The organism is Sphingobium scionense (assembly GCF_014197035.1).
Taxonomy (GTDB): Bacteria; Pseudomonadota; Alphaproteobacteria; order Sphingomonadales; family Sphingomonadaceae; genus Sphingobium; species Sphingobium scionense.
The window spans coordinates 222,204-268,834 of sequence record NZ_JACIEU010000005.1 but is presented as its reverse complement, the minus strand read 5'-3'; the positions used below and the strand labels follow the sequence as shown (position 1 = coordinate 268,834).

Below are 46,631 nucleotides of genomic sequence, written 5' to 3'. Positions count from 1 at the left end.
TCCAGGTTCGAGTTCGCATCCGAACCCTACCAGAAGATCGACGGTGGCCACCCTCTCAGGGAAACCTTCCTACACCACCCCGTGGGACACGACCGATAGCGGACACTCCCAGCGCCAAAACGGCGCGTCGGCTTCGCGCCCTAATTTCAGTCTTTCACACGTAGATATCGCGATCCTGATAGCCGCCGTTCGTTCATCTTTGGAATCCGAGGCGATTGAAGCCTTAGATAAGTCGGCAGACTGGCGGCTTCTTAGCGTTGAAACGTGGAAAGCAGATCCTGAGGATTGGTGGCCGTGACCGCTACAGCCGCCCAATCTCGGTCGTTCGAGTGTTATCCGTTGGTGGGCGGACGCACCCTCAATAATTGCCTGTATAATCGGTTTGGAAATCGCCAAACTCGGCCAGCTCTTCGAGTATCGTGATGCACAGCGGCAACAGCTGGCGTATACGTTCAGGATCGTCCCAGCCCGCGCCCCCTTTTTTGCCGCCATGGAAGAGGTTGTTGCGCACGGTCCTGAGCAGGATTGTGACCCGCAGCAGCTGCGAGTCGCCAGCCTTGAAAGTAACGACGGTGAAGTCGAGACCGGCGTCGCCGACGATCTGCTTCAGGGGATTGGCGGCGATAAGATCTGCGCCAGCCTGCGACGGCTGATACTGGCCTTCATGGGCAGCGACGAAATCCTTCCAGCCCGGCCGGGCTGGGGCACCGATATCGTGTGCCACCAGCCAGTTCGCTTCCTTCAGTGCGGATTCGAAGCGCGAGAACCAGAAAAAGAAGTCATAGATGAGCGGGCGCAGATCATCGCCGACTTCTTCATAGCGCATTGCAACTCTCCGTACCGACTATCTCCCGGATCACGTTGACCAGCGGCACGCCTGCGAGACAAGATAGGAATCATGATCCTACTCGACGAAACCGCCGCGCTCGCGGCCATCCGCGCGCTGCTGGCCGATGCGAACCACGCCAGGCTGGCGGTGGCCTTCTGGGGAAAGGGTGCGATCGAACGGCTGGGTCTCGACCGGCCCGGGCTCACCGCCGAGATCCTCTGCAATCTGGAATCCGGCGCCTGCAATCCCAAAGAGCTGCGCCGCCTTTACGACCATCCGAGGATTACGCTGCGCTCCCATCCCGCCCTGCATGCCAAGGTATGGTGGACGGCGGGCGGCGCGGTGCTCGGATCTTCCAATGCGTCGGCGAACGGGCTGGCGGTCGAAGGCGACGCCGCCGGCGGCTGGCACGAGGCCAATGTCGAGATCAGCGAAGCGGGCGTGCTCACTGATATCGACCGTTGGTTTACGCGGCTTTCGTATGCCGGCTATGCGGTCGAGCCTGAGGATATCGATCGGGCTGCGGAGCTGTGGAAAGCGCGCCTGCGGATCGCGCCCACCGGCCGCCGTCTTGCCCAGACGCTGTTCGAGGCATGGTGGGCATCGCCGTCGCACGCCGTTTGGAAAAAACTGCATGTGGCGTTCTGCCGCGACGGTCTTACCGCCCGGGATGAAGCATGGCTGGTGCAGGAGGTCGCGGATGGGCGGCTCACCTCTGGCATCTCGGCCTATGAGGGTTGGAACGCCGCACTGTCGCCCGGTGATCTGGTGATCGATTATGGCGTCAGCGGCCAGACATCGGACTTTGGCGGACTTTGGCAGGTTCTGCCTGGCTCGCCCGAGGAGCGGCTGCGGCTGGTGGTCGAGGTGCGGCAGCTGGCGCTGCGCAGCCTTGGAAGGTTCGTGCTGACGGCGGAGGAGAATGCCGCGCTGTCCGGTGTTACGACGGTTGCGCTCGCGACGGCGGAGGACGGGCGCAATGCGCTGGTGAGTTTCGGCGAGGCTATGGCACTGATCGATGCCGGCCGGGCACCGGAGCGGCCGGCGGCACCGGACCCGCGCGCGTTCGACCGGGCGATGCAGGCGATCTACGACGAGGCGGCGAGCTTCGGCTATCAGCCCACCCGGTTCCGCCAGATGCTCGCCGAGCATGGCGGCGTCGAGACGGCGCGGCGGCTGATCAGAGGTTCGGCCACAAGTGGGTTCGATACCCTATGGGAGCATCAGCGGCTCGATCTCTCCGTAGAGGCACTGGTGACCGATTCGAAGTGGCGCGCATTGTTCTCAGACGAGGAAGCGAAGATGGCTTCCAAGCGGCTGAAACAGTATGGCTATACGCCGGCCACGAAAGGCTGAGCGGCGGCTGTCGGTTTGCCTCAGGCTGGTGCGAACCGCGTCGATCGAGCCAGCGTCTTTGCCGCCAAACCGACATACCAAGCGTTCATCCGGCTGTCCCAGCTCCGAACCTCGACAAACGTCTTCCAGTCGAACTCGTGAACGTCAATCAGCTGCCAGTCCTCGTCGATCCGTACGATCAGCAGATATTCAAACAGCTGTTTGTCGCGATCGTCACGGTCGGGATAGATCGTCCCCGTCTTGCGCCCGTCGAGCACGCCCTTGATCGAAAAGCGGTCACCGCGCCGCGACAGCGCATCGACATTCTGTGTGCCCGTCGGCGCCGGCTGGAGGTTCGGGCGCCCTGGCGTGCCGTTGTAAAACGCGATGACAAGGCTCTCGGCCGCCTGACCGACGTTGGAGGCAAGACCGCGCCGTTTGAGTTCGGCGGCGACCCGGGCCCGCAGCCGCAGCAGATCGAGATCCCCCAGCCCAGGGAGCTGCTCCTGCATCTCCGACACTTCGATTACCTTTGCCGTCATACCCCAGCCATTCCCTGTTCCCCGAGCTGCGTGAACCCCACATCGCCCCGGATGAACGCCACCATTGCGCCGCTCACCTCGGTCACCGTCAGCCGATTTTTACCGCGCAATGCGCATTCCCACACCCACAGGCTGCGCCAGCCTGCGGCTTCCAGCGCGGCAACCGCCGCAGCATCCCTCCGACGGTTACCTTCGATTTTGGCAGACCAGAATTCGGTCCGCGTCGCCGGCAGGCGGAACAGCGAACAGCCGTGACCGTGCCAGAAGCAGCCATGAACGAAGACCACCGCGCGCCAGCGCGGCAACACGATGTCGGGGCGGCCGGGCAGATCGCGGCGGTGGAGACGGTATCGGAAGCCCTGGTCATGCAGCAGGTGCCGCACGGTCATTTCGGGCTTCGTGTCCTTCGCGCGCACCCGGCGCATATTGAGCCGGCGCTGTTCCGGCGTCAGCCTATCGGCCATCGCTCCCGGCCGCCTGATCCGGCACCGCAGCGTCTTCCCCGGCAAGCGGCGCCCCGACCGCAAGATCGGCCGGCACCGACGGAAAGGCGGCGCTGAGCGCGGTGAAGGCGTCCGATCCGGCCGTCACCACCGCGACGCTGCTCTGGAAGCTGTCGGCGAGGCTGGCCACGATCCCGGCATGGAGGAGGCGCTCGCGCTGGCGGCCGATAAAGGTCATGAGGATCGGATGGTCGCCGTCATTGCCGACGACCGAACGCAGCAGCACGAAATCCTTGCTGTCGAGGAAAGCGCAGCCATTGGCGGTGATCTTGCGCCCGCCCAGCCGCCAGTTCTTGCCCACCTTGCCGATGTTCCTGAGCTCGCGGTTGCCATAGCCGCCATAGACGCAGATCAGATCAAGATCGGCCCCGCCGGCTGCGAACAGCCGGTCGCTGAGCAGCCTGCGCGCCACCGGCGTGGTGAGCGCGATCGCGCGCTGTTTGCTGGTCGCGCTCAGGCGATGCATCGAGAAAATGCCGAGATCGGATTCGGCGAGCGAGCGGACGACGATGATCTCGTCGCGCTTCGCCATCAGCGGCCGGCTCCGACGGCGCGCGACTGATCCGGCTGCTGTTCCGTGTCGGTACCGCAGTCAGCCGTCTCGCCGATCAGCTGGCTGCGCAGTGTGGTCGCGACCGCCTTGGCGAGCAGCGGCGGAACGGCATTGCCTATCTGGCGGAACGCCGGGTTCATTGTGCCCGCGAACCGAAACCCGTCGGGGAAGGACTGGAGCCGAGCCGCCTCGCGCACCGAGATTGGTCGCGCTTGGCGGCTATCGTAATGGATATGACTGTAACCGTCCTTTCCTAGATGGGCGAGCAGCGTGCGGGCCGGGGTCGCGGATTCCATCTTGCGCCATTTGTTCGGGAATTTGCCAGAGTCATAGGGTGGCACGAACTTAGCTTTGAGAGCCTTCCAGTCGTCGCTGTCGACCTGGGGGCGCGCACCTTCGCCCCCGAGCCGCTCCAGCTCGGCCTCGAACAGGCTGAGCGCATATCGGTGCGCCTCGGGATACTGGTCGCCTGGCTTGAGTCCGGCAAAGATGCGATAATCGCGCGGCAGATAGCGGATGACATGGTCGCGGACATGGCCGGCTCCCTCGAACCCCTTCCAGCCGCGCATTTTCTTCACATAGCCGTGCTGCCAATTGTGCCCGTCATAGGGGAGGTTCGCATCGAGCCGCCGCGTGCCGCGCCGCAGCTCACCCGCCGCCAGCAGCTCGCGCGCCAGAATTTCAGGTAGGTCACCGATCGCCTGTTCAGTGGTAATAGCAGGCGGCAACGACTTTGCTGCTTCGGGCGCCGCCTTATAGCCGCTGCCTCCGGTCACCGGGGTCAGCAGATCGCCGCCGGTCGCGAGTTTCAGGGCGACAGCGCGCGAACCTTGATAGCCCGACGGCAGGTCGATCCAGTGCGTCGGCGCTGGGAGTTCGACATCATCGGCGATCTCCTCCCGGATCGCAATCAGGATCATCCGCTCGCGCATCTGCGGCACGCCGTAAAATGCGGCGTTGAGCAGTGTGTAGCGCACGACATAGCCCTTACCAGCGAGGATCTCGCCGATCTCGGCCGCGAGATTATGGCCGCCATGGTTGAGCATGTCCGGGACATTCTCGATTACCACCGCGAGCGGCGCGCAGGCTTCCACATAGCTCAGATATTCGATGTAGAGCCGCGAACGTGGATCGTGCCGAAAGGCCTCGGGATGTTCGGCAATCTCGCGCAGCTTCGACCGCCCGACCCGAGCGAACGCCTGACAGGGAGGGCCGCCTACGATGACGTCGAACGCCGATGAGGCGGAGCCGAGCCCGAGCGCTTTGGTCAACTCTTCGGGCGAGGTGGAGGTGATGTCTCGCGCAATGCTGTGCCGGTTTTCGCCGCCATGAAAATTTAGACCGTGCGAGCGCGCTGCATCGGCGTCGAACTCGACTGCCGCGGCGATGTCGTATCCGGCCGCCTGGAACCCCAAAGAAATCCCACCGCAGCCCGAAAACAGATCGAGCACACGCGGCTTCGCACCGGCGCGCAGGCGCTGGATCTTCTGGCGGATCAGGCGAGGGTCGGCGCTCACGATTGCTCTTTCCCGAGCGGCAGTTCGACCTGACCGGTACGGGTCGAGAGATAATGTAGAACGGCCTGTCGGATAACCCAGGCCGATGATACGTCATTGGCTGCAGCGACCGCCTGCACCTGGCGGTGCACCGGTTCGGGCAGCAGGACGGTGCTTCGGATGGTCTTTCCAGTGGCCAAGATGTTCGAACTCCCTATGCACCGATACACCAATGCGCACCAGCATGCACCACTTTACATCAGCTGTCCCCGGCGAAGTGCAGCCTGACCGGATGAATTTGCCGGTTTCGTGACAGAAATGATACAATTGCCGAGCAGCGCGGACTGCGCTTATTCTGTCCCGGTCCGACTCCGGTGCGCGTCGGCAGCAATCTGACTGAAATGCCCGACACCGGAGACTTCCGCTGCGACCTGTTGAAATCAATCCTTCCCCGCGCGCGCTGCTGCGGTCACTACGGGGCTTGGGCTATTCGCCGGAAACTGCGCTTGCCGATCTCATCGACAATTCGCTCGCGGCCGGTGCCCGCAATGTGGGGATCCGGCTCGATTGGCGCGAAGGCGACCCGCTGGTCGAGATACTTGACGACGGCGCGGGCATGGCGTTCGAGAGGCTGATCGAGGCGATGCGGTTCGGCGGCGAGGGGCCGGATGCCGAGCGGGGCGGTGATGATCTCGGGCGCTTCGGACTCGGGCTCAAGACTGCCTCACTCTCCCAGTGCCGCGAACTGACCGTCGCCTCGCGCCGCGACGGCAGTGCCGCTCGGCTGGCCTGGGACGTTGACCGGGTCGGCGACGGCTGGTGTGCCGATGCACCGGACGCTTCGCCGGTCGGAGAGCTGGCGGCGGCGTTCGAGAGTGGTGGCGACGGCACGCTGATAAGCTGGAACCGGATGGACCGGCTCGGCGGCTTGTGGGGCCTGGACCGCGATGCCTTCAACGACCGCATCGCCGCAATCCGCGCACATCTCGCCATGACCTTTCACCGCTTTCTGAGCGGTGAGGCGCGGCGGTTGGCGATCAGCGTAAACGGCCTCGCGCTTGGTGCCTGGGATCCGTTCTGCCGGCGTCACGATGCGACCATGACACTTCCGCGCGATGTCATCCGCGGGCCGGACGGTTCGATCGCGGCGAAGTCCTATATTCTGCCGCACCGCGACCGCTTCGCCAGCGAGCGCGATTGGGAAGATGCGGGCGGACCGGGCGGCTGGGTCGAGCGCCAGGGCTTCTATGTCTATCGCGGCGACCGTCTTGTCTCGCCTGGCGGCTGGCTAGGTCTTGGGGGTTCGCGTGCCTGGACGCGCGAAGAATCAAGTAGGCTTGCCCGGATCGCGCTCGACCTGCCGGTCGCGATGGACGAGGCGTGGCGTATTGATATCCGCAAGTCGCTGGCACGCCCGCCCGCCTGGGCGCGTGCGCGGCTGGCGGGGACCGGCATCGACGCCCGTCGGCGTGCCCGGGAAGTATTTGCATGGCGCGGCACCGGGCCGATCGCGGCTCGGAAACGCAAAAAGGACGAGAACGAAGTCTGGCCATGGGAAGCCCGTGGCGGCACGTCTGTCCCGCGCTACCGCGTGCGGCGCGATCATCCTGCGGTGGCGGCGGTTGCCGAGCTGCTTGGCGACGACGCGCCGCTGCTCGAAGGGCTGCTCTCTGCGATCGAGCTGACCGTTCCGATCGAGCGCATCTGGCTCGATGTCGCTGAACAGAGCGGTGCCGAACCGATGCAGCCGTCGGCGGCTGAAATCGCCAAACTGGCCGCGCCGCTTGCCAGCCTCGTGCGTAGTTTGAACACTCCGGACCAAGCCGGGGACCGTCTCGATTCGGTGCTGCACTCGCTGGGCGTGACGGCGCCCGCGCTGCGCGCCGCGGTCATCCGGCAGTTAGGGGGGAAGTGATGCGATGGATCCAGTGACTCAGCTTGCCAACACCGCGCGCGTCGCGCTCGGGCCGCGTGCCGGTGACCGCACGCACAGGGTCGAGGAGATTCGCGCCCTGGTGGCAGCGTCTGCGCCGCTGATCGCGCTCACTACCGGCCAAGCGATCGGTGAGGCCGAGATCGAGGCGGCGACGCGTGACCTCGAAGCATTGTTCGTGGTCGCGCAGGGGCCGTCGATCAGGCTGCAGAACGGCCAGCAGGTGCCGACGCCTTGGTATCTGGGCGAAAAGCGGCGGCCGGGCGACTGGCTTAAGCGCTATCTCCAGAAACTCAGCGAGGATGGCTGGGCGCCGCGCGCGCTCGAGGTTCTCGAAGAGAGCACGCTCGAAGTAATGGAGCTGATTGACGATCCGCACCGGCCGGGTCCGTGGGACTGGCGCGGGCTGGTGGTCGGCAACGTTCAATCCGGCAAGACCGCCCATTATGCCGGGCTCATCAACCGTGCCGCCGATGCCGGCTACCGTGTCATCATCGTTCTGGCGGGCATGCATAATGTACTGCGCCGCCAGACGCAGCTGCGCCTCGATCAGGACTTTCTGGGCTTCGATACCGCCGGGGTCAGCGGCAGCGGCGGCCGACGCCCGATCGGAGTCGGGATGCTGCCGGGCCCGGTTTTGCTTGTCGACAGCCTGACCACCTCGCAGCTCAACGGCGACTTCAATCGCAACGTTGCCAAAAACGCCAATTTCGCGCCGGGCGAGCGGCCATTCATCTTCGTCGTCAAGAAGAATGGCGGCGTGCTCAAGAACCTTAACCGCTGGATCACCCGACTCCCGCCGCTCTCGCGCGATGCGCCGCTACTGGTGATCGACGACGAAGCCGACCAGGCCTCGCCCGATACCGGCGATCAGGGGTTTCTCGCCGACGGCAGCTTTGACGAAGATTATGATCCCAAGCGGATCAACGGCGAAATCCGCAAACTGCTCGGCGCGTTCAGCCGCAGCATTTATGTCGGTTACACGGCCACCCCGTTCGCCAACATCATGATACATGATGAACGGTCGGCCGAGGACTATGGCGCTGATCTGTTTCCATCGACCTTCATCCTCTCGCTGTCGGCGCCCGACGATTATTTCGGACCGCTGGCGGTCTTCGGTCGCGACGACGATGCGGATTCGGTGGGCCTGCCGGTGATCCGCCATCTCGATCAAACGGCAGAAGCCTGGATCCCCGATCCGCACGACAAGACGCTGCGGCCGAATTGGCGCGGCGAGGCGCGGGTGCCGCCGAGCCTGTCGGCAGCGATCCGCAGTTTCGTCGTCGCCTGCGCCGCGCGCACCGCGCGGGGGCAGATCAGCGCGCATCGTACAATGCTGGTTCATGTCTCGCGCTTTCAGGATGTTCATGACGTCGTTCACACGCAGGTCGAGGCCGAGCTCCGGGTGATCCGCAACGCGGTTGCCGCCGGCGATGCCGCCGAACTGGCAGGACTTGAGCGGCTGTGGGCCGAGGATTTCGAGCCGACCAGCGCGGCAATGGCGCCAACCGTGTTCGGCCGCGCGATACGTCAGGTGAGCTGGTCCGAGGTGGCGGTTCACCTCTCCGCCGAAATCGACCGCATCCAGGTCGCAGTCGCCAATGGCCGCAGCCGGACCGGTATCGACTATGACGCGGCCGAAGCGGCCGGACAGAGCCTGTCAGTGATCGTCATCGGCGGTGACAAGCTTTCGCGGGGGCTGACGCTCGAAGGGCTTTCGACCAGCTATTTCCTGCGCATCTCGCGCCAGTATGATAGTCTGCTGCAGATGGGCCGCTGGTTCGGCTATCGGCGCGGCTATGCTGATCTCTGCCGGCTCTACACGACCCCCGATATGGAGGCTTGGTTCCGGCATCTGGCGACGGTCAACGAGGATCTGCGCGCGCAGCTCGCACATATGAAGATCACGCTCGCGCGGCCCAAGGATTATGGGTTCAGCATCGCCACGCACAGTGTCATGACCGTCACCGCAGCCAACAAGCGGCGCTACGCGGTCGAGCGGCCAGTGAGCTATGGCGGTGAGGGCAAAATCCAGACCGTGCAGTTCCGCGACACAGACAACGTCATCGTGAACGCCGCGGCGATCGACGGGCTGCTCACGGAACTCGGCACACCCGAGATCGATCCGCCGCGACCGGGTGGGCGCGGCGCGGCGTCCGGCCTCATCTGGCACGGCGTCCCCGGCAGCCGTATTGCCGCGCTGCTAGATTCCGTGGCGTTTCCGCCCGAAAGCATCGATGTCGATGGTCGCCGCATGGCCAGCTATGTGACTGCACAGCTAGCCCGCGGTGAGCTGACCGACTGGACGGTGTTCGTGCCCGCAGGGACTGGGGCGCCGGTCCTGGCCGGCGGGCACAGCCTGCGCTCGGTCCGGCGTTCGCCGATTTCGACGAGCGATACGCGGTTCATCACCAAGTCGATCCTTAGCCCGCTCGATGAGGCGATCGATCTCACCGACGATCAGTATCGCCGCGCGCTTGAGATGACTAATCGCATCCTCGACGAAAAGGGGGAACTGCCGGCCGACCGTCCCTCTGGACAGCAGATCCGCGCGGCGCGCGGTGACAACCCGCGTCGCGGTCTGCTGCTTCTCTATCCAATCGATCCCGCCAACGCCGGTCTGGCGCCTGGCACACCGGTATATGGTGTGGTGGTGAGCTTTCCGCGCTCGCCGACCGCAGCGGCCGAATGGCGCCTGGAGAACTCAGTGCAGCAGCGCGGCGCCTCATGAGCGCTGGTCCTGCCCCGGCGTCCGGTCCTTCAGACCTGCTTGTTGCCTGGACGGCACTCGAGGCGGTGGTGCCTGGTGACCGCCTGTTCAGGAGCCGCCGGCTCGACCGGCCGCGTAGCATCGATTTGCGCGTCGGACTGCGTGAAACCGATGGCGCGCCCTGTCTGATCGCACGGCCCGAAGGCGATGACGGCGGACTTACCCTGTTCGAGACCGCCGGCCTCAGACTGTCGAGGGCTGCCGATCCGGGTGGCAATCTGTTGGTCCTGTCGCTCGAGGAGCCGTCGCGCCGCGATCTATTCGCCGAGGTGTGCAGCGATGTCCTGCGCGCGCTGGTGCGCAGCGAGGACGACGGTGACACCGATCTTCTGCCCGAATTGAGCGCCCGGCTGGCCGCTTGGCGTGCGTTTCTGCGCGATCAGTCAGGCGGGCTGTCGCGTCAGGAATTGGTCGGGCTGATCGGCGAGCTGCTGATGTTGGAGGCGCTGCTGGCCCGATCGGTCGATGCGCTGGCTCTCTGGAAATCGCCCGATGACGGTCTGCACGATTTTGAAGCCAGCGGTCATGCCCTGGAGGTCAAGACCTCGCTTGGCGCCGCGCGGCGGCTGCATATCTCGGCGCTCGACCAGCTAGACGCTGCCGGCCTAGCTTCGCTCCATGTTGCGCATGTGCGTCTCGTCGAACAGCGTGATGGGTTCACGCTCGGGGCGCTGGCGGAGCGCATTGCCGGTCAGCTGGCATCTGATCGCGACCGGCGCCTGTTCGCCAATGCGCTACTGCGACGGGGGCTGGCACCGGGGCCGGCTGAGGATCCCGGACCTTCCGTCCGTGATGACGGCGCCGAATTCTACGCGGTGCGCGACGGCTTTCCGTGCCTCAATCGGGCAGCTGTGCCCGCCGGCATCGCCGATGCGACCTATCAAATCGAGGTGCAGGCGCTGACCGGGTTCCGCGCGGACGCCGGAGATGTCATGACGGCCCTAGGGGGACAGGACTGATGGCTGAGGATGCAACCGCGGAATTCGCGCGCACACTGGCGGATGAGGTGGATGCGGCGCGCGACGATCCGGCGGTCGATTGCCCGTCGACGGAGGCGCTATTCACCCGCATCGTGATCGATGAGCTTGAGGAAATTGGGCATTTCGAGGCGGCCTTCGATTTGCCGCAGGAAGGCCGGGTCGGCCGTTCGCCGTTCCAGATCAGCGGCTATGCGATCGACGAGGACGCCGGGCATCTGACGCTGTTCGCCACGCATTATTTGGGTGACCTGCCGCCGCGCCGCGTCCCCGCCGCCGAACTCCTGAAGACCGCCGAACGCGCCGGCACCTATGTATCGGCGTGTATCGGCGGGCTCGCGGACCGGATCGATCCGTCATACACCGAAGCCGGCGATCTTGCCCGGACCGTTGAGGCGCTGGGTGAACGGATCGACCGCTTCCGCATCGTGGTGCTGACGGATGGCATTTCAGGCGGTGTGCTGCCGGCATCGATCGATAGCCATGGCAAGGCGGTTGAGCTCGAACTCTACGACATGGTGCGGCTGCACCGCGTGCTTGGCGAAGGCCAGACCCGCGCCGATATCGACGTCGACTTGGTCGCGCTGGCCGGGCACCGCATCGCCTGTCTGCCGGTCGCGTCGGGCGCCGGCCATTATGAAGCGTTTCTGGCGGCGTTCCCAGGCGAAACCTTGTCGCGCATCTATGACCGTTACGGCACGCATCTGCTCGAACTCAATGTCCGTGCCTTTCTGGGTCTGTCGGGGCGCAAGTCGGTCAATGCCGAACTGCGCCGCACGCTGGTCGAACAGCCTGAGATGTTCCTCGCGTTCAATAATGGTGTGGTCGCGACTGCCGACGAGGTTCGGCTCGAACGTGAAGGCGGGGCTGTGTTCCTGACCGGGCTGCGCGGGCTACAGATCGTCAATGGCGGTCAGACCACCGCTTCGCTGCACCGCGCGCGGCGCAAGGAAAGCGTAGGGCTCGGATCAGTCGAGGTGCCGGTCAAGATCATCCGGGTGACCGAGGGTGATCTCGAGGAAATGGTATCCTCAATCTCACGCGCGGCCAATCGGCAAAACACCGTCCAGCAGGCCGATTTCTCGGCCAATGATCCGTTTCACCGCGAAGTCGAGACGCTCGCTAACAATGCTTGGCTCGAATCTGGACGCGGCCGCTGGTTCTACGAACGCGCACGGGGTTCCTGGCTGGCCGCTGAGCAGAAAGCCTCCTACCGTACCACCGAACAGCGCGCGTTCCGCGAGCAGACGCCCAAGGCCCGCCGGTTCGGCAAGCTCGATCTGGCGCGCTATCTCTCGGCCTGGGACGGCTATCCCTGGCGGGTCGCGTTCGGCGGGCAAAAGAATTTCCAAGCGTTCATGCAGCGGCGCAAGGAGACGACCGCGCCGGCGCCTGACGCTGCATGGTTCCGGCGGCTGATCGCGCTGACCATTCTTTACCGCTCGACCGAGAAGCTAGTCCGTGCCATGAAGTTCCCGGCCTATGGCGCCAACATCACCGCCTATCTGGTCGCGGCGATCGGCGAGCGCACCGGCGGTCGGATCGATTTTGATCTAGTCTGGCGGCAGCAGAAACTGTCGCCCGAACTGGAATGCCTGATCACCGATTGGGCGCCGCAGATCGAGACGGCGCTGCGCGCCAGTGTCGGCAGCCGCAATCCCACCGAATGGTTTAAGAAGGAGGATTGTTGGACCGATGTACGCACACGCCTGCCCGCCCTTGCCGATCCGCTGCCGCTTGAGCTTGCCGGTACGCCGGCGCCGAACGGTAAGGCGGTTATCACCGACAGCGGGGCTGCAGGCCTCAACGTCGCCGATTACGCGCGGATCGAAGAATGTATGCGGATCCCCTCATCGGTCTGGGTAGCGACCGCCGAAATTGGTCAGCGCAGCGGCGTGCTGCACTTCAAACTCGCCGGCATCTGCATGACCCTCGCCAACTATGCCGCCGGCGGCTGGTCGCGCCGTCCCTCGGTCAAGCAGGCGAAGCACGGGCTCGAGAGTGTCGCCAAGGTGCGCGCCGCCGGGCTGTTCGACGAGGATCAGCGCGAGGCCGGATGACTTTGGCGAGGTGTGGACGGGCCGAAGCCCGTCGACTGGCCTCGGTTCGTGAACGCCGACAGGCGTGTTGGTCAAAGACCGTGCATCGGCAGCACTGCGTCAGTTACAAGCGCAGCTAAAAGACCACCAATCGCCCCAGCTAAAACGGTTCCAGCTACGCTCATTCGAACCGCCATCTTTTCTAATGATCATTGAGCGCCTCTCGGCAAACGACTTCATTCCAATGCTCTGTCAGAAATGCACTGAGTTGTCAGCTGTCGGCATAAGCCGTCCAGATCGCCCTCGGCAATCGACCGGCTTTGATCGGCAGCCGCCACAAACCGGACTGTCGGCAACTGGGAGACAAAATGCACCTGAACGTGTCACAAGGGTCGATATTCACGCAATCATTATAGCCGCTTTCTACTGGCGCGTGATCGATGCAGTCTTGGCGCCAGAACTTGACGCGTTGGCGCAGATGGGTTTTCACGCCTAAGAAATGCAGAGCGGCGGGAGAATTTTCCGTCGACCGCTGAACCATTGAGGATGTGCTCTTGCTCGAAGGCCCACGTCTCGCTCCGCTGTCAGGCTCAGAGCCTGACGCACTGGTCATCCTGATCCACGGCTACGGCTCGAATGGCGAGGATCTGATCTCGCTGGCCAGGCTGATGCAGCCCTCGCTGCCGTTCGCCGCCTTCGTGGCGCCAAATGCGCCCTCGCAGCTTCCTCATATGGCAGCGGCCTACCAATGGTGGCCAATCGAGACTTTCTCCATGGCCGAGCGCGCCGCTGGCGCCGCTGCCGCGGCACCAGCCCTCGACGCCTTCATCTCCGAGGAAATGAAGAAGGCAGGCTTGACCAGCGATCGCCTGCTGCTCGTGGGTTTCAGCCAGGGGACGATGATGGCGCTGCACGTCGGACTTCGCCGACCAGAGGCCGTTGCAGGTATAGTCGGCATCTCGGGAATGCTGGTCGCCCCCGAGAGCCTGGAGGCAGACATACGCAGCCGTCCACCGGTTCTGCTTATCCACGGCACGCAAGACGATGTGGTCCCGGTCCGCTCGATGGACTTGGCATCGTCGGCGCTCGCCACCGTTGGCGTGCCGGTGGAGACCCATGCGTCGGCAGGCCTCGGTCACAGCGTTGGGCCGGACGGCTTGTCCGCCGCAACGCAGTTTGCCCGTCGCGCCCTCACCCATTCATAAAAGGATGAAGCTTATTCCCCAATCCGCCGTTCCTTCCCCCATGTTCGTATTTCTCGATTTCGAGGCATCCTCCCTCTCTAAGCTCAGCTACCCGATCGAAGTAGCCGGGGTATTCGAGGACGGAACCAGCGAATCTCACCTGATCCGGCCCGCGCAGCAATGGACCGACTGGGACGCCGAAGCAGAGGCCGTGCATCACATTTCACAAGAAATGCTGGAAACGGATGGTGTCCCGCACGACGTCGTGGCGCGGCGCATGGTCGAGCATCTGTCCGGCCACACGCTCTTTGCCAGCGCGCCGTCCTGGGACGGGAAATGGATGAGCGCTCTTCTGCGCGCCGCCAAACTCCCGCGCCACGCCCTGCGCGTTCGCGACACCGAAGAGGCGCGCGCTGAAGCGGCCAGGCGGATACTGGCCCCGGTCGTTTCGCCCGAACGTCTGCATATAGAGATCGACGATCTGCTCACCCTGGTCGATGTCAGACGCGAAGAAGGGGAGCCGGCACACCGCGCACTTGCGGATGCTCGGGACGAACACCGCCATTGGCTGGATGTCGTGTCAGCCGCCGAGGCGGTTGCCGAAAGGGCTGCCCGTTCCTGAAGGCGCTATTGCTCGGCGCCACATTGTGACGCGATGGCGCGCATCGTCTGCGTCGCTCACCTAACGAATGCCAGCGATCCTCCGGGATAATCCCTGCGATTGAAGAATAGGGCGGCCTCCATCGCTGAAGGTCGCCCTCTTTGGCCTCACTGATCAGGATAGATTGATCAAACCTGGACCATCACTCCTGGCGCCAGTCAGGCGATATGCTCTCGTCAACTCCGTCCCTCGACGGAGCCGCTGGCTCGCTGGCAGATACCTGAGAAAATCGGCGCCTTACGCCGGCTTCTGTCGATCGCAGCTGATCAAGGCGATCCGACCAATATTGCATCATCTGCACGCGCTCGCCCCAATGCTCGCCGCGCACATAAGCACGCCGGACGTCATTGCCTTCGATGTGGCCCAGCTGTCGTTCAATGGCATCCGGATGCCATTTGCCGCATTCGTTGAGCAAGGTCGCCGCCATGGCCCGGAAGCCATGCGCAGTCATCTCGTCCTGCTTGAAGCCCATCCGGCGAAGCGCTGCATTCAGCGTATTGTCGGATATGGCACGTTTGTCGGATCGAGGGCTGGGAAACAGGAGCTGACCGCCCCCGGTCATGCCCTCCAGCTTTTCCAGCAGGCCAAGAACCTGACGGGAGAGCGGAACCTTGTGAAGGCGACGCATCTTCGTCCGGCTTGCCGGGATGAGCCAGATGCAGCTGTCCGGATCAAACTCCTCCCATTGTGCCAGCCGGAGCTCGCCTGGGCGAACGAACAGATGCGCCGACAGCTGAAGGGCGATTCGGACCGCGCCATCGCCGTCATAGCCGTCGATGGCGCGAAGCAGCGGTCCCACCTTGGCCGGGTCCGTGATCGCCGGCCTGTGCTTGACTTGAGGCGTCAGCAACGCCCCACGCAGTTCGCTCGCCGGGTCCTTGTTCGCCCTGCCGGTGGCAATCGCGTAGCGAAAGATCGTGCTCAGTGTCCCTCGAAGCCGAATCGCGGTTTCGTGATGCCCTCGCGCTTCGATCTTGCGCAGAATCTCCAGCACCTCCGGCGTCGAGATATCCCGCACCAGCTGGTTGCCGAGCGCGGGCCGTGCATATTCGAGGATCCAGATATTCTTGGTGACCGTCTTCTCGGCTCGACCTCGAGCCTTCAGACGCGCGACATACTCGTCGGCAAGCTGGTCGAACGTTCCGGTTTCAAGCAGCCGCGCCTGGGCGGCATCGGCCTTCCGGCGGCTGGACGGGTCTTCGCCTGACGCAAGAATGCGTCGCAGCTCTTCCCGCCGTTCTCGCGCCAGTGCGAGCGAGACATCGGGATACACCCCGACCGACAGGGTCTTCTGCTTCTTGAGGAAGGTGTAATAGAATCGCCAGTAGCGCGCCCCATTGGGCATCACCATCAGATACAGGCCCCGGCCGTCCGACAATTTATAGGGACGGTGGATGGGCTTCGCGTTGCTCACGGCCATAGCGCTCAGCATGGGGTATCTCCTTCAGGGTACCCGCGAGAATAGCTACCAGCTTCGGCCAGAAAAGGTTGCGAGATGCAACTAGACACCCTGAGAGCAAAAGGCTCAAAAGGTCGCAGAAATCCGCCATTTTCGAGAGGCGGCTTGGGCATTTCCGAGATGTTCTGAGGGGAACAAATGGTGCCCGGGGACGGATTCGAACCGCCGACACTGCGATTTTCAATCGCATGCTCTACCAACTGAGCTACCCGGGCATCGGGTCTCGGCGGAGGTGTCCGCCGGATGGAGGCGTGCCTATAGGCGTCAATCCGGCTCGCTGTCCAGCCCATAATTATCATTTTTTTGCGGGGCTTCGTCGCCCGGCATACCAGGCACGCGATAGCCCTCGCCCAGCCACTGCAACAGGTCGCGATCGCGACATCCCTTGCTGCAGAAAGGGCGGATTTCCGACTGTGCCGGCTGTCCGCAAACCGGGCAGCTACCGGCCTTAGGCGACATGACCGGCGGCCAGCGACAACGCAGAATCGGCACGCAACGTCACCTCACCGCCACGGCGACGGGCGAGCTGTTCGATCCAGTCGGCGCGCTTGTGCAGCAGGTCGATGATCGCCGGCGCAGCGGTGATCGTCGCCGCGCCGCCGGTGCCGTGCCGTTCGGCGCGGCGCAGCAGCGCCAGCGCGGCGGTCAGCACCGGATCCTCGCGCAGCAACTCCATCAGATTGGCGCGATCGCGGCGACGGATGATCTGAACGAAGCCGAAGCCATTCACTGCCGTCCGCTCAAACGGCAGCGGCAGATATTTGTCGATCTGCGCGGCCGCAACGATGCGCTCGTCCTTATTGTTCATGGTCGGCAGGTCGATGCCGACCGATCCCGCGAGCCCCATGCGGCGGATCGCCTGGGCCGAAAGCTTCGCCCCCTTGGGGCCGAGTTGCGCGGGCGGCAGGCTGCCGTCGATGTCGATCAGGATCATGGCAGGGGTCAGGAAGATGCGCAGCGCCGCATCCTCGGCGCCGACCTCGCCGGTCACCGCTTCCTCCATCAACTCGCTCCAGCCATGCGCTTCGAGCCTATCCTCTTCATGCGCCGGACAGGGACGGATAGCGATGTCGGAAGCGCGCAGGCGTTGCAGCAGACTGGGACCGGGGTGGACCTTGGAACCGGGCTGGGCGATGCGGCCCTTGGCGCGTTTGCCCCGGCCTTCTTCGGCGATCGCCTCGCGGAAGATTTCGACCAGCACATTAGCGCCCTCGGCGACCTTGGGCGGGATCGGCTCGATCAGCACTTCCTCGCCGGAGATCAGGCGGACGACCCCACGTTTGCGCGGAATGATGGTCTGGACAAGCCGCCCCTGCAGGATCGCGCCAGCACGGGCCGCCTCACCCTCGCGCTCGATCAGCGCCTCGACGATGCGGCCTTTTTCGATCAGCGCGGCACGGGCCTCGCCAATGCCTTCTTCATAGAGCCATTCGGCCATGGTTTCAGTTACCTGCTTGTCGTGATTTCCGAGCCGTGAAATGTACCATTTCACTCGAAATCCCGACGGTCCAGTGGATAGCCCGCTGCCTCAAGCAGCGTGCGGGTTTCGTAAAGCGGCAGGCCCATGATCGCGCTATGGCTGCCCTGGATGCTGCGGATGAGGCCGGCGGCGCGGCCCTGAATGGCATAGCCGCCCGCCTTGCCCAGCCCTTCGCCGCTGACAATATAGCGGTCGATCTCGCTACGTTCCAGCCGCTTGAAGATGACGATGCTGGTCGACAGGCGATGCCGTGCCACGCCGGCAGCGTCGATCAGGGTGATCGCGCTATAGACGCGGTGTCTGCGCCCCGACAGCAGGTCGAGGCAGGCCCGCACCTCCGCCTCGCTTTCCGCCTTGGGCAGGATGCGGCGGCCGGCGGCCACCACGGTATCGCCCGAAAGGATCAGCGCGCCGGGATGACGTGCGGCGACCAAGGCGCCCTTTTCGGCGGCGACGCGCGCAGCATAGACGGCCGGCAGTTCGGCCTTGTGCGGCGTTTCGTCAATGTCAGCCGGATCGACGGCGTCGGGGACGACGCCAATCTGCCCCAGAAGGTCACGCCGTCTGGGGGAGGCCGAAGCTAGAATGAGTCGCATCGAAAATGCGGCTTATTTGAAGCGGTAGGTGATCCGACCCTTGGTCAGGTCGTAGGGGGTCAGTTCGACCAGCACTTCGTCACCGACCAGCACGCGGATGCGGTTCTTGCGCATCTTACCCGCAGTGTGGCCGAGAATTTCATGATCATTCTCAAGGCGCACGCGGAACATGGCGTTGGGGAGAAGCTCCACAACCTGTCCGCGCATTTCAAGCAGTTCTTCTTTGGCCATAATATCCCAGAATCGAAAAATCGCGCCGCCATAGCGCCAAATGGTGGAAAATGAAAGTCAGGACGACATGCCAAAGCGATCGCCGGCCGCGACGAGTGCCGCAAAGACGCTATCGAGCTGCTGCGCATCGATGCAATAGGGCGGCATCAGGTAGATGGTGTTGCCAAGCGGCCTGAGCAAGAGGCCGCGTTCGAGGAAGAAGGCACGCAGGCGCGGAGCGAGGTCGGACAGATAGCCGGCATCGGCCGCGAGCAGGTCGATCGCCATGATCGTGCCGAGTTGGCGAGGGTTGGCGAAGGCCGGGTGGCCAGCCAGCGATGCCAGCCGATCCGCGATACCGCGCACCAGCGCATCGATCCGCCCGCGCACATCCTCCTCGCGCCAGATGGCGAGATTTTCAGCGGCGGCAGCGCAGGCGATCGCGTTCGCGGTGTAGCTGGACGAATGGTAGAAGAGCCGTGCCCGGTCGGTCGAGCGATGCGCCTCGAAGATGCGCGGCGTCGCCAGCGTCGCGGCAAGCGGGATGGCGCCGCCGGTAATGCCCTTGGCCACCGCCATGATGTCGGGCGCTACGCCCGCCTGTTCGCAGGCGAACAAAGTGCCGGTGCGGCCCCAGCCGGTCATCACCTCGTCAGCGATGAAAAGCACGTCGTGACGCGCACAGATATCGGCCATCGCCCGCAACATGTGTGGGGGATAGGTCAGCATCCCCCCTGCCCCCAGGATCAGCGGCTCGACGATGAAGGCGGCCGGCTGCTGCGCGCAGGCAGCCGCCAGTGCGGCAAGCGCCTCCTGCTCGCGGTCGGGATGCGGGAAAGGGATGGTACCGACATCGAACAGCAAGGGCGTCCAGGCGGCATTATAGACGCCACGTTCCCCAATCGACATCGCCCCGATCGTGTCGCCATGATAGCTGTGCTCCAGTACCAGGATGCGGCTGCGCGCTTCATCCAGCCCGTCGAGCGCGCGATTATGCCAATAGCCAAGCGCCATCTTGAGCGCGACCTCGACCGCGGTCGATCCGCTATCGGAAAAGAAGACATGGGCAAGGCGATCGCGGCCCGGCACCTGTGGCATGAGGTCGACCAGGCCCCGCGCCACCGCCTCGGCCGGTTCATGGGTATAGCCAGCAAAGATCAACTGATCGAGCTGCCCGGCCTGGCGGGCGATGGCGGCAGCGATGCGCGGGTGGCAATGGCCATGGGTGGTCACCCACCAGCTCGAAATGCCGTCGATCAGGCTGCTGCCGTCGGCCAGGTGGAGCGTCGCGCCCTCCGCCCGGACGACATGGGGAATGGGCTCATTGAGGCCGTGCTGGGTGAAGGGGTGCCAGACAGGAGAGGTCATCGGCGTCCCCTACGCCCGATCGGCGGCCAAGGCTATGGTTTGTCCTTGCGGTCCACCGGCGAGATGCTGGGCAGCACGGCCGCCGTCGGCACGACGACCATGGGCACCGCGACATGGATGTCGACCCGGCGATTCTTCGCACGACCTTCCGGATCGTCGCTGCCATCCTCCCTCGCATTGGGGACCGCCGGCCGGGTTTCGCCCAGCGCGATCAGGGTGATGCGATCCTTGGCGATGCCCTTTTCGACCAGATAGGCCTCGACCGCTTCGGCCCGGACACGGGATGCGACGCGATTGTCGCCGTCATTGCCCTTGCTGTCGCTATGGCCGCGCAGGGTGATCGCCCCGCCGGTCTTGATCGCCGCGGTTTCGACCAGCGTATCGAGCGCCGCGCGGGCGGCATCGTCAAGCTTCAGCCCGGACGCACCAAAACCGATGGTGACGTCGAGCGGCTCGATCTTCGGCGCCTCGGGCTCGGCGACTTCGGGGCGCAGGATCGAACGGACCGGCTCGGCGGCATTACCCCCCTCATTCGCAGCCATATCATTGTCGACTGCATTGGTCGCATTGACGGCATTATCGACAGCATTGCCTGCGGGCCGATCACAGGCAGCCAGCATGACGCACAGGGCCAGCGCGGGAGCAAGCCTCCTCATTATCCCTCTCCTTCCTCTTGTCTGCGGGGCTTCTGGGCGGGCGGCACATAGGACAGGATCGTGTCGCCGGGCTGTGGCGTCGGTCGCGACGCATGGGTGAAGAAGCGCATCGTCCCGTTCCTGCGCAGCAGCAGCAGCATGTCCGCCTCCGCCGGCAGGTCCGCCTTGGCGGCCTCGAAATCGAACTGATCGCTGATCCGCGTCTTGCGGAAGGTCCAGCCGGCATCCTCGCGGATCATGATCTCCTCGACACCGAGGCCGGAATCGAACAGGGCACGGCCGCGCAGCGATTCCGGCAGCGCGCGCGGGTCATGATCGTCACTCGCGTCGCCCAACTGATAAACATTGTCGCGCCCGACATCCGGCGCAAACTCGTTACAAACGAGCGCGTTATAGGCCTCATTTTCCGACGTGGCAGCGAGCACCTGGAACTGGGCGAGGTCGAGCCGTTCCTCGGTCGCCTCCGCCAATATCTCGCCATGATAGGTCGGGATGCCGCCATGGCGCGCCGGTGCCAGGCGCTGCCAGCTATTGTCGGCGATCATCACCGGCACCTCCAAATTGCGCAACTGGGTCGCGAGGCTGAGGCTGAAAGGCGTGGCGCCGACCAGCAGCAACCCCTTATCACTGGCGCCCGTGACCTTGAGCAACCGGGCAACCGGCTTGATCGAAAAGCCGTGGAACAGGATGGTCGCGACCACGATCGAGAAGGACAGGGTGACGAGGATCGCACCGTCGCCATAGCCCAGCCGATCGAGCCGTAGCGCGAACAGGCCGGAAATAGCCACCGCGACGATACCGCGCGGCGCGATCCAGGCGACCAGCAGCCGCTCGTTCCAGGGCACGGGCGAGAAGGCAAGGCTGAGCAGCACCGTCGCCGGGCGGACAACGAACAGCAGCACCAGGAGATAGGCCAGAAAGCGCCATTCGAACTGACGCAACACATTGAGGTCGAGCGAGGCCGACAGGATCACGAACACGCCCGAGATCAGCAGGACGGTGACATTTTCCTTGAACGGCTGGATGTCGCGCAGGGAATCGAACTTCATGTTGGCGAGCGCGACGCCCATCACCGTCACGGTGACGAGGCCGGTTTCCGCCTGGATGAGGTTGGAGAGGACGAAGACGCCGATTACCGCGACGAGCAGGATCGGGGCTTTGAGATATTCGGGCACATGGCCGCGCTGGAACGCCCAGCCGATCGCGCGGGCGGCAAGCCAGCCGATCAGGCCGGCGATGATCGCGGCAGCGACCAGCGACAGGATAACCGCCGCCAGCGTGCTGCCCTCGCTCGACCGGCGCAGATATTCATAGGTGGCCAGGCCCAGCAGCGCGCCGACCGGATCGTTGACGATCGCTTCCCATTTGAGGATCGCGCGCGGCCGGGCGGCAACGTTGGACTGACGCAGCAGCGGCAGCACGACGGTCGGCCCGGTCACGACCAATATGCCCGCAAACAGGATCGCCACCGGCCAGACGAGGCCCGCGACATAATAGAGGGCGAGCGCGCCGAGCACCCATCCGATCGGCGCGCCCAGCACCAGCAGCCGGGTGACGGCACCGTCGGTCTTGCGCAATTCGCGGAAATTGAGGCTGAGTCCGCCTTCGAACAGGATCAGGGCGACCGCCACCGATACCATGGGTTCGAGCAGTTCGCCGAAGGTCAGCTTGGGATTGATGAGGCCGGTCACCGGGCCGCCGATGACGCCAGCGGCGAGCATCAGGGCGATGGCGGGCCAGCCGGTGCGCCAGGCAATCCATTGGGCGCCGATGCCCAATATGCCGATCAGCGCGATTACAAGGGCCTGTTCATGCATGGCCGGGACCATAGACAGGCCGGGCCGCCATGGTCACCCCCTTTATTTTCAACGATCTGGGGAACCGGATCGCAGAACGGGAATGGCGGGCAAGGGAGAACCCGCCATTCCCGTGGCAAATATGCTTATTGCTGCGGCGGAGTTGCCGGATCGGCCGGCGTCGCCGGGCTGGCGGGCGCGGCCGGGGACGGCGTGCCAGCGGCAGCCTGAATCCGCTGCTGCAGGGCCGGGTCGGCGGCCGCAGCCTGACCAATGGCGTTGAACTTTTCGGGCGGAATGCCCTTCGACTGCAGCGCAGCCAGCATCTTGGGCTGCTTTTCGGCAGCGGCAATTGCGTTGTCCGACTGAATCTTGGTCACTTCGACGGCGGCGGCGGCAAACTGCTTGATGTCAGTGTCGCTGAAGTTGCTGGCGCCGGCGGCGGGGGCCGATGCGGCCGGGGCGGCAGGCGTCTGCGCCGACACGGAATAGGCTGCCAGCAGCGCGACGGACGCGACACCGGTCTTGATGATGTTCGAAAGGTTGAGACCCGTCATGTGCTTCTCCTTGGCTTTGCTACCGCCCAAAGCTGTGGACAAAGCAGGCCGGGGAAAAGTCCGGACAGGATGAAGCGTGGCATTAGAAAGATGGCGGAAAAGTTCCCGTCAGCCTGCCGCGAAGGGGAAACGATCGGTCGCGGGCCTCATTTCCATGCCGCAACGAAAAAGGGCCGCCCGATGAGCGGCCCTTCCCGATTCTGCTTACCAGATCTTCACCCGATCCTTGGGATCGAGATAGATCTTGCCGCCCGGCGCGGGCTTGAACGCATCATACCAGGCGTCGAAATTGCGCACGATGTCGGCGCGATATTGCGACGGCGCGTGCGGATCGGTGACCAGCCGCTGTCGCAGATTGGCCTCGCGATAATTGCGACGCCACACCTGTGCCCAGCCCAGGAAGAAGCGCTGGTCGCCGGTCATGCCGTCGATCACCGGCGCGGCCTTGCCCCCCAGCGAGGCATGATAGGCGTCGAGCGCGACGGCCAGCCCGCCCAGATCGCCGATATTCTCGCCCATGGTGAAGGCGCCCTTCACATGCGCGCCCGGGAAGGGTTCATAGGCGTCATATTGGGCGCCCAGCTTGTCGGTCAGCGCCTTGAAATTGGCGACGTCCTGATCGGTCCACCACTGGTTGAGCTTGCCGGTCTCGTCATATTTCGCGCCCTGGTCGTCGAAATGATGGCTGAGTTCATGACCGATCACCGCGCCGATGCCGCCATAATTGACTGCCGGATCGGCATGCGGGTCAAAGAAGGGCGGCTGGAGAATGGCGGCGGGGAAGACGATCTCGACCATGCCGAAATTGGCATAGGCGTTGATCTCCATCGGGGTCATGCCCCATTCCCAGCGATAGATAGGCTTGCCCAGCTTGCCGATATTATAGTCGAAGTCGAACTGGTTCGCGCGCATCGCATTGCCGAACAGGTCGCCCTGCTGGATCTTCAGGCCGGCATAGTCACGCCACCGGTCGGGATAGCCGATCTTGGGCGTGAAGGCGGCCAGCTTCTTGTGGGCGCGGGTCTTGGCCTCGTCGCTCATCCACGGCAGGCCATCGATGCGGCGGCCCATGGCGGACAGGACATTCTTGACCAGCTGGTCCATCGCCGCCTTGGTTTCGGGCGGGAAATATTTGGCGACATAGACCTTGCCGACTTCCTCACCCAGCGAATCCTTGAGGAAGGTGACGCCGCGCTTCCAGCGTTCCTCGCGCTCGGGCGTGCCCGACAGGGTGGTGCCGAAAAAGGCGAAATCGGCGCTGGCGATAGTGTCGGGCAGATAATCGGCATAGCTGTGGACGCTGCGCAGCAGCAGGCTGTCCTTCAGCACGCCGATCGGCGCCTTGGCGATCAGCGCGGCCTCGCCGGTGACGGCGGACGGCTGGGCGACCAGCAGGTCGGTGGGCTTGAGGCCAACGGCGCCGAAATAGGCGGCGAAGTCGAAACCGGGTGCGGCCTTCTGCAGCGCGGCAAGGCTCATCTTGTTATAGGTCTTGTCCGCGTCGCGGCTGTCGACCTGGGTCCAGTGGACCTTGGCAATCTCCGTCTCGAACGCCATCAGCGCGGCGGCGCGCGCCTTGGCATTGGGTTCGCCCAGCAGGGTCAGCATCTGTTCGAGATGGGCGACATAAGCGGTGCGGATCGCCGCCATCTTCTCGCCCTGGTCGAGATAATAGTCGCGGTCGGGCAGGCCCAGGCCACCCTGCATCATCGAAAGGATGTAGGTTTCGGGATCCTTGTCGTCCTGGCCGACATAGAAGCGGAACGGGCCGCGCACCCCGGCGCGCGCCGCCTTGCCGGAGAGCGCAGCATAGGCCTTGAGATCCTTGACCGCGCCGATCTCGGCGAGCCAGGGCTTGATCGGGGCAAGGCCCTTCGCCTCGACCGCCGCCGAGTCCAGATAGGTCGCATAGGCGACGCCGATCTTGCTGTTCGGGTCGGTCTTGGCGCCGTCCAATATCTCGCGGGTGCGCTTCTGCGACAGCTCGTCCAGCACGGTGAAGGCACCATAGTTGGACTTGTCCGCCGGGATCGGCGTGTTCTTCAGCCAGGTGCCATTGGCATATTCATAGAAATCGTCGCCGGGCTTGACCGAGCTGTCCATGCCGGCGGCGTCGAAGCCGTAGGTGCCATAGGTCGGCTTGGCGGCCGGGGCAGCGGCGGTCGTGGTGGCGGGCTGGTCGGCATGGGCCACGGTCGCGGCGAGCGCGAGGCCGGTGGCGGCAGCGCCCATCAGGAGGAACTTCATGAAGGCTATTCCCTTGCTTCGTCTGGATCGGACGTCATTCGTTCTGTCCGTTCTGGCGGGCAGTTCAACGCCCGTCAAAGCGGCATGTCCATGTCGTTGGTCGAAAATTATCGGCCGTTGAAATTATCGGGAAGATGGATGTGCGCCCGGAAGGCGGCCGCCAGACTGTCCCGGTCGAGCGGATCGAGCAGCGGCAGGCGACCAAGGCTGGGCACGCCGGCAATGTGCGGGATGATCCGCTCATTTTCCTCATGCGCATCCCCGATGAAGGCGATGCCGACGACATGGACGCCGCGCGCGCGCAGCGCCTCTATGCTGAGCAGGCTGTGGTTGATCGTGCCAAGGCCGGTGCGGGCACAGAGGATCGCGGGCTGGCCCCAATAGGCGAACAGGTCCGCCATCAGCAGGCTTTCGCTGACCGGCACCAGTACGCCGCCGGCCCCTTCGACCACCAGCGCTCCGTCGACCCTGGGCAGGGCCAGGCGATCGAGCGAGATGTCGACGCCATCGATCCGCGCGGCGAGATGCGGCGAGGCCGGCGTGGCGAGGCGATAGGCTTCGGGCAGGATGCGTTCGGGCGGCAGGCCGGACAGGGTGGCAACCCGTTCCTTGTCGCCATGCGGATCGACGCCGGCCTGGATCGGCTTCCAATAATAGGCGCCCAGCGCCGCGGCGAGGCCGGCGGCGAAGACGGTCTTGCCGATATCGGTATCGGTGCCGGTAACGATCAGCCGGGTCATCGGCCGACCCGACGCAGCACGTCGCCCAGCGCGATCACGTCGGCACGGCCGACATTGAGCGAGAGCGAGATGCGGAGGCGGCTGGTGCCGGCAGGCACGGTCGGCGGGCGGATGCCACGCACGTCGAAGCCGGCCTCCTGCAAGGCGGCGGCGGCGGCCATGGTGCGCGCATCCTCGCCCAGGATCAGCGGGATGATCTGGCTGCGCGGACGGGGCAGGCCGAGCGGCGCGCAGATCGCCTCGACCGCGTCCTGGCGCAGCGTCGCCAACCGGTCGCGACGATTGTCGGCAGTCTCGATCCGGTCGATCGCGGCGGAAGCGGCCACCGCCATCAGCGGCGAGGGCGCGGTCGAGAAGATGAAGGGCCGGGCGCGGTTGATGAGATAGTCGATATGGATGCGCGGGCCGCAGATCAGCGCGCCCTCCACGCCCATCGCCTTGCCGCAGGTGTGAAGGGTGATGACATTGTGCAGCCCGTCGAGGCCGGCCGAAAGCCCGCGCCCGCCAGGACCGAAGACGCCGGTGCCATGCGCTTCGTCGAGCAGCAGCATCGCATCATGGGTGGCGGCGAGCCTGGCGAGATCGCTGAGCGGCGCGATGTCGCCATCCATCGAATAAAGCGTCTCGACCGCGATCCAGATCCGCCCCTTGCCGCCTTCGGCGCGAAAGGCGGTGATGAGGTCTGCGAAGCTTTGCAGGTCATTGTGACGGGCGAAGACGGCCGTCGCCTTGGACAGGCGGATGCCGTCATGGACGCTGGCATGGATCAGTTCGTCCGCGACGATCAGGTCGCCGCGCTGCGGCAGGGTGGCGAACAGCGCCATGTTGGCGAGGAAGCCATTGGCCAGGAACAGCGAGGCCTGAGTGCGAAAAAATTCCGCGGCTTTTGCCTCCAGCCCTTCATGTTCGGGGGCATTGCCGCGCAGCAGGCGCGAACCGCCCGAGCCGACCGGCACGCCGCGCGCGACTGCATCGGCCACGGCCTGGCCGATCATCGGATCGGAGGCGAGACCGAGATAGTCGTTGGAGGCAAAATCACGCCCGGCGCGGGGGATCAGGTGGCGCAGACGCCCCCGAGATTCAAGCGCGGCGAGTTGCGTGCGGAAGGGTTCGCTGCTCATGGCCGCGGGCTATAGGCCCCCACCCCGAGCCGGGCAAGCAAGCGCTTAACTTCGCACATTTCCCGCACATTTTGTCATCTTCATTCAAATGTGGGAAATTTCGTTACAAATCCCACAGCCGCCAATCCCTGCCTATATAAGGCTGTTGCCGCCTGTAGGACAGCGATCAGAACGCACCATCGAGAGGCGCCGCCCCCCTATCCCCGCAGCGCGCAGGGGACGATGCTGGACGGATCAGGACGGGCGGTGCTGCGGCGGAAGCGGGCCATGTAGCCGCCGGCGGTCGGCTTGGAGATCATTTCCTCCAGCCGGAAGCCCATCGCCGCCAGTTCGCAGGTGAGCAGGCGCCGGGGCGTGCCATGCTGATCGGTCGGCCGATCGGCGTCGACCACGATCAGTTCGCCATCGGCCTTGAGCGCCGGGCTGAGATGCCACAGGAACGCATAGGGCTCGGCGATCTCATGATACATATGGACCATGAAGATGCGGTCGAAGCTGTTTTCGGGCAGCCGGGGATCTTCCGGTGCGCCCAGCTTCACGCTGACATTGGTCCAGTCCTCGCGGGTGATGCGGCGGCTGAGGGCATCGATCACCTCGGGCAATATATCCTCGGCCAGCACCCGGCCCTTCGGCCCCACGCGCTTGGCCAGACGGACGGTATAATAGCCCTCGCCCGCACCGATATCGGCAATGGTCATGCCCGGACGGATGCCGGCCCGGTCCATGATATCCTCCGCCTCATTGACCCGGTCGCGCGCTTCCTCGCTCGACCAGCGGGTCGACACGATCGGCGCCACCGGCCGGTCGGCGCGGGGGAAGGACGCGGCAGCAGCCGAGCGTTCCGACTGGTTGCCGCCTGCCAGCGGCCCGCAGGCGGCCAGCAGGAGCAACGGCCCCGCCAGCGCCATGCGGATCATGAACATATCGACGGCATCAGAAAAGCAGGGACCATGCTCGCAGTCTCGTTTGTTTTCCACATTTCCCAGTCGCCAGGCAAGCCTGGCTCGAAAATGCTCTTAGTCGACATCCTCCACATCGACCTTCTCGCCCGTGACCTTCTGCGACAAGGCAGCAGCCATGAACGGATCAAGCGCACCATCCAGAACATCGTCCGGAGCGGTCGAGGTGACGCCGGTGCGCAGATCCTTCACCAACTGATAGGGCTGGAGCACATAGGAGCGGATCTGATGACCCCAGCCGATCTCGGTCTTGGCCTGATAGTCGGTGTTCGCCGCTTCCTCGCGCTTGCGCAGTTCCGCTTCGTACAGACGCGCCTTCAGCATGTTCATCGCGGTGGCGCGGTTCTTGTGCTGCGACCGGTCGTTCTGCGACGCCACGATGATGCCCGAGGGCACGTGGGTGATGCGGACCGCGGAGTCGGTGGTGTTGACGTGCTGACCGCCCGCACCCGATGCGCGATAGGTATCGATCTTGAGGTCCGATTCCTTGACCTCGATATCGATATTGTCGTCGATCACCGGATAGACCCACACCGACGAGAAGCTGGTGTGGCGGCGTGCGGCGCTGTCATAGGGGCTGATGCGGACCAGGCGGTGAACGCCGCTTTCGGTCTTGGCATAGCCATAGGCATTCTCGCCCTTGATGAGGAAGGTGGCCGATTTGATGCCGGCGGTTTCGCCCGCCTGATAGTCGACCAGTTCGACCTTGAAGCCGCGCCGTTCGGCCCAGCGGCGATACATGCGGCTGAGAATTTCGGCCCAATCCTGGCTTTCGGTACCGCCAGCGCCGGCGTGGATTTCCAGATAGGTGTCGCTGGCATCGGCTTCGCCCGCCAGCAGCGCCTTGATCTTGTCCTCGTCCGCCCGCTCGGCCAGCGCCTTCAGCGCGGCGATGGCTTCGGAGACCATGTCCTCGTCGCCTTCGGCCTCGGCCATCTCGATGAGTTCGGCATTGTCGGTCTTTTCGGCCTCGATCGCGCGGGTAGCGCCGATCGCGCTGTCGAGACGGGTGCGCTCGCGCATCACCTCCTGCGCCAGCTTGGCATTGTCCCACAGGGTCGGATCCTCGACGCGGGCATTCAACTCGTCCAGCCGGCGCAGCGCACGGTCCCAGTCGAGGAAGCGGCGCAGCAGGTCCAGCGCGGCGTCGATACGGTCGATATATTGCTGCGCTTCGGCGCGCATGGGAGGTCTCCAGAATCTCGTGGCGTTCGACGTCAGCGACCCGAACGCATCAAACGCCTGCCCCTATCCCAGGCCGGGCTTTTTGGGAAGATCAATCCGCCACGCAGCCGATGTGGCGCCGCCCGCGCAAAGCCCCGAAATCTGGGGGACATAATAGCGCCTTAGCCCGAGGGCGCAGACCGCCCCGCGCGAGGGCGGCGCATCAAGGGGGAAAACCTTTTCGATTGAAAGGCGATCCCATGAACTCCACCATTCATCCGCCCACGGCGCACAGCCCGGCCACCCTCTACATCGTGCTGGACGCAGTCCGCTGCTGGGCGGCCGCGCGACGGAAACACCGCCCCGCCATGGCGCAACTTCATCTGCGGCTGCGCCGCTATGGCTGCGAACAGCTTTCGCCCGCGCTCGACAGCCTGCTGCGCCTCAGCGAACAGGTGACCGGCCATGACCTGCGCACCGGCCGGGGACCGCGCCTGTCGGCCGACGAGAATCTGTTGATCGACCTGTTGCAGGCGCGCTGGCCCGGCCCGGTGCCCTATGCCTGCAGCGACGCGATCGCCTGCGCCTTCTGCTATGCAGTGCGTTCGACCCAGATCCTGCTGGCGCAGGCGTTGGACGCCCGACGCAGCGGCGCGGCGCTGACGATCCGCGACGCCGATCCGCTGTACTGCTGAACGGGAAAGAGGGCGGGCGCCGACGCGCCCGCCGCTCAATAGATGCCGCCCTGATCCTGCAGGAAGTCGGCGTCGTTGCGCTGGCGGGTGCGGACCGCGTCCGCCTTGGCCGCGACCTTGGCCTGGGCCTCCGCCTCGTCCTTGCGGATGGTGCGGCGGGGTTCGGATTCGGGCTTGAACGCTTCCCAGATCACAGCGGGCTTGGCCTCGTCGGTCGGCCAGGCGCCATAGACGCGCTTGCCCGAACGGCGGTCGATCGCGACCATGCGGATGCCGGCCGGGGCGATGAACGGCGTCTTGGGCATGGTCTCCAGGATCGGGGCCATCGCCTCCTTCCAGATCGGCGCGGCGATACGGCCGCCCTGCGCCCAGCCACCCAGGCTGCGCGGCTGGTCATAGCCGATATAGACGCCGGCGACGAGATCGGGCGAACCGCCGACGAACCAGACATTGGTCGGACCGTTGGTGGTGCCGGTCTTGCCGAACAGCGGGCGCTTGAGGTCGGCCAGCACGGTGGCGGTGCCACGCTGGATAACGCCCTCGGTGATATGGACGACCTGATAGGCGGTCATCGGGTTCATCACCTGGCGCCCTTCGAACCCGAAGCGCGGCATCGGCTTGCCGTCCCAATTGGCCATGTTGCAATTGTCGCAGGGATGCCAGCGTTCGGGCCAGATCACCTTGCCGCGCCGATCCTGCACATAGTCCATCAGCTTGGGCGCGAATTGCCGCCCCTGATTGGCGAGTGTGGCATAGGCGTTGACCATGCGCTCCACCGTCGTCTCGCCCGCGCCGAGCGCGAAGGAGAGATAGGGCTGATAGTCGCCGATGCCCATATTCTTGATGGTGCGCACGACGCGGTCCATGCCGGTCTGGCTGGCGGCGCGCACGGTCATCAGGTTGCGCGATTGTTCGACGCCCCAGCGCATCGTCTGCGGCCCGGCGCTGCCGCCCGAGAAGTTGCGGAAGCATTTCTGGCCGAGGCCGGCGCCCTGATAGACGCACAAGGGGCCATCGACGATGATCGAGGCCGGCGTCATGCCATTGTCGAGCGCGGCGGCATAGACGAAGGGCTTGATCGTCGAGCCGGGCTGGCGCTGGGCCTGGGTCGCGCGGTTATAGGCGGACAGGCGATAGTCGAAGCCGCCCTGCATCGCGCGGATGCGGCCCGAATGCACTTCCTCCACCACCATCCCGCCCGACACTTCGGGAATATTGCGCAGCGCCCAGCTGGCGCCGTCGCGCGCGACGATGATCAGGTCGCCCGGCTTCATCGCCGAGATAGCGGGGCCACCGGTGCGGCGATAGGGCAACTGCGCCAGGCTAGCGGGCAGCGTGCCGGTGGTGCCGTCGGCAAAGCCGATCTGCGCCCCGCTGCTGTCGCGGCTGATGATAACGGCGACGCGCCAGCCGGCATAGTCCACGCTGATGAAGCTGGCGGCAAGTTCGCGCTCCCAGCCCTTGTCGACATCGATATGGCCAACCGGGCCGGACCAGCCACGCCCGGCGCCGAAGCGCAGCAGGCCGTTACGCAGCGCGGTCTGGGTATGGTCCTGCGCCACCGGATCATAGGGGCTGCGCACCCACAGGCCGCCGGCATAGACGCTGTTGGGGCCATCCTCCGCCTTTTCGCCGAACTGCTGGATCAGGCGACGGCGCACCTCCTCCATATAATAGCCGCCGGCATTGGCGTCGAAGCTGGAGCCGTGAGCGGCGACGGTGCCGAGCGGCTGGGCGACGGCAGCATCGCGCTGGGCAGCGCTGATCCAGCCATTTTTGAGCATCTCGCCCAGCGCCCAGTTGCGGCGGTCGAGCGCGCGGGCATGGCCGGTCTCGCTTTCCGGGCGGTAATTGGCCGGTCCCTTGGGCAGGATCGCCAGATAGGCCATTTCGGGCAGTTGGAGATCGGCGACATCCTTGTCGAAATAGGCGCGCGCCGCCGCCTGCACGCCATAGGCGTTCCGGCCGAGGAAAATCTGGTTGAGATAGAGTTCGAGGATCTGCGGCTTGGTCAGGACATTTTCCATGCGCCAGGCCAGGATCATCTCCTTCACCTTGCGCGTGGGCGAATATTCGTCGCCGATCAGCAGATTCTTCGCCACCTGCTGGGTGATGGTGGAGCCGCCACGGGCGCGCTGGCCCGAACCGAGCTTGCTGGCATAGTCGAACACCGCGCCGGCAAAACCGGGAATGTCGACGCCATGATGTTCGAAGAAGGTCTTGTCCTCCGCCGCCAGATAGGCGTGGATCAGCAGCTGGGGATAATCGCTATATTGCAGCTGGACGCGGCGTTCGCGGGCATAGCTGTGGACCGGCTGGCCGTTGATGTCGCGTACCATGGTCGGAAGCGGCGGCTCATATTCCAGCAGCGTCGCCGCATCGGGCAGGCCGCGCGCGAAGATCAGCCAGAACAGGAAAAGGGCGAACAGGAAGCCGCCCAGCAGGATCGCGGCCCAGCGGAACAGGCGGCGCTGCCACAAGGGCTTCAACCGGTCGGCAACACCCCCGGCGCCGCGGCGCAGGCGATAGGCGAAGGACGATGCGGGCGGATTGGAACGGGCCTCTTCCATGGTGGAAGAGGCTCTAGAGCCTGATCGCCCGAGATGGAAGCGCTTTGCGTTTCCATCGATGGCGTGAATCAGGCTCTACATCCTGACTCCCGGTCAAAAGTCCTTCAATAGCAGCGCCGATGCAGGGATGGCCGCGTCAGCCGCCCGACCGGCCGCTGCCCATGGCGAGCTTGCGCGCGAAATGAACGTCGATGGCACGGGCGACGCCGCGCGCGATAGCCTGCTGCCCCTCCCGCGAGGAGAGGAAGACGGCATCCTCCGCATTGCTGATATAGCCCGTCTCGAACAGCACCGAGGGTGTGTCGGGAGCCTTCAAGACCATCAGCGAGGCGAAGCGGTGATAGGCGCTGCGGAAGGGTACATAGGGCGCCGCCTCGCGTTGCAGCAGCCGGGCGAAATTGGCCGAGATGTTCATCGATTCCCGCTGCGTCAGATCGATGAGGATCGAGGAGACGTCGCCCGACTGGTTGCCGAGGTTGACGCCGTTCAGCACATCCGCCTTGTTTTCGCGCGCGGCGAGACGGGCCGCTTCCCGGTCCGACGCGGTTTCCGACAGGGTGTAGACGGTAGCGCCATGGGCTTCGGCATTCTCCGCCGAATCGGCATGGACGGAGATGAACAGGTCGGCGCCCAGCTTGCGCGCGATGCCATAACGTTCCTGCAGCACCAAAAAGTGGTCATCGTCACGGGTCAGCGCCACGCGCACCCGACCGGACTTGACCAGCTGGTCACGGATCGCCTGCGCGATCGCCAACGTCACATCCTTCTCGCGCTTGCCATTTTCCTTGTTGATGGCGCCCGGATCATGGCCGCCATGGCCCGCATCGATCACCACCAGCGGACGGGCACCATCACGCGCCCCTTCGACCGGTGGCAGGGCCACGCCCCGCGCCACCGCCGGGATCGGCACGGTGATCGAATGAATGCGCTTTTGCGGCCGCGCGCTCATATGGGCGGGCGCGTCAAAATGCAGCCGCCCCTGGCCGACCGCGCTGCGGAAGCGGTTGTCGGTGACATTCTGGAGCGAGAAGCTGAGCGACTTGCCGTCGGCCGCGATGCGCGGATCGCCCAGCATCGCGGGTGCCGCCAGGTCCAGCACGACACGGGCCGTGCCATCGCTGAGTTGCCCCTGGCGGATTGCGGTCACGGCATCATGCGCTCCGGCGAAATGCCCGCGCCCGGTCTGTGCACCGCTGATGTCGAGCGCGATCCGGCGCGGCCCGTCGAGCAGGAAGGCAGAGGCCCCTTCGACGCTGTCGTCGAAACGCACCGTGACACGGTCGCCCTGCACGTCGACGGCGGAAATGCCCCCGGCATCGCTTGGGGTTGCCGCCAGCAGCGTGCTTGCCAACACAAGGATATTAAGCATGCGCTGCTTGTGCAACGCAGGCCCATCGGCCGTCCAGCCCATTTTCATGACGTCGATCCGTCCAGCGTCCCCACGCTGAATTTCGGATTAAGCATCGGCCGTTGTGACCGGGTAAAGCGGAAGGGTTAATCACGACTTCAGCATGAATTGGCCAAAGGGATGCGCAGGTCATCATAAAGACATAATCTTTTCAGGGACCGTTGCTCCCTGCGCCCATGACTGCTACCCCTTCACATTCCGGGAGGACCGACCATATCATTGCGGTCCATTGCGGGATCTTGATTATATGCATCGGCGCGCGCCCGTCGCTCGAGCCGATGACGAACAGGTTGACGCTGCATGAGGCATGACTTTCCTTCCACGCTGGCCCCGGTACCGGGTGCTGTGGCGTGGATGGTCCGGCCCGGCATAATGTCCGGCCCTGCCGACGCAGCAGACGCGCACTTTTTCTTTCAAACCTGGACGATGCCGCCTCGCGCGCCGAACCCGGCGCGCGCACGGCCGTCCCATCACTATCGCGCGGCGGCCCGGCTTCATGCCTGCGGCCGCCGTCGCCGGAGACACATAAATGACAATGCGTATGCTGATCGATGCGCGCCACCGGGAAGAGACCCGGGTCGCGGTCGTCAAGGGAAACCGGATCGAGGAATTTGACTTCGAATCCGCTGAGCACAAGCAGCTCAAGGGCAATATCTACCTCGCCAAGGTCACCCGCGTAGAGCCTTCGCTCCAGGCGGCCTTCGTCGATTATGGCGGCAACCGCCACGGCTTCCTCGCTTTCAGCGAAATCCATCCCGACTATTACCAGATTCCGCGCGAGGACCGCGAGGCGTTGCTGCGCGAGGAACGCGCGCATGCCGAGGAAGAGGCCGCCCTGCGCGCCGATTATGACGAGGATGAAGACGCCGCCGGGGACGACGGCGTCGAAGTCGTCGAAGCAAGCCATCATGACGATGAGGAAGGCAGCCACGAAGCCGAAGCCAGCGAAGGCGACAGCAACGAAGGCGGCCGCCCCAATCGTCGCAAGCGCGAAAAGGGTGACGACGCGGCCGACGAGCTGCGCCGCAAGCGCATGGCGCTGCGCCGTCGCTACAAGATCCAGGACGTCATCAAGCGCCGCCAGGTGCTGCTGGTCCAGGTCGTCAAGGAAGAGCGCGGCAACAAGGGCGCGGCCCTGACCACCTATTTGTCGCTGGCCGGTCGCTATTGCGTGCTGATGCCCAACACCAGCCATGGCGGCGGCATTTCGCGCAAGATCAGCAATGCGGCCGACCGCAAGCGGCTGAAGACGATCATCGCCGAAATGGCGCTGCCCTCGTCGATGGGCTGCATCGTCCGCACCGCCGGCCTGCAGCGCACCAAGCCCGAGATCAAGCGCGACTTCGACTATCTCGCCCGGCTGTGGGACGAGATTCGCGAGAAGACGCTGCGCGCCGCCGCGCCCGAACTGATCCACAACGACAGCGACCTCATCAAGCGGGCGATCCGCGATATCTACAACAAGGATATCGAGGAAGTGATCGTCGAGGGCGAGCATGGCTACAAGGCCGCCAAGGACTTCATGAAGCTGCTGATGCCGAGCCATGCGCGGCGGGTGAAGCAATATGCCGACGCGGTATCGCTGTTCCAGCGCGCCAGCGTCGAGGACCAGCTGGCGGCGATGTATAATCCCGTCGTGCAGCTCAAGTCCGGCGGCTATCTGGTGATCAACCCGACCGAGGCACTGGTGTCGATCGACATCAACTCGGGTCGGTCGACCCGCGAGCATGGCATCGAGCAGACCGCCGTCGCCACCAATCTGGAAGCCGCGCGCGAAATCGCCCGCCAGCTGCGCCTGCGCGACATGGCAGGCCTGGTCGTCATCGACTTCATCGACATGGAGATGAACTCCAACATCCGTAAGGTCGAGAAGGCGATGAAGGAGGCGCTGAAGGACGATCGCGCCCGTATTCAGGTCGGCCGCATTTCGGGCTTTGGCCTGATGGAAATGAGCCGCCAGCGCCTGCGCACCGGCGTGCTGGAAGCATCGACCCGCCAGTGCCCGCATTGCGAAGGCACGGGCCTGGTCCGCACCGCATCGTCGGCGGGCCTGGGCGCGCTGCGCATGCTGGAAGAGGAAGCCGCACGTGGTCGCGGCAGCATCATCACCCTGCGCGCCAGCCAGGAAGCCGCCTTCTACGTCCTCAACAACAAGCGCCGCGAACTGGACGAGATCGAACAGCGCTATGGCGTCACCATCGTCGTCCTGCCCGATGGCGAGATCGAGGGCGCCCGCATGTCGGTCGAACCCAGCGGTCCGCGCCCCGAACGCGTCGTCACCTATGCCCCGCTCGCGGAGGAAGAGGATGACCTCGACGTGATCGAGGAAGAGGAAGAAGAGGAAGAGATCGAGGCCGAGGAAGAAGCCGCGCCCGAACGCCAGGAGCGTGGCGAGCGCGGTGACAGGGGCGAGGACCGCGAAGGCGGCCGTCGCCGTCGTCGCCGTCGTCGTCGCCGGGGTGGCCAGCGCGATGACGCGCAGGGCGAAGCCGGTGAGGACAATGGCGCCGAGGACGGTGAGGAAGGCGAGGAATCGGCCGAGGTCGAGACCGATGCCGAGGCAGAGACTGTCGCCGCCGAGCCGGTCGCTGAAGGTGACGAAGAAGGCGGCAGCCGCCGTCGCGGCCGCCGTGGCCGTCGGGGTGGCCGTCGCCGCCGCGAAGGTGGCGAGGCTGGTGCCGAAGCCGGTGAGACCGCTGGCGACGATAGTGCCGAAACGGTGATCGAGGCCGAAGCGGCCGCGCCCGCCGAGGACGCATCGGTTGCAGAAGCGGCGCCGGAAGAAGCTCCGGTCGAGGAAGCCCCCAAGACGCGCCGTCGCCCCCGCGCCCGCAAGGCGAAGGACGCAGACGCCCAGCCGGCAGCTGTCGAAGCGACCGAAGCCCCGGCCGAGGTCGTTGCCGAAGCACCTGCCGCCGAGCCGGTCGTCGAGGAAGTGGTCGAAAAGCCCAAGCCCAAGCGCACCCGCAAGAAGAAGGCGGATGTCGAGGCCGAAGCGGCTGCTGCGGCCGAAGCGCCCGCCGTCGAAGTGGTTGCCGAGGAGGTGGCCGAAAAGCCCAAGCCCAAGCGCACCCGCAAGAAGAAGGTCGAGCCGGTCGCCGAGGAAGCCGCCGTGGAGGCCGCGCCGGCCGTGACCGAAGTCGCTGCAGCGCCGGCCGAGGCACCGGCTGCGGCTGCACCGGCCAGCGAAGCCGTTACCGCCGATCCCGCCGCCGAGGCGGAGAACGACGAGAATGGCGAGCCGCGCCGTGGCTGGTGGCAGCGCACCTTCGGCCAGTAAGCCCAAGGCACAGGCCTGAATGAAACACGCCGCCATCCAGCCCCAGGGGTCGGATGGCGGCGTTTTTCGTGGCTTCACTTGATGTTCAGGGCGAGAAGGGCATAAATCGGGCCAATGCCTGTTCCCCTCCCCCATCGAGGCTTTGCATGATGACGCGGTGGCTGCGCCTGGCGGCGTTCCTGCTGGCGTCACTGATGCTGATGGCGCGGCCGGCGCTGGCCCAGAGCATCTTGCGCGATGCCGAGACCGAAGCGTTCATGGCCGACATGTCGGGCGATCTGGTCAAGGCGGCCGGCATGCAGCCGCGCAATGTCCAGGTGATGGTGATCAACGACCCGGAGATCAACGCCTTCGTCGCGGGCGGCCAATATGTCTGGGTGCATAGCGGCCTGATCGCGCAGGCGGACAATGTGAACCAGTTGCAGGGCGTGGTCGCCCACGAACTGGGCCATATCGAGGGTGGCCATGTCATCCGCAACGACGGCATCAAGGAAGCGACCAGCATCACATTGCTGAGCCTGGTGCTGGGCGCGGCGGCGATCGCGGCGGGCGGCGCGGAGGCCGGCATGGGCATCATGGGCCTGGGCCAGCAGGTCGGCATGTCCAAATATCTCGCTTTCTCGCGCGCGCAGGAAAGCTCCGCCGACCTTGCCGGCGCACGCTATCTGAGCGGCGCGCATCTGAGCGGCAAGGGCAGCCTGGAATTCTTCAAGAAGCTGCAGAATCAGGAATATCGCCTCGCGATTCCGCAGGAGAATAGTTACGGCCGCACCCATCCGCTGTCGGGCGAACGCATCAATGTGCTGCGCGAGGTCTATACGGTCGATCCGGCCTGGGACACTCCACCCAATCCGCAATTGGAAGCGCGGTTCGAGCGGATCAAGGCGAAGCTGATCGGTTTCGTGTCGGAACCGCAGCAGACGCTGCTCAAATATCCCGAGAGTGACCGGTCGATCCCGGCGCACTATGCCCGCGCCTATGCATGGCACAAGAGCGCCTATCCCGAGAAGGCGCTGAGCGAAGCGGATGCGCTGCTGGCCGCCGCGCCGCACGATCCCTATTTTCTGGAGTTGAAGGGCCAGATCCTGTTGGAAAGCGGGCGGCCCGGCGCGGCGATCCCGCCGCTGCGCGAGGCCGTCGCCACGACGCAGCAGCCGTTGATCGCGGTATTGCTGGGTCATGCGCTGATCGCCACCGAGGACGAAAAAAATTATGCCGAGGCCGAGACCGTGCTGCGCAACGCGATCGCGCGGGACCGCGAAAACCCCTTCGCCTGGTATCAACTGGGCGTCGTTTACGAGCATCGCGGCGATACGCCCCGCGCCGCGCTGGCCAGCGCCGAGCGATTTTCGATGATCGGGCAGGACGCCATGGCGCTGCGCAGCGCGGACGCGGCGATGCAGGGATTGAAGCCCGGCACGGTTGACTATCTGCGGGCGCAGGATATCGCGATGGTCTCGCGGGCTGCCGTCGAGCAGAAGCGGAAGAGAAGATGACAGATCAGAACCGGCCCAGCTTTCGTGCGGCCCTATCCAACAGGAAAATGCAGATGACCCTGGGCGCCCTCGCCTTACTTGCCGGCGCTGCCGGCACAGCGCTCGCCGTCCAGGCTCCCGGCAATGTTGGCCCGACCGACAAGGCCGCGATCGAAAAGATCGTCCATGACTATATCCTGGAGCATCCCGAGATCATCCCGCAGGCGATCGAGAAGCTGCAGGCCAAGCGGATGGAAGGCACGATCGACGCGAATCGCCAGACGATCGAGACGCCCTATGCCGGCGCGTGGGAAGGTGCGGCCAATGCCGACGTCACCGTGGTCGAGTTTTTCGATTATGCCTGCGGCTATTGCCGCGCCTCGCTGCCCGACCTTGCCAAGCTGGTCGGTGCCGATGCCAAGGTGAAGATCGTCTATCGCGAACTGCCGATCCTGTCGGAAGAAAGCTCCGACGCGGCCAAGGTGTCGCTGCTGGCCGCCGAGCGCAATCGCTACATGGTCTATCACAAGGCGCTCTATGGCGCCGGCAAGGTGACCCGCGAATCGATCATCGGCGCCGCCACCCAGGCCGGCATCACCAAGGCCGATGCAGAAGCGGCGATGGCGTCGAGCAAATATGATGCCGAGTTGCAGTCCAACATCGCCCTGGCCCAGAAGCTGCAGGCAAGCGGCACGCCCACCTTCGTGATCGGCGACCAGGTGCTGAACGGCGCGGTCGGCTATGATTCGCTCAAGGACGCGGTGACGAGCGCGCGCGGGAAATAAGCCCGATAGCGGTTCGGACGGGACATGCAGGGGATTAAGGGAGAAGCGGGCCGCAGCGCCATTGACTTCCCCGCCCCATTTCCCTATCGGACGGCCCCTGACTTGCGGTCGCCCCGTGTGGCGGCCCTTTTTTGTCATACCCGATTCTCTAGTTTGTTTGAGGAATGAACGATGAAGCGCACTTTTCAGCCGAGCAATCTGGTTCGGAAGCGCCGTCACGGTTTTCGCGCTCGCATGGCGACCCCCGGCGGCCGCAACATCATGCGCGCCCGTCGTGCCCGCGGCCGCAAGAGCCTGAGCGCCTGAGCGACCTGACGCCGCCAGCCGCGCCTGCCATCATCGGCAAGCGCGCGGATTTCCTGGCGGCGAATCGGGGCCGACGCGCGCCCATGCCGGGATTCGTCCTGCTGGTGCGTGAGCGCGGCGATGGCGATCCGGCGATGCGTATCGGCATCACGGTGACCAAGAAGATAGGCGGCGCTGTCATCCGCAATCGGATGAAGCGCCGTTTTCGCGTCCTGGCGCGCGAGTTGCTGCCTGTGCATGGCGTGGCGGGTGCCGACCATGTGCTGATCGGTCGTGCCGAGGGCGTGGAGCGCGACTTCGCGCTGCTGCGTGGCGAACTGGAAAAGGCGCTGGGCAAGATATTGACCCGGCCCGAAGGTCAGGGACGCCCGCCCCGCCGCAAGAGCGATGCCCGCCACGCACCCACCGCCGCGAAAGTCGGCAGCCCGGCATGATCGCCCGGCTGCTGATCCTGATCGCGCGCGCCTGGCAACTGGGTCCGTCCCGCATTCTCCCCCCCACTTGCCGCTATGCCCCGTCCTGTTCGGAATATGCGATTCAGGCGGTCGGCAAATATGGTGCGATCAAGGGTAGCTGGCTGGGGTTCAAGCGGCTAATGCGTTGCCACCCATGGGGTGGTTCGGGCTACGACCCGGTCCCCTGAGACATTGACGAGTTTAGACGGCGGAGCCGAATAGCGTGGACGACAAGAAGAATATCATTCTGGCGGTGATCCTGACCGCAGCGATCCTGTTCGGCTGGCCCTATATCTCCGAGCATTTCTTTCCGGCGGCGAACCCACCCGCGACGAAGATCGAGGGTGGCAAGACCACGCCGCTGACGCCGGCGGGCGAGGCCCCGGCGCAGGACGCATCGACCGCGATCCGCGACCGCACGCTGGTGCTGAAGGAAAGCCCGCGCGTCGCGATCCGCACGCCCAAGCTGACCGGGTCGATCAACCTGAAGGGCGCGCGCATCGACGATATCGTGCTGCCGACCTACAAGGAAACGATCGCCAAGGATTCGCCGGCGATCCGTCTCTACAGCCCCAGCGGCACCAAGGACGCCTATTTCGCCGGCTTCGGCTGGCAGGGCGAGGGCATCAAGACCCCCGATGCCAACACCGTCTGGACCGCCAGCGGCACCGAACTGACCCCCACCAGCCCGGTCACCCTGAGCTGGAACAATGGCGCGGGCCAGAGCTTCGAGATCCGCTACGCGATCGACGAAAATTACATGATCTCCGCCGCGCAGAAGGTGTCGAACAGCGGCACCGGCGCGATCGCGGTCAAATCCTATGGCTATGTCAGCCGTGCGGCTCCCTCGGCCGATCCCGACACCTGGACCATCCATGTCGGACCGATGGGCGTGTTCAACGGCGCGGCCAATTATGACGTGAACTACAAGGATCTCGAAAAGGGTCCGGCCAGCCAGAGCTTCCAGTCGACCGGCGGCTGGATCGGCTTCACCGACAAATATTGGCTGTCGGCACTGATCCCCGACCAGAAGGACGCCTTTACCGGCCAGATGCGCAAGGGCGCAGGCACCCAGTTCCAGACCGACATCGCGCTGGCACCGGTCATGCTGGCGCCGGGCAAGGCGATGACCCAGACCAACCGCCTGTTCGTCGGCGCAAAGGAAGTGAAGACGCTGCAGGCCTATGAACGCGCCGGCGTGCCGCTGTTCGACCGCGCGATCGACTGGGGCTGGTTCTACTGGTTCGAACAGCCGATCTTCGCACTGCTGCACTGGCTGTTCGAAACGCTCGGCAATTTCGGCGTCGCGATCATCTGCCTGACCTTCTGCGTCCGCGCCCTGATGTTCCCTGTCGCCCAGCGCCAGTTCGCCAGCATGGCGGCGATGCGCGCGGTGCAGCCCAAGATGAAGGCGCTGCAGGAGAAATATAAGGACGACAAGCAGCAGCTGCAGCAGAAGATGATGGAGCTGTACAAGCAGGAGAAGGTCAATCCGCTGGCCGGCTGTCTGCCGATCTTCCTCCAGATCCCGATCTTCTTCGCGCTCTACAAGGTGCTGCAGCTGACGATCGAAATGCGCCACCAGCCCTTCGTGCTGTGGATCAAGGATCTGTCCGCCCCCGACCCGCTGCACATCCTGAACCTGTTCGGCCTGCTGCCCTTCACCCCGCCCTCCTTCCTGGCGATCGGTGTGCTGGCGCTGCTGCTGGGCATTTCGATGTGGCTGCAGTTCAAGCTGAACCCGGCCCAGATGGACCCGATGCAGCAGCAGGTGTTCGCGATCATGCCGTGGATGATGATGTTCATCATGGCCCCGTTCGCCGCCGGCCTGCTGGTCTACTGGATCACCAACAACTGCCTGTCGATGGCGCAGCAATGGTGGCTCTACAAGCGCCACCCCGTGCTGAACACCGCGACGGCCACCAAGTAAGGACAAGGAAATCCTCCCCGAAAGGGGAGGATTTTTTCGATATGACAGAAGACGAAAACACCGCCCTGATCGAGGAAGCCCGCAAGCTCTTTTCCGGGCCGATCAGCTTCCTCAAATCCGCGCCGACGCTCGAATATCTGCCCGACATGGCGGTGAACGAGGTCGCCTTTGCCGGCCGATCCAATGTCGGCAAGTCGTCGCTGCTGAACGCGCTGACGAACCGCAATGGCCTCGCTCGCACGTCGAACACGCCGGGCCGGACGCAGGAACTCAACTTCTTCGACGTCGGCGATCCGCTCCGCTTCCGCCTGGTCGACATGCCCGGCTATGGCTATGCCAAGGCGCCAAAGGACCTGGTCAAGAAGTGGCGTTTCCTGGTGAACGACTATCTGCGCGGCCGCGCGGCGCTCAAGCGTGCGCTGGTGCTGATCGACAGCCGCCATGGCATCAAGGATGTCGATACCGACATGCTGGACATGCTGGATGGCGCAGCCGTCAGCTATCGCATCGTCCTGACCAAGGCCGACAAAATCAAAGCGAGCGAACTGGTCGCCGTGATGCAGCGGACCGCCGATGCGATCCGCAAGCGCCCGGCCGCCCATCCCGACATCATCGCCACGTCGAGCGAAAAGGGCATGGGCATTCCCGAACTGCGTGCCGCCGTGCTCGAAGCCGTGAGCCAGGGCTGATCCGATGACCGACGATGATTATGTCTATGACGAAGCCAGCGGCGAATGGATCAGCGCCGCTGACGCCACCGCCAAGGCAGGAGCGAGCGACGTCGTGGAGGTGCGCGATTCGGTCGGCAACCTGCTGGCCGATGGAGACCAGGTGACGCTGATCAAGGATCTGGTGGTCAAGGGTGCCGGCCAGACGCTGAAGCGCGGCACGCTGATCAAGTCGATCCGCCTGACCGGCGATGCGCAGGAAATCGACTGCCGCTATGACGGCATCAAGGGGCTGGTGCTGCGCGCGGAATTCGTGCGCAAGCGCTGAGCGCCATCAGAACAGACTATATTGGCCGCTGCCGCGCAGCGGCCATCGCCCCAGCAACTCATGATGGGTGCGCCCGACATGGCTGCATAGCAGGACGAAATCCTCCACCCGCCAGTGGAAGCCGCTGATCCGCTGGGTCGCCGGAGTGCCATCGCGATAATAGAGCGTCTGGTGCGGGTTGAAGCTCCACCCCGGACGGGCGCCCACCCCTGCCCGCTTCATCGCCAAGGCCACCTTGCGCTGCAATTCCCGAAGCGGCGGCAGTGCATGAGCCGGCCGCAGCGCGGCCGATCGGCCGCCTTCGCTCAACTGATCCAGCGACAGATCGAATGGATCGGCCAATATGCCGGTAAAGCTGCGGTGCATCGCCTTCACCAACCCATAGGGATAGTCCGGCCAGTCGTCGGTTATCCCCAGCGTGATATGCTGGTGCGCGGGCAGGATACGATCGGCGTCGGGCGCCAGCGTCTCGGCAAAATGGTCGATCTGCCGCGTGACACGGGTCGGCGGCTTCAACGCCACGATCAGGCGATAGAGCGGCGCAGTGCGGGCCAGCATGGCAAACATCCTCCGAATCGAATTTCGTTCACTATATGTTCTTTTTGGCATGCTGACGAATCCTGCGCATCCGAATCCGCTTTGTCGGCGTTGATCAGGGCAGAAGAGGAGAGCGACCATGGCCCACCAGACCATCGCCACCTTGGCAGACAAGATGCGGCAGATCGATTTCGCGATGCTATCCACCCATAGCGAGGACGGGCAGATCGGTGCGCGACCGATGAGCAACAATCAGGACGTCGCTTATGGCGGCGACAGCTATTATTTCACCACCGAAGACACGTTGATGGTGAAGGATATCGAGCGTGATCCGCGTGTCGGCCTATCCTTCCACGGCAAGGGCGGTCTGCTCGGGCAGCGGCCCTTGTTCATCGCAGTCGAGGGCCGCGCCGACCTGATCCGTGATCGCAGCGCCTTTGAAGCGCATTGGAATCCGGACCTGGAACGCTGGTTCGCGCAAGGCGCCGACACGCCCGGCCTGGTGATGATCAAGGTCCATGCCGAACGCGCCCATTATTGGGACGGCGAGGATGAGGGCGAGTTGGAGCTGTAGCCGTCACCGCGCGCGCCATAGCCCGTACCGTTCTGGCTCTTGCCTATGCGATTGCGGGGGCCGCGCATCTGATGCAGCCGGCCGGTTTCGTGGCAATCACGCCGCATTGGGTACCAGAGCCGCAAACCGTCGTCGCCCTGACCGGCATCGCCGAACTGGCCGGTGCCATCGGGCTGATGATTCCGGCCACGCGCCGCGCCGCCGCGATCGCGCTTGCTCTCTATGCCCTGTGTGTCTGGCCGGCCAATTTCAACCATGCCCTGCATGACATTCCGCTGGGCGGCGTGCATCTTAGCTGGTGGTATCATGGCCCCCGGCTGGCGCTGCAGCCGGTGATCATATGGTGGGCGCTATGGGCCGGCGCGGTGATCGACTGGCCGCTGCGCCGGCGATAGCGGTCAGGCCTTTGCCAGCAGGTCCGCGATCAGGGCGATCTCGTCGGCGCTGTTGTAGATATGGGGCGAGAAACGGATGGTCGGCTTACCGTCGGCCTTGGACGGGGCGACCACCACCCTGCCCTGAGTCCAGAGATGGTCGCGGATCGCCAGCACATCCTTGCCGGCAAAGGTCGGGGTGATGACCGGGCCGGTCAGCCCCCTGGTGGTCGTACCGACCAGCTTCGCGCCGGGCAGGCGCAGCACCATGTCGCGCATCTGGTCGCCGATGGCGAAGGCGCGCCGCTCCACCTCCGCCTCGCCGATCGCGTCGAGCGCATCGAGCGTCGCGTCGATCGCCATCAGCTTGGGATCGTCGCGCTGGCCCAATATCTCATATTTCTGGGCAGTATCCAGATTCTTCTCGTCGGTCAGCCAATAGCCATGGCTGAGCATGATCGGCTGCAACTGTGCCTGTCCTTCGCGCCGGACATAGAGGATGCCGCCCTCCAGCGGCCCCATCATCCATTTATGGGTGCTGCCCGAATAGGAATCGACGCCGAGCGCCGGCAGATCGAGCCGGAGCCAGCCGAAGGTCTGCGCGCCGTCGCCGTGCAGCCAGATGCCTTTGGGCCGGGTCAACTGCGCAATCTGCGCCAGCGGGAAGATCATGCCGGTGACGTTCGACATGTGCGACAGGAAGATGGCGCGGGTGCGCGGCGTGAGGGCGGCGGCAAACAGGTCGACCACCGCCTGGGCCGACGTCGCATAGACCGGCACCGGCAAAATCTTCAGCACCAGCCCCTCGCGCGCGGCGCGCAGCTTCCATGTCTCCAGGGTCGAGGGATGGTTGTGGTCGGTCAGGATCACCTCGTCTCCGGCCTTGAGCGCCAGGCCGCGCACCGCGACCGTGTTCGCCTCGCTGCTGTTGCGGACGAGCGCGATTTCCTGCGCGCTGACGTTCATGCGCTTGCCCAGGCGCGCGCGCAGGGCGTCGGCCGCGGCGGGATATCTGGTGCGATATTGGGGTGAGGGATTGGCCTGGAAGGCCTGTGTTTCCCGTTCATGGGCGGCGATCGCGCTGCGGAAGGCCGGGCCGATATTGGCGGCGTTGAAATAATGGATGTCGGGCGCCAGCAGCAACTGGTCACGCATCGCATTGCCCGTTGTCGCGCCCCGCGCCGCCAGCGGCAGCGCCGCCCCCACGACGGCCGCCGCCTGCAACAGGCCCCTGCGCGAAACGTCCTTGCTCCGGTCGGTCATGCGATGCCTCCTGCCCTGTTCACCCGATGGACGAACGAACGACGGCAAATCCCCTAGGCTGAACAGGCGGTTGTCTTTCGGGAGGAGCGGCCTAGTGTGGCGGCCAATTCCTATCCCGAACCCTTGAGAGAGCGATGACCCGGCACATTCCATGGATTCTGACCGCGCTGGTGGGCGCGGTGTCGCTGGCGGTCGTCGCGGTATCGCGCGGCGAAACGGTCAATGCGCTGTGGATCGTGGTCGCCGCCGTCAGCTGCTTCCTGGTCGCCTATCGCTATTATGCGCTGTTCATCGCGCGCGAGGTGATGCGGCTCGATCCGGCCCGGCCGACCCCGGCGATCCGCCGCGCCGACGGGCTCGACTATGTCGCGACCGACCGCACCGTCCTGTTCGGCCATCATTTCGCGGCGATCGCCGGCGCTGGGCCGCTGGTCGGGCCGGTGCTGGCGGCGCAGATGGGCTATCTGCCCGGCACGCTGTGGATCATCGCGGGCGTGGTTGTGGCGGGCGCGGTGCAGGATTTCATGGTCCTGTTCGTCTCGATGCGCCGCGACGGCAAGTCGCTGGGCGAACTCATCCGCATGGAAATGGGTCAGGTCGCGGGCACGATCGCCTTGTTCGGCGCTTTCATGATCATGGTCATCATCCTCGCCGTGCTTGCGCTGATCGTGGTGAAGGCACTGGCGGAAAGCCCCTGGGGCATGTTCACCGTCGCCGCCACCGTACCGCTGGCGCTGGCGATGGGCGCCTATACGCGCTGGATCCGCCCTGGCCGCATCGGCGAGGTGTCGATCCTCGGGCTGATCGG

At 64.8% G+C, this 46,631-nt stretch carries 46 protein-coding genes and 1 tRNA gene (1 of these 47 only partly in view); 22 read left to right on the top strand and 25 right to left on the bottom strand.

The genetic code is table 11. The features are described 5' to 3' along the window. The coding region (locus GGQ90_RS28965) for a hypothetical protein (RefSeq protein ID WP_223178137.1) at positions 1–298 on the top strand (298 nt) is incomplete at its 5' end. A gap of 60 nt (positions 299–358) precedes the next feature. Here GGQ90_RS28965 and GGQ90_RS07880 read toward each other — a convergent pair. Continuing rightward, positions 359–826, bottom strand: a complete 468-nt coding sequence (locus tag GGQ90_RS07880) for a hypothetical protein (protein ID WP_188081608.1) — start codon at positions 824–826, stop codon at positions 359–361. A gap of 72 nt (positions 827–898) precedes the next feature. On the opposite strand from GGQ90_RS07880, the gene GGQ90_RS29265 reads away from it, so the two are divergent. Continuing rightward, positions 899–2,185 carry a phospholipase D family protein gene (locus GGQ90_RS29265; protein ID WP_188081607.1) on the top strand — a complete coding sequence of 429 codons (1,287 nt, stop codon included), beginning with the start codon at positions 899–901 and terminating at the stop codon, positions 2,183–2,185. Between the two features lie 20 nt (positions 2,186–2,205). Here the strand turns inward: GGQ90_RS29265 and GGQ90_RS07870 are convergent, their stop codons facing one another. From GGQ90_RS07870 to GGQ90_RS07850, 5 genes are read right to left on the bottom strand one after another with little or no spacing between them, the layout of a single operon-like run. Continuing rightward, complete coding sequence (locus GGQ90_RS07870) at positions 2,206–2,706, bottom strand: hypothetical protein (protein ID WP_188081606.1); 501 nt, start codon at positions 2,704–2,706, stop codon at positions 2,206–2,208. Then, a complete protein-coding gene (locus GGQ90_RS07865) occupies positions 2,703–3,170 on the bottom strand; it encodes a very short patch repair endonuclease (RefSeq protein WP_188081605.1) in 468 nt (155 codons plus the stop codon). The genes GGQ90_RS07870 and GGQ90_RS07865 overlap by 4 nt, the downstream gene beginning before the upstream one ends. Next, a complete protein-coding gene (locus GGQ90_RS07860; protein ID WP_188081604.1) occupies positions 3,160–3,741 on the bottom strand; it encodes a hypothetical protein in 582 nt (193 codons plus the stop codon). Before GGQ90_RS07860 ends, GGQ90_RS07865 begins: the two co-directional genes overlap by 11 nt. After that, the gene (locus GGQ90_RS07855) at positions 3,741–5,279 is read right to left on the bottom strand and encodes a DNA (cytosine-5-)-methyltransferase (protein ID WP_188081603.1); all 1,539 of its coding nucleotides are present in this window, start codon (positions 5,277–5,279) and stop codon (positions 3,741–3,743) included. Before GGQ90_RS07855 ends, GGQ90_RS07860 begins: the two co-directional genes overlap by 1 nt. Continuing rightward, entirely contained in the window at positions 5,276–5,458 is a 183-nt protein-coding gene (locus GGQ90_RS07850) for a ribbon-helix-helix domain-containing protein (protein ID WP_223178136.1), read from the bottom strand. Before GGQ90_RS07850 ends, GGQ90_RS07855 begins: the two co-directional genes overlap by 4 nt. Positions 5,459–5,739: 281 nt before the next feature. Between GGQ90_RS07850 and GGQ90_RS07845 the strand changes: the two genes are divergently transcribed. The 7 genes from GGQ90_RS07845 (at position 5,740) to GGQ90_RS07820 (ending at position 14,783) form a co-directional block, all read left to right on the top strand. Next, the gene (locus GGQ90_RS07845) at positions 5,740–7,173 is read left to right on the top strand and encodes an ATP-binding protein (RefSeq protein ID WP_223178135.1); all 1,434 of its coding nucleotides are present in this window, start codon (positions 5,740–5,742) and stop codon (positions 7,171–7,173) included. A gap of 4 nt (positions 7,174–7,177) precedes the next feature. Beyond that, positions 7,178–9,922, top strand: a complete 2,745-nt coding sequence (locus GGQ90_RS07840) for a Z1 domain-containing protein (RefSeq protein WP_188081602.1) — start codon at positions 7,178–7,180, stop codon at positions 9,920–9,922. Further along, positions 9,919–10,920 (top strand): PD-(D/E)XK motif protein, encoded by a 1,002-nt coding sequence (locus tag GGQ90_RS07835; RefSeq protein ID WP_188081601.1) that lies wholly within the window; start codon positions 9,919–9,921, stop codon positions 10,918–10,920. The genes GGQ90_RS07840 and GGQ90_RS07835 overlap by 4 nt, the downstream gene beginning before the upstream one ends. Further along, complete coding sequence (locus GGQ90_RS07830; protein WP_188081600.1) at positions 10,920–12,998, top strand: AIPR family protein; 2,079 nt, start codon at positions 10,920–10,922, stop codon at positions 12,996–12,998. The genes GGQ90_RS07835 and GGQ90_RS07830 overlap by 1 nt, the downstream gene beginning before the upstream one ends. 64 nt (positions 12,999–13,062) lie before the next feature. After that, the gene (locus tag GGQ90_RS28955; RefSeq protein WP_223178134.1) at positions 13,063–13,473 is read left to right on the top strand and encodes a hypothetical protein; all 411 of its coding nucleotides are present in this window, start codon (positions 13,063–13,065) and stop codon (positions 13,471–13,473) included. A gap of 58 nt (positions 13,474–13,531) precedes the next feature. Continuing rightward, complete coding sequence (locus GGQ90_RS07825; RefSeq protein WP_188081599.1) at positions 13,532–14,182, top strand: alpha/beta hydrolase; 651 nt, start codon at positions 13,532–13,534, stop codon at positions 14,180–14,182. A 40-nt stretch (positions 14,183–14,222) separates the two neighbouring features. Next, positions 14,223–14,783: a 3'-5' exonuclease gene (locus GGQ90_RS07820; protein ID WP_188081630.1), complete on the top strand. Its 561-nt coding sequence runs from the start codon at positions 14,223–14,225 to the stop codon at positions 14,781–14,783. Positions 14,784–14,964: 181 nt separating this feature from the next. Here GGQ90_RS07820 and GGQ90_RS07815 read toward each other — a convergent pair whose 3' ends face one another. From GGQ90_RS07815 to prfB, 15 genes are all read right to left on the bottom strand, one after another. Further along, positions 14,965–16,254, bottom strand: coding sequence for a tyrosine-type recombinase/integrase (locus GGQ90_RS07815; protein WP_188081598.1), 1,290 nt, complete (start codon positions 16,252–16,254; stop codon positions 14,965–14,967). A gap of 166 nt (positions 16,255–16,420) precedes the next feature. After that, a tRNA-Phe gene (locus GGQ90_RS07810) sits at positions 16,421–16,496 on the bottom strand. 49 nt (positions 16,497–16,545) lie between these two features. Continuing rightward, the gene (locus GGQ90_RS07805; RefSeq protein WP_188081597.1) at positions 16,546–16,740 is read right to left on the bottom strand and encodes a DNA gyrase inhibitor YacG; all 195 of its coding nucleotides are present in this window, start codon (positions 16,738–16,740) and stop codon (positions 16,546–16,548) included. Next, complete coding sequence (locus tag GGQ90_RS07800) at positions 16,730–17,719, bottom strand: ribonuclease (RefSeq protein WP_188081596.1); 990 nt, start codon at positions 17,717–17,719, stop codon at positions 16,730–16,732. The genes GGQ90_RS07805 and GGQ90_RS07800 overlap by 11 nt, the downstream gene beginning before the upstream one ends. Positions 17,720–17,769: 50 nt before the next feature. Beyond that, positions 17,770–18,357: a Maf family protein gene (locus GGQ90_RS07795; RefSeq protein WP_188081595.1), complete on the bottom strand. Its 588-nt coding sequence runs from the start codon at positions 18,355–18,357 to the stop codon at positions 17,770–17,772. 12 nt (positions 18,358–18,369) lie between these two features. After that, a complete protein-coding gene (gene infA / locus GGQ90_RS07790) occupies positions 18,370–18,588 on the bottom strand; it encodes a translation initiation factor IF-1 (protein WP_003049127.1) in 219 nt (72 codons plus the stop codon). 57 nt (positions 18,589–18,645) lie between these two features. Next, a complete protein-coding gene (locus tag GGQ90_RS07785; protein WP_188081594.1) occupies positions 18,646–19,935 on the bottom strand; it encodes an adenosylmethionine--8-amino-7-oxononanoate transaminase in 1,290 nt (429 codons plus the stop codon). A gap of 32 nt (positions 19,936–19,967) precedes the next feature. Beyond that, on the bottom strand, positions 19,968–20,591 hold the full coding sequence (locus tag GGQ90_RS07780) for an OmpA family protein (RefSeq protein ID WP_188081593.1): 624 nt from the start codon (positions 20,589–20,591) through the stop codon (positions 19,968–19,970). Continuing rightward, positions 20,591–22,420 carry a cation:proton antiporter gene (locus GGQ90_RS07775; RefSeq protein ID WP_188081592.1) on the bottom strand — a complete coding sequence of 610 codons (1,830 nt, stop codon included), beginning with the start codon at positions 22,418–22,420 and terminating at the stop codon, positions 20,591–20,593. The genes GGQ90_RS07780 and GGQ90_RS07775 overlap by 1 nt, the downstream gene beginning before the upstream one ends. 113 nt (positions 22,421–22,533) lie before the next feature. Continuing rightward, positions 22,534–22,944: a DUF4168 domain-containing protein gene (locus GGQ90_RS07770; RefSeq protein WP_188081591.1), complete on the bottom strand. Its 411-nt coding sequence runs from the start codon at positions 22,942–22,944 to the stop codon at positions 22,534–22,536. A 204-nt stretch (positions 22,945–23,148) separates the two neighbouring features. Continuing rightward, positions 23,149–25,191 carry a M13 family metallopeptidase gene (locus GGQ90_RS07765; protein WP_188081590.1) on the bottom strand — a complete coding sequence of 681 codons (2,043 nt, stop codon included), beginning with the start codon at positions 25,189–25,191 and terminating at the stop codon, positions 23,149–23,151. Between the two features lie 107 nt (positions 25,192–25,298). After that, positions 25,299–25,931: a dethiobiotin synthase gene (bioD, locus tag GGQ90_RS07760; protein ID WP_188081589.1), complete on the bottom strand. Its 633-nt coding sequence runs from the start codon at positions 25,929–25,931 to the stop codon at positions 25,299–25,301. Continuing rightward, positions 25,928–27,052 (bottom strand): 8-amino-7-oxononanoate synthase, encoded by a 1,125-nt coding sequence (locus tag GGQ90_RS07755; RefSeq protein ID WP_188081588.1) that lies wholly within the window; start codon positions 27,050–27,052, stop codon positions 25,928–25,930. Before GGQ90_RS07755 ends, bioD begins: the two co-directional genes overlap by 4 nt. A gap of 197 nt (positions 27,053–27,249) precedes the next feature. Continuing rightward, positions 27,250–27,969: a class I SAM-dependent methyltransferase gene (locus tag GGQ90_RS07750; RefSeq protein WP_188081629.1), complete on the bottom strand. Its 720-nt coding sequence runs from the start codon at positions 27,967–27,969 to the stop codon at positions 27,250–27,252. Positions 27,970–28,068: 99 nt separating this feature from the next. After that, a complete protein-coding gene (prfB, locus tag GGQ90_RS07745) occupies positions 28,069–29,196 on the bottom strand; it encodes a peptide chain release factor 2 (protein ID WP_188081587.1) in 1,128 nt (375 codons plus the stop codon). A gap of 239 nt (positions 29,197–29,435) precedes the next feature. Here prfB and GGQ90_RS07740 point away from each other — a divergent pair, with 239 nt between their 5' ends. Continuing rightward, a complete protein-coding gene (locus GGQ90_RS07740) occupies positions 29,436–29,870 on the top strand; it encodes a hypothetical protein (protein ID WP_188081586.1) in 435 nt (144 codons plus the stop codon). Between the two features lie 35 nt (positions 29,871–29,905). Here the strand turns inward: GGQ90_RS07740 and GGQ90_RS07735 are convergent, their stop codons facing one another. Continuing rightward, positions 29,906–32,440 carry a penicillin-binding protein 1A gene (locus tag GGQ90_RS07735; protein ID WP_188081585.1) on the bottom strand — a complete coding sequence of 845 codons (2,535 nt, stop codon included), beginning with the start codon at positions 32,438–32,440 and terminating at the stop codon, positions 29,906–29,908. Between the two features lie 136 nt (positions 32,441–32,576). Beyond that, positions 32,577–33,857, bottom strand: a complete 1,281-nt coding sequence (locus tag GGQ90_RS07730) for an N-acetylmuramoyl-L-alanine amidase (protein WP_188081584.1) — start codon at positions 33,855–33,857, stop codon at positions 32,577–32,579. A gap of 520 nt (positions 33,858–34,377) precedes the next feature. On the opposite strand from GGQ90_RS07730, the gene GGQ90_RS07725 reads away from it, so the two are divergent. The 9 genes from GGQ90_RS07725 (at position 34,378) to GGQ90_RS07685 (ending at position 43,075) form a co-directional block, all read left to right on the top strand. Continuing rightward, a complete protein-coding gene (locus GGQ90_RS07725; RefSeq protein ID WP_246428168.1) occupies positions 34,378–37,128 on the top strand; it encodes an Rne/Rng family ribonuclease in 2,751 nt (916 codons plus the stop codon). A 149-nt stretch (positions 37,129–37,277) separates the two neighbouring features. After that, the gene (locus GGQ90_RS07720) at positions 37,278–38,624 is read left to right on the top strand and encodes a M48 family metalloprotease (protein ID WP_188081627.1); all 1,347 of its coding nucleotides are present in this window, start codon (positions 37,278–37,280) and stop codon (positions 38,622–38,624) included. Next, positions 38,621–39,388 (top strand): DsbA family protein, encoded by a 768-nt coding sequence (locus tag GGQ90_RS07715; RefSeq protein WP_188081583.1) that lies wholly within the window; start codon positions 38,621–38,623, stop codon positions 39,386–39,388. Before GGQ90_RS07720 ends, GGQ90_RS07715 begins: the two co-directional genes overlap by 4 nt. A 171-nt stretch (positions 39,389–39,559) precedes the next feature. After that, positions 39,560–39,694: a 50S ribosomal protein L34 gene (gene rpmH / locus GGQ90_RS07710; protein ID WP_004210039.1), complete on the top strand. Its 135-nt coding sequence runs from the start codon at positions 39,560–39,562 to the stop codon at positions 39,692–39,694. Between the two features lie 32 nt (positions 39,695–39,726). Beyond that, entirely contained in the window at positions 39,727–40,128 is a 402-nt protein-coding gene (gene rnpA, locus GGQ90_RS07705; protein WP_188081626.1) for a ribonuclease P protein component, read from the top strand. Beyond that, positions 40,125–40,337, top strand: coding sequence for a membrane protein insertion efficiency factor YidD (yidD, locus tag GGQ90_RS07700; RefSeq protein WP_004210035.1), 213 nt, complete (start codon positions 40,125–40,127; stop codon positions 40,335–40,337). The genes rnpA and yidD overlap by 4 nt, the downstream gene beginning before the upstream one ends. A gap of 35 nt (positions 40,338–40,372) precedes the next feature. After that, positions 40,373–42,079 carry a membrane protein insertase YidC gene (gene yidC, locus GGQ90_RS07695; protein ID WP_188081582.1) on the top strand — a complete coding sequence of 569 codons (1,707 nt, stop codon included), beginning with the start codon at positions 40,373–40,375 and terminating at the stop codon, positions 42,077–42,079. A 41-nt stretch (positions 42,080–42,120) separates the two neighbouring features. After that, positions 42,121–42,768 carry a ribosome biogenesis GTP-binding protein YihA/YsxC gene (gene yihA, locus GGQ90_RS07690; RefSeq protein ID WP_188081581.1) on the top strand — a complete coding sequence of 216 codons (648 nt, stop codon included), beginning with the start codon at positions 42,121–42,123 and terminating at the stop codon, positions 42,766–42,768. A gap of 4 nt (positions 42,769–42,772) precedes the next feature. After that, entirely contained in the window at positions 42,773–43,075 is a 303-nt protein-coding gene (locus GGQ90_RS07685) for an alkylphosphonate utilization protein (protein WP_188081580.1), read from the top strand. Between the two features lie 6 nt (positions 43,076–43,081). On the opposite strand, the gene GGQ90_RS07680 is transcribed toward GGQ90_RS07685, so the two are convergent. Further along, positions 43,082–43,633: a 2'-5' RNA ligase family protein gene (locus GGQ90_RS07680; protein ID WP_188081579.1), complete on the bottom strand. Its 552-nt coding sequence runs from the start codon at positions 43,631–43,633 to the stop codon at positions 43,082–43,084. Positions 43,634–43,751: 118 nt separating this feature from the next. Between GGQ90_RS07680 and GGQ90_RS07675 the strand changes: the two genes are divergently transcribed. Together GGQ90_RS07675 and GGQ90_RS07670 are read left to right on the top strand one after the other, a co-directional pair. Further along, positions 43,752–44,186: a pyridoxamine 5'-phosphate oxidase family protein gene (locus GGQ90_RS07675; RefSeq protein WP_188081578.1), complete on the top strand. Its 435-nt coding sequence runs from the start codon at positions 43,752–43,754 to the stop codon at positions 44,184–44,186. Positions 44,187–44,203: 17 nt separating this feature from the next. After that, entirely contained in the window at positions 44,204–44,581 is a 378-nt protein-coding gene (locus GGQ90_RS07670) for a DoxX family protein (protein WP_188081625.1), read from the top strand. 3 nt (positions 44,582–44,584) lie between these two features. Here GGQ90_RS07670 and GGQ90_RS07665 read toward each other — a convergent pair whose 3' ends face one another. Further along, entirely contained in the window at positions 44,585–45,823 is a 1,239-nt protein-coding gene (locus GGQ90_RS07665) for an aminotransferase class V-fold PLP-dependent enzyme (protein WP_188081577.1), read from the bottom strand. Positions 45,824–45,957: 134 nt separating this feature from the next. Here GGQ90_RS07665 and GGQ90_RS07660 point away from each other — a divergent pair, with 134 nt between their 5' ends. Further along, positions 45,958–46,631, top strand: the start of a protein-coding gene (locus tag GGQ90_RS07660) for a carbon starvation CstA family protein (protein WP_188081576.1). Its footprint extends 1,375 nt past the window's final position; the window shows 674 of its 2,049 coding nt (coding positions 1–674); its start codon is at positions 45,958–45,960; its stop codon lies off the right edge, out of view.

Excerpts from the sequence above, each read along its gene's own strand:
- GGQ90_RS07870 (WP_188081606.1), bottom strand. The coding sequence starts at position 2,706 with ATGACGGCAAAGGTAATCGAAGTGTCGGAGATGCAGGAGCAGCTCCCT.
- GGQ90_RS07800 (WP_188081596.1), bottom strand. The coding sequence starts at position 17,719 with ATGGCCGAATGGCTCTATGAAGAAGGCATTGGCGAGGCCCGTGCCGCG.
- GGQ90_RS29265 (WP_188081607.1), top strand. The coding sequence starts at position 899 with ATGATCCTACTCGACGAAACCGCCGCGCTCGCGGCCATCCGCGCGCTG.
- yidD (WP_004210035.1), top strand. The coding sequence starts at position 40,125 with ATGATCGCCCGGCTGCTGATCCTGATCGCGCGCGCCTGGCAACTGGGT.
- bioD (WP_188081589.1), bottom strand. The coding sequence starts at position 25,931 with ATGACCCGGCTGATCGTTACCGGCACCGATACCGATATCGGCAAGACC.
- GGQ90_RS07780 (WP_188081593.1), bottom strand. The coding sequence starts at position 20,591 with ATGAGGAGGCTTGCTCCCGCGCTGGCCCTGTGCGTCATGCTGGCTGCC.
- GGQ90_RS07735 (WP_188081585.1), bottom strand. The coding sequence starts at position 32,440 with ATGGAAGAGGCCCGTTCCAATCCGCCCGCATCGTCCTTCGCCTATCGC.
- GGQ90_RS07765 (WP_188081590.1), bottom strand. The coding sequence starts at position 25,191 with ATGAAGTTCCTCCTGATGGGCGCTGCCGCCACCGGCCTCGCGCTCGCC.
- GGQ90_RS07685 (WP_188081580.1), top strand. The coding sequence starts at position 42,773 with ATGACCGACGATGATTATGTCTATGACGAAGCCAGCGGCGAATGGATC.
- GGQ90_RS07720 (WP_188081627.1), top strand. The coding sequence starts at position 37,278 with ATGACGCGGTGGCTGCGCCTGGCGGCGTTCCTGCTGGCGTCACTGATG.
- GGQ90_RS07805 (WP_188081597.1), bottom strand. The coding sequence starts at position 16,740 with ATGTCGCCTAAGGCCGGTAGCTGCCCGGTTTGCGGACAGCCGGCACAG.
- GGQ90_RS07665 (WP_188081577.1), bottom strand. The coding sequence starts at position 45,823 with ATGACCGACCGGAGCAAGGACGTTTCGCGCAGGGGCCTGTTGCAGGCG.
- GGQ90_RS07830 (WP_188081600.1), top strand. The coding sequence starts at position 10,920 with ATGGCTGAGGATGCAACCGCGGAATTCGCGCGCACACTGGCGGATGAG.
- GGQ90_RS07795 (WP_188081595.1), bottom strand. The coding sequence starts at position 18,357 with ATGCGACTCATTCTAGCTTCGGCCTCCCCCAGACGGCGTGACCTTCTG.
- rpmH (WP_004210039.1), top strand. The coding sequence starts at position 39,560 with ATGAAGCGCACTTTTCAGCCGAGCAATCTGGTTCGGAAGCGCCGTCAC.
- prfB (WP_188081587.1), bottom strand. The coding sequence starts at position 29,196 with ATGCGCGCCGAAGCGCAGCAATATATCGACCGTATCGACGCCGCGCTG.
- GGQ90_RS07750 (WP_188081629.1), bottom strand. The coding sequence starts at position 27,969 with ATGATCCGCATGGCGCTGGCGGGGCCGTTGCTCCTGCTGGCCGCCTGC.
- GGQ90_RS07785 (WP_188081594.1), bottom strand. The coding sequence starts at position 19,935 with ATGACCTCTCCTGTCTGGCACCCCTTCACCCAGCACGGCCTCAATGAG.
- GGQ90_RS07865 (WP_188081605.1), bottom strand. The coding sequence starts at position 3,170 with ATGGCCGATAGGCTGACGCCGGAACAGCGCCGGCTCAATATGCGCCGG.
- GGQ90_RS07815 (WP_188081598.1), bottom strand. The coding sequence starts at position 16,254 with ATGCTGAGCGCTATGGCCGTGAGCAACGCGAAGCCCATCCACCGTCCC.
- infA (WP_003049127.1), bottom strand. The coding sequence starts at position 18,588 with ATGGCCAAAGAAGAACTGCTTGAAATGCGCGGACAGGTTGTGGAGCTT.
- GGQ90_RS07775 (WP_188081592.1), bottom strand. The coding sequence starts at position 22,420 with ATGGTCCCGGCCATGCATGAACAGGCCCTTGTAATCGCGCTGATCGGC.
- GGQ90_RS07835 (WP_188081601.1), top strand. The coding sequence starts at position 9,919 with ATGAGCGCTGGTCCTGCCCCGGCGTCCGGTCCTTCAGACCTGCTTGTT.
- GGQ90_RS07675 (WP_188081578.1), top strand. The coding sequence starts at position 43,752 with ATGGCCCACCAGACCATCGCCACCTTGGCAGACAAGATGCGGCAGATC.
- GGQ90_RS07860 (WP_188081604.1), bottom strand. The coding sequence starts at position 3,741 with ATGGCGAAGCGCGACGAGATCATCGTCGTCCGCTCGCTCGCCGAATCC.
- yihA (WP_188081581.1), top strand. The coding sequence starts at position 42,121 with ATGACAGAAGACGAAAACACCGCCCTGATCGAGGAAGCCCGCAAGCTC.
- GGQ90_RS07715 (WP_188081583.1), top strand. The coding sequence starts at position 38,621 with ATGACAGATCAGAACCGGCCCAGCTTTCGTGCGGCCCTATCCAACAGG.
- GGQ90_RS07680 (WP_188081579.1), bottom strand. The coding sequence starts at position 43,633 with ATGCTGGCCCGCACTGCGCCGCTCTATCGCCTGATCGTGGCGTTGAAG.
- GGQ90_RS07740 (WP_188081586.1), top strand. The coding sequence starts at position 29,436 with ATGAACTCCACCATTCATCCGCCCACGGCGCACAGCCCGGCCACCCTC.
- GGQ90_RS07730 (WP_188081584.1), bottom strand. The coding sequence starts at position 33,857 with ATGAAAATGGGCTGGACGGCCGATGGGCCTGCGTTGCACAAGCAGCGC.
- GGQ90_RS07770 (WP_188081591.1), bottom strand. The coding sequence starts at position 22,944 with ATGACGGGTCTCAACCTTTCGAACATCATCAAGACCGGTGTCGCGTCC.
- GGQ90_RS07820 (WP_188081630.1), top strand. The coding sequence starts at position 14,223 with ATGTTCGTATTTCTCGATTTCGAGGCATCCTCCCTCTCTAAGCTCAGC.
- GGQ90_RS07725 (WP_246428168.1), top strand. The coding sequence starts at position 34,378 with ATGACAATGCGTATGCTGATCGATGCGCGCCACCGGGAAGAGACCCGG.
- GGQ90_RS07755 (WP_188081588.1), bottom strand. The coding sequence starts at position 27,052 with ATGAGCAGCGAACCCTTCCGCACGCAACTCGCCGCGCTTGAATCTCGG.
- GGQ90_RS07880 (WP_188081608.1), bottom strand. The coding sequence starts at position 826 with ATGCGCTATGAAGAAGTCGGCGATGATCTGCGCCCGCTCATCTATGAC.
- GGQ90_RS07840 (WP_188081602.1), top strand. The coding sequence starts at position 7,178 with ATGGATCCAGTGACTCAGCTTGCCAACACCGCGCGCGTCGCGCTCGGG.